The following is a 55,750-nucleotide window of genomic DNA, read 5'->3' on the forward strand; positions in this document are numbered from 1 at the left end:
CCCGCCCCCCCCCCCCCCCCCGGCGCTGCGCCGAGCTTCACGCTGTACGTGCCGATGTTCCAGGTAGTCACCGCGCGAACCTATCAGGCGCGAGGCCAAAAAGAATGGGGCGGCGGATTGCTCCGCCGCCCCAGCCTTCAGGTCTTCGTCCGATCGTCGACTTAGAAGTCGGCGGTCAGGCCGATGAACAGGTACCGGCCGAAAGCGTCATAGATTTGCGGCCAGGTGTTGCCGTTGCAGGGGCCGGTCGGGCAGTTCGACGAGCCGTTCAGCGGCGGATCCTTGTCGAAGATGTTGTTCACGCCAGCCCGGAAGTTCAGGTTGTCGCGCATCGTCCACGAGGCGGTCAGGTCGAAGTAATCGCGCGAAGCCAGCGTCTTATCCGTGGCGTATTGCAGGCCCGGATTGTTGAGCTGCGGATCGCTCGAGTACGCGTCCAGCTTCACCTTGTTGAAGTGACGCCATTGCAGGCTGAGCGAGAAGTCCTTGAACCAGTCGCCGTATTCAAACGGCGTGCTCCAGGTCACGCGGGCCTTGTGGCGCCATTCGGGGTTCGGCGAGGACAGACCGCCCGTGACCGAGCAGATCGTGCCGTAGTAGCCGGCGCAGTTGAAGAAGTCGTCGCCCGGCAGGTTCTGGACCGAGAGGTCGTCCAGCCAGGTGCCGACGAAGTTGAAGCTCAGGCCGCCGCCGTTGGAAATGCCGAAGTTTTCCAGGTCGGTGCGATAGCTGGCGTTGAAGTCCACACCCTTCGTGCGCAGGGCGCCGGTGTTGAGCGTGGTGTCGGTCACGTAGCCATCGTTCGACAGCCACAGCGAGCCCTGACCGTCGCGGTGCACCAGGTTACAGAAGAACGGATCCAGGGTGTTGACGCAGCGGTTGATGATCGTGTCCGCGCCGATGCCCGAGATGAAGTCCTTCACCTTGATGTAGAACCAGTCGGCCGAGACGTTGAAGCCCGGCAGGAACGACGGCTGCCACACGAAGCCGACGGTGTAGGTGTCGGCCTTTTCCGGATCCAGGTTCGGGTTACCGCCGGTCTGACCGTTGTACTGGTTGGCCGGATTCGCCTCGATCGCCAGGACCTGGGTCGGCGTCAGGCCGAAGGCCTGGGCGCAACGGGCCACCAGCGCGTCACCGGGCGCCAGCCCGGCGCAGGGGTCCTGCGTACCGTCCAGGACGACGTTCTGCGGGCTGAACAGCTCGAGCACGTGCGGCGCACGGACGGCGCGGTTGTAGCCGCCGCGCAGGCGCAGGCCGTCGATCGGCTCCCAGTCGCCGGCGATCTTGTAGGTCGAGGTGGTGCCGACCGACGAGTAGTCCGAGTAACGGTAGGCCAGTTCCAGGGTCAGGTTCTTGGCCAGGGCCATGTCCTGCAGGATCGGGATACGCGTCTCACCGAACAGCTCGTACACGTCGAAGCTGCCGTTCACCGGCGGAGCCGCGCCGCCCGAGCCGTTCAGCTGGCCCGAGGACGAGATGAAGTCGGCGGCGAAGTCGAGCTGCTCGCGGCGGTATTCCGCACCGACCGAGATGCCGACGCCGTCGTTGGCCCACGGCGACTTGATGCCGTAGTCCGTCAGGTCGCCGCCCACGTTGAAGTTGACCACGCGCTCGAACAGGTTGCCCGACTGCGTGGAGGGGGTTTCCAGGAAGTCGAGGGCCGCCTGAGTGACGCCGCCCAGCTGGAAGATGTTGTACGGCACGCAGCCGCCGCTCGGATCCGCGCACTGCGGGCCGGTCGGGGTCTGGACGACGTTCAGCGCCTGGTTGATCGCCGGGGTGCGGAAGAAGCCGGTCTGGACCTGGTTGAACGACACCCGACCATACTGCATCGAGAAGTCGTAGTTGAAGTTGTCGTTCAGGTCGCCGCGCATACCGATCACGTAACGGTACTGCTGGTGCTGCGTCCGCCCCTGACGGCCGCCGCCTTCGACGTTACGACGCGAGACCGTGCCGGTGAACGTGCCCGCCGGGTTGCTGAGGCAGGTGCCGCCGCCCGAGGCCGCGGTGGCGGCGAGCAGGCCGCGCTGCTGGTTCGACAGGAACGGGTTGGCGCAGTTGACCGAGAAGGTGCCGGCGAAGATGCCGCCCGGCGCGATCTGGTACGTGGACGTGTCGTCCATGAACATCACGTCGGCGTAGGCCGTGGCCCATTCGTTGATTTCGTAGTTGGCGAAGGCGCCCAGGACATAGCGGTCGTCGGGACGTTGGTAGTAGTTCGCCGGACCGAAGTTGTAGACGTCGGTCGTACCGTTGCGCAGGCGGAAGGTGTTGCCCGGGCCGGCCGGGTCGACGACGTAGGCGCCGACGCGGGCCGGGAAGGCCGTGCCCGAACCGCCGCAGCCGGCGTCGGCGAAGGTGTCGCCGGAGTTCAGGGTGCACGACGAGAAGTCGCGGTTGCCCTGCAGGATGGGCTCGACGTGGCGATAACCGGCGTAGGCGGTGACGTTGCCCTTGCCGTCCGGCGAGTTCACGCCGATCACCAGGGTGACCTGGCTCATCTCGCCGTCGCGCACGTTGTTCTTCGGCAGCTGGAAGAACTGCGGATTGGCCGAGACGTTCTGGGCTGCTTGGGTCACGCCGGCAACGTCGTTGCCGTTGTCGTGCTGATAGATGCCGTACTGGGTGTCGACCCGCACGCCCTCGAAATTCTTCGCCATGATGAAGTTGACGACGCCGCCCACGGCGTCGGCGCCGTACACGGCCGAGGCGCCGCCGGTCAGCACGTCGACGCGCTCGATCAGGGCCGAGGGGATGAAGTTGATGTCGGCGGCCAGGGCGCCGCCCGAGGTGTTCGGCGTGCCGGGCATCAGGCGGCGGCCGTCGATCAGGACCTGGGTCCGCGTGGCGCCGAGGCCGCGGAGGCTGACGGTGGCGGTGCCGGTCGAACCGTTGGAAAGGGCCGCGCCCTGAGCCGCGAAGGCTTGGGGCAGGCTGTTGATCATGTCTTCGACGCGGGTCACGCCCGTCGCCTTGATTTCAGCGGCGCTCACGGCCGTGACCGGGCTGACGCTTTCCAGGTTCGGAGACGGAATACGCGTACCCGTCACGACCACTTCGGAGATCTCATCCCCGGCGGTCTGGGCGGCGGCCTGGGTCGACAGACCCAGGAGCGCCGCGCCGCAAATCATAGACGACGCCAGAAGGCGTTCCCGCATGGACTTGAATTTCACGGTCTTGATCCTCCAGCGGTCCTGCCTCTTGGGCGGCCGCTCCCCACAAACAGAGATCGGTCCCGGAAACGGGCTCCGCCTCCGGTTACGCTGGAGTTACGAAGGTCTGAGTTGGTCGGTCAACGAACATTAGCTATCGGCAATGTTTCGGGCGCCCACCTGTCGCATTCTGGTCACAGATTGCGCCGCCCACGGGGAAAACGGGCAAGCTTTCGTCCAGGTTTGTGACAGCCGCGGCGGGTCGACCGGCCTGACCGCGGCAAGAATCGTGCGCCGATGTGGCGGTCGGCGGCGCCGTTGCGCAGGCATGGCCACCCCGCGTAAGGAGTCGCACCAGAGGCTTTCCGGGACCTGTGACATGAAGACGAGTGCGACGTGGACCAAGGGCGTCCTCCTGGCGGCGGTCCTGGGCGCAGGGGCGGTGTCGGCCGGCGTGGCGGTCGCGCAGCCGAAGTCTGAGCCTCGGTCGGCCATGCTGCAGAAGCTCGTCGACTGCCGGAAGATCACCGACGAGGCCGGCCGCCTCTCGTGCTACGACCAGGCCACGGCGGCGCTGGACCAGGCTGAGGCCAAGGGCGACATCGTCGTCGTCGACCGCGAGCAGGCGCGCAAGGTGCGCCGCCAGGCCTTCGGCTTCTCGATGCCCTCGCTCAGCCTGTTCGAGCGCGGCGAGACCCAGGAAGAGATCCAGAACGTCGCTGGCGTCGTCGCCGAGGCGCGCGTCAACAACGCGGGCAAGTGGGTGATCAAGCTCGAAGACGGCGCGGTCTGGGTCCAGGTCGATGCGAATGACCTGCATCGGAACCCCAAGCCGGGCATGACTGTGAAGATCCGCCAGGCCTCGCTGGGCAGCTACCTGATGAGCATCGACAACATGGGCGCCTTCCGGGCCCGGCGCGCGGAATAGTCTAGCCCGCGTAGAAGGCGTTCCGCGCGGCCATCATGGCGTTGATCCGCTCGCGTTCGCCAGGCTCGAGGAAAGGGTTCCAGATGTCGAAGATGAGGATGACGCGCAGGTCGTCGGCGTCGTTCCACGCCTCGTGCTCGATCGTGTCGTCGAACACCCAGGCCTTACCCATCTCCCACTCGCGCGTCTCGTTGCCCACGCGGAAGCGGGCCGGGCCGGGCAGGATCAGCGGCAGGTGGCACAGCAGCCGCACATTGGTCGAGCCGGTATGCGGTGGGATGCGGGTGCGGGCCTGGAGAGCCGAGAACATGGCGGTCGGCGCGAATCCCGGCTGGTGCGCCATCGGCAGGGTCGCGAGCAGCTCGGCTGTCTTGGGGCAGGCCTCGCAGACCGCCTCCTGTCGCTTGCCATCTTTCCAAAGAAACAGCGAGCTCCAGCGGAGGGAATGGTTCAGCTCCTCCCATTGGTTCACCGGCGCCTCGGGCGGAAACGCGATATAGGGCGCGAAGGCGTCCATCCGCGCCGCCAGAACCTGCGTGAGCTCGGCCTGGATCACCGATGTCGCCGCCTCGAGTTGCGGCAGCCACGGGAACAGTTCGTCCGGATAGAACGGGATCGCCGCCAGACGCGGATAGTGCAGCAGCAGCGGCTCGTGCTGGTAAACTTTGCGGACCCCGGCGTAGACGCCGATCGCCTCCTCCAGTCGCTGGCGGGCCAGCTCGCCGCCGGCGGCGTCGAGGGGACCGACCTGTTCGGCCAGATAGTTCGCCAAGGCCGAGCGTGTTTTCTCGACGACCGCGCGGGCCCGCGCGAGCGGGCTCTTCAGATTGGGCGGCAGGTTCGCTTCGGCCGGGGCCAGCTTCAGCGCGTTTTCATAGACCCGCGCTGCCAGCCGCTCGCCGGAGAGCTTCTCTACGAGCGCACCCTTCGAGAGCAGGGCCAGGAAGTTGTACGGCTCCAGCGTCAGGGCCTCGTCCAGCGCGGCCAGCGCCGCCGGCAGGGCGCCGCTCGCGCGATGGATCATCGCCTTCTGCATCTTCACGTGCGGGTCGAAGGGCGCCACCGCTTCGGCCTGCGCCAAGCACTCCAGCGCCGCCGCGCGGTCGCCGCGCCGCATCGCCGCCGCGGCGTCGGCCAGCAGTTGTTCGGACGATGTGGCTTGCCCCCCGGCGGCCATCACCTGTCCCTTGGGTCGATGGCGTCGCGCAGGCCATCGCCGATGAAGTTGAAGCACATCAAGGTCAGCACCATCACCACGGACGGAAACACCAGCAGCCACGGGGCGAGCTCCATGTCCGAGGCTCCCCCGGCGATCAGGGCGCCCAGCGACGCCATTGGCGGCTGCACGCCCAATCCCAGGAAGCTCAGGAAGCTCTCGGCCAGAATGACCGCTGGTATCGTAAGTGTCACATAGACAACGACCGGGCCAAGCAGGTTCGGGACGATATGACGCGCGATGATGCCGCCGCGGCCCAAGCCGGCCGCGCGCGCGGCCTCCACGAATTCCTTGTTCTTGAGCGTCAGGGTCTGGCCGCGGACGATCCGGCTCATGGTCAGCCACTCCACCGCTCCGATGGCCACGAAGATCAGGATGATGTTGGAACCGAACGTCACCATCAGCAGGATGACGAAGAAGATGAAGGGCAGCGAATACAGCACGTCGACGAAGCGCATCATCGCCTCGTCCAGCTTGCCGCCCACGTATCCGGCCACCGCGCCCCAGGCGACGCCGATCGCCAGTGACACGAAGGTCGCCACCATGCCGATCGCCAGCGAGACCCGCAGGCCGGTCAGCAGCCTGGCCAGCAGGTCGCGCCCCAGGGCGTCCGAACCCAACAGGTGGCCGCCCGTCAGCGGCGGCAGCCAGACGTCGTCCTTGTCGACCTGGTCGTAGGCGAACGGCGTGAGGAAAGGGCCGACCAGCGCCAGCACCACCAGCACCGCCAGCACCACCATGCCGGCCACCGCGGCCTTGTTGGCCATGAGCCGACGGCCGGCGTCGTCCCAAAGACTGCGGCCCTTCACGGCGGCCGCCTGCAGGCGTTCGGCCCCGTCGTTCGCCAGCAGGGTCATGCCAGCCTCACCCGCGGGTCCAGCGCCGCGTAGAGCAGATCGGCGACCAGGTTCAGCACCAGGATGAGCGCGGCGTAGAAGATCACCATGCCCATCACCACCGTGTAGTCCCGCTGCAGGGCGCTGATGACGAAGAACTTCCCCAGGCCGGGCAGGTTGAAGATCTTCTCCACCACCAGCGAGCCGGTGATGAGCCCGGCGCAGGCGGGGCCTAGGTAGCTGACCAGCGGCAGGATCGCGGCCCTCAGCGCGTGCTTGCGCACGATCAGCCCTTCCGGCAGGCCCTTGGCGCGGGCGGTGCGGATATAGTTCGACCGCAGCACCTCGATCATCCCGGCCCGCGTCAGCCGCGAAATGATGGCGATCTGCGGCAGGGCCAGCACGATCACCGGCAGCACCATGTTGATGAGCGCCCCGTCGTTCCAGCCCGCCGTCGGAAACCATCCCAGCTTCGACGCCAGCGCCAGCACCAGCAGCGGCGCCGTGACGAAGGTCGGAATGCACACGCCCAGGATCGCCACCGCCATCACCGCGTGGTCGGTCGCCCCGTTCTGGCGGAGCGCCGCCAGCACACCCAGGCTCACCCCCACCACCGAAGCGATGGCGATGGCCGACAGTCCCAGTGTCAGCGAGACCTCGTAGTTCTCGGCCAGTATGTCGAGCACGGTCTTGTCGCGGTACTTCAGCGAAGGGCCCAGGTCGCCGCGCGCCACCCCGGCCAGGTAGTCCACGTACTGCTGCCCCAGCGGCTTGTTCATCCCGTACTTCGCCAGGACGTTGGCCTCGATCTCGGGCAGCAGCCTGCGATCCGAGTCGAAGGGACTGCCGGGCGCCGCCCGCATCATGAAGAAGGCGGCGGTGATCACCAGGAACAGCGTCGGGATCGCGATCAGCAGGCGGCGGCCGATGTATCGCAGCATGGCCGTGGAACGCCCCCGAACACAGACGACTCTCGCGGCCTTTTCGAGGGCCGCCCGTTGCGAAAGTTCCACCCACCCCCGATGATGTCAACGAAGGCCCAACGCCGTTTTGCGAGTATCCGATGCCTGACTTCCGACGCGTCACCGACGACTTCACCACCGCTCCGCAGATCGCCATCTCGGACGTGGCCGAGGCCGCCCGGCAGGGTTTCAAGACCCTGATCAGCAACCGTCCCGACGGCGAGGAGCCCGGCCAACCCACCGCCGCCGAGGTGGAAGCCGCCGCCAAGGCCGCCGGCCTGGCCTTCTTCCACATCCCCGTGCGCGGCGGCCCCACGCCGGAACAGGTCGAGCAGATGGCGACCGCCGTCGCCCAGTCCGGCGGGCCGGTCCTGGCCTTCTGCCGGTCGGGCACCCGCTCGATCGTCACCTGGTCGCTGAGCCAGGCTGCGTCGGGCGCCCGCCCACGCGATCAACTCGTCGGACTGGGCCGCGACGCGGGTTACGACCTGTCGGGCGTGCTGGGCGGATGATCCCCTACGTCCGCGAGATCGACATCGAATATGGCCGCTGCGACCAGGTCTCTCCCCTGGTCCGGCGGGTGACGGCCAACAATCCCGGTCCGTTCACCTTCAAGGGCACCGGCGCCTACATCGTCGGCCGCGGCGAGGTGGCGGTGATCGATCCCGGTCCGGACGACCCCGCGCACCTGGAGGCGATCCTGGCGGCGGTGGAGGGTGAAAAGGTCACCCACATCCTGATCACCCACCATCACTCCGACCACTCGCCGCTGGCCGGGCCGCTCAAGGCGCGCACCGGGGCGACGATCTACGGCTGCGCGGTCGCCGGCCACGAGGCGGAGGACACCGGCGAGGTCCGGATGGAGGCGGGCCACGATCACGACTTCCGGCCCGACATCAGCCTCTGCGACGGCGGCGTGGTGCTGGGGCGCGGCTGGACGATGGACGCCATCCCTACCCCCGGCCACACCTCCAACCACATCTGCTATGGCCTGCGCGAGGAGAACGCCTGCTTCTCCGGTGACCACATCATGGGCTGGTCGACCACCGTCATCACCCCGCCCGACGGCGACATGACCGACTACCTCGCGAGCCTGGACGACATCCGCGCCCGGAAATTCGACGTGCTCTGGCCCACCCACGGCCCGCCGATCCGCGACGTGGACGCCTTCATCGCCGCCTACATCGCCCACCGCCAGGAGCGCGTGGATCAGATCCTCGACGCGCTAAAGGCCGGTCCCGCCCGCATCAACGAACTGGTCCCTCGCCTCTACGCCGATGTGGATTCGCGCCTGCATCCTGCCGCCGCGCGCTCGATGCTCGCCGCCATGATCCACCTCGTCCGGCGGGGCCAGTTGAGATCGGACGGCGCGCCGGGGCCCGAGAGCACCTACCGCCTCGCGGGCTAAACCACCGTCCGCGGCGCGCTCGTCCCGCCCACCAGCATCGCGACGCCCTCCAGCGCCGTCCGCAGCACCGCCTGCTTGCCGGGCCCGCCCAGGGAGATACGCAACCCGTTGGGATGGTCCGGCCCCGCGGCGAACGCATCGGCGGTGACGAGGGCCAGCCCCTTCTCCTGAGCCAGCCGGTGCACCCGGTCGGCGCGCCAGTCGGCCGGAAGGTCCAGCCAGACGTGGACGCCCTCGGCGGCTCCCCTCGCCTGCGGCAGCACCTCGGCGGCGAGAGCCCGGCGTGCGCGGGCTTCCTTGCGCACGCCGGCCAGGAACCGGTCGGCCACGCCTTCCCGGATCCAGGTCGAGACCACGGCGGCCATCAGCGGCTGGGGCATCAGCGCGAGGGTCCGGAGCGCCTCGGCCGTCCGCTCGGCGAGGGCCGGCGGTGGGACCAGGAAGGCGATGCGCAGGCCGGGCGACAGGCATTTGGACAGCGTCGCCAGGTGGAAGGTCCGCTCGGGCGCGAGCGTCGCGACCGCCGCCAGCGGCTGGTCGAACAGGCGCGCGTAGGGGTCGTCCTCGACGATCCACAAATCCGCCGCGCGGGCGACCTCGGCCACCGCGCGACGGCGGTCCGGGCTCATGGTCACGGCGGTCGGATTGTTCGTCGTCGGCGTCAGGTACACCGCCGACGGCCGCTCGGCCGCGCACAGCCGCGCCAGGGCTTCCGGGTCGAGGCCGTCGGCATCGGCCGGGCAGACCAGCACCTCCAGCCCGAACTGCCGCGCCGCCGTCAGCACGCCCGGATAGACCAGCGGCTCGGTCACGAGGGTGGTCCCGCCTGCCGACGCTATGGCCGCCAGGGTCCCCGCCAGCCCGGTCTGGGCGCCCGGCGTCACCAGCACCCGTTCCGGCGCTATCTCACCCAGGCTGGGAGCCAGCCACGCCGCCGCCGAAGTCCGCTGGCCCAGGCTGCCGCCTCCGGGGTGATAGGACATCAGCGTCGCGGGGTCGGTCCGCGCCAGCACCTGCGCCGTGGTTTCCTTCAACAGCGCCCCCAGCGACACACCCTGCGGCGGGGGCGGCAGGTTCATGGACAGGTCGACCAGCCCCGTCTCGTCCTCGGCGGCGCGGGCGCGCACGAAGGTGCCCCGGCCCACCGTCCCCTCGATCAGGCCGCGCTCCCGGGCGGCGGCATAGGCGCGGGTGATCGTCGTCAGGTCCACGCCCAGCAGGCCCGCCACCGTCCGCTGAGGCGGAAGCTGGTCGCCGGCCTGCAACTCGCCGTCGCGGATCGCCGCTTCCAGCGCCTCCACCACCCGGACGTACATCGCCGCCCGTCCCGGCGGCAGCCGCGACAACCAGCGGGCGGATGGATGCGTCATGGAGTCCATTGCGATTCCCGAGTCCAACACATACATTATAGATCAATTGTATGCGTTCAATATCTGCATTGTATGGAGACGATGCGATGGACCTCACCGGCTGCGAACCGTCCACCCTCAGCGCCGGCCTGCGCTGCCGCTGCCCCCGCTGCGGCGAGGGCAAGCTGTTCTCGAGCTTCCTCAAGATCGCGAAGTCCTGCGACCAATGCGGCCTGGACTACGGCTTCGCCGAGCCGGCCGACGGCCCGGCCTTCTTCGTGATGAGCGGCGTCGGGATCCTGGTCGTGGCCGTCTGGGCCTGGGCGGTGGTCGCGTTCCAGCCGCCGCTGTGGCTGCAGTTCGCCACGGTGTTCCCCGCCCTGATCGGCGGCTGTCTCGCCTGTCTGCCGCCCATGAAGGCCTGGCTCGTCGCCGAGCAGTACGTCCACAAGGCCGAGGAGGCTCGCTGGGCCAGCCTGGGCGGCCACGGCGAGGGCGGCTTCGTACTCGACCGCCGCAAGGCCAGCGGCGGTTGAAGTCCGGCAGCTAGAAATCCACCTTGCCGAAGCGAGGGACGCCCTTGTTTTCGCCGACGGGGTCCATGACCGAGAGGTCCAGGTCCAGCGGGCCGCCGCCAATCCAGTTCGCGAGCGTCGTGTGGTCGGCCAGGTCGTCCTGGGTCAGCGGATGCACCAGGGCCCGGAGGCCCGAAGCCTCGATCAGGGGCATGATCGCCGGCAGCGCTCGCCGCAGGAAATGGATCTCGAACTGCGGCAGCGGATGGGGACCCACCGGCCCCTCCCGCAGCTTGCCCACCATCAGCAGGTCGGCCAGTTCGCCGGTCTCCTTGAGCCGGGTCAGCCGGGCTTGGAGGGCATCCGAGGCGGCCCGCTGCCCGGCCTCATGATAGATGTGCGCGTGATAGGGCGCCGTCGCGTCGGTCGTCATGCGGCGGCGCTATAGCGCCTTCTCCAGCACGTCGAAATAGAGCCCCTCCGCCGTCGGTCGCCCGAAGCGGTCGTCGCCGTAGGGGAACGGTTCGGTCTCGCCCGTCACAGCGTAGCCACGCCGCTCGTACCAGGCGAGCAGTTCTGCGCGCTGGTGCACCACGGTCATCCGCATCCTGCGCCCGCCGCGGGTGCGGGCGAAGTCCTCGGCGGCGGCCAGCAGCGAGCGGCCCAGGCCGCCGTCCTGCCGGTCCGGCCGCACGGTCAGCATGGCTAGGTACCATTCGCCATCCGGTCCCTCGTCTAGCCGCACGTGGCCCATGTGCTCGTCCGCCTCGCGCCAGACCAGCAGGCGCGCGCCGGGCGCCGCCATGTCTTCGGCCAGCAGCGAGGCGTCGATCCGCTGACCCTCCACCAGAGTCTCGACCTTCCACGCCGCCTGCCCGGACGGGTCGCGAAAGGCGCGATTGGTCATCTCGATGATCGCCGGGTACTCGGCCGGATCGGCGTCGCGCAGCTCGATCATCGCGCCGCGCCTAAGCCGTTTCCTTCGCCTTGGCGGTGGGCAGCACGTAGTGCTTCATCCGCTCGCGGATCAGCTTCTTGTCGATCTTGCCGGTGGCGCCCAAGGGGATGTCGTCGACGAAGACCACGTCGTCCGGCGTCCACCACTTGGCGATCTTGCCGTCCAGGAACGCCAGGAACTCGTCCTTCGTCGCCTGCTGGCCGTCGCGCAGCTTCACCAGCAGCACCGGCCGCTCGTCCCACTTCGGGTGGGCCGCGCCGATCACCGCCGCGTTGGCCGCCTTGGGGTGGCCCATGGCGATGTTCTCGATCTCGATGGAGCTGATCCACTCGCCCCCCGACTTGATCACGTCCTTGGCCCGGTCGGTGATCTGCATGAAGCCGTGCTCGTCGACGGTGGCCACATCGCCAGTGTCGAAGAACCCTTCGGGATCCAGGACGTCGCCGCCTTCGCCCTTGAAGTACTCGCGCACCACGAACGGCCCCTTCACCTTCAGCTTGCCGAAGGTCGTTCCGTCGTGCGGCAGTCGCTGGCCGGCGTCGTCCGTCAACTTCATCTCGATGCCCAGCGGCGGGCGGCCCTGCTTCAGCTTGAAGGCGAGCTGCGCCTCCGGGTCCATCCCGGCGATCGTCGCGTTGGGCGCCGAGATGGTGCCCAGCGGCGACAGCTCGGTCATGCCCCAGGCATGGGTGACATCCACCCCGAACTCGTCGCGGAAGCCACGCACGATGGCCTCGGGCACGGCCGAGCCGCCGATCACCACCCGCTTCAGCGTGGTCAGCGGGGCCTTCGTCTCGCGCAGATGGGCCAGCAGCATCTGCCAGACGGTCGGAACGGCCGCCGAGAACGTCACGCCCTCGCTCTCGATCAGCTCGTACACCGAGGCCCCGTCCAGCTTCTGGCCCGGCATCACCATCTTCGCGCCCGACGCGGGGCAGGACAGCGCCAGGCCCCAGGCGTTTGCGTGGAACATCGGCACCACCGGCAGCACGACCTCCGTCGCCCCCAGGTTCATCACGTCCCGGGTCATGGTGATGATGGTGTGCAGGAAGTTGGAGCGGTGGGAGTACAGCACCCCCTTCGGATTGCCCGTCGTGCCGGAAGTGTAGCAGAGGCCCGCGGCGGTGTTCTCGTCGAAGCCGCCCCATTCGCAGTCGGCCGAGTTCTGCTCGATAAGGTCCTCGTAGCAGAGCGCGCCCGGCAGGTTCACGCCCTTCATGCCCTCGCGGTCGGTCATCACCACGATGTGCTTCACGCACGGCGCGTTTGGCCAGTTCTGGCCCAGCAGTTCCACGAACGTGAGGTCGGTGAAGATGATCTTATCTTCGGCGTGGTTGATGATGTAGCAGAGCTGCTCGGCGAACAGCCGCGGGTTCAGGGTGTGGCAGACGGCCCCCATGCCCATGATGCCGTACCAGGCCTCGATGTGACGGGCGGTGTTCCAGGCCAGGGTCGCGACGCGATCGCCCGGCTGGACGCCCAGGCCCTTCAGCGCGTTCGACAGCCGTTTCGCCCGGGCATGCGCCTCCGCGTAGGTCGTGCGCACGATCGGCCCCTCGACCGAACGGCTGACGATCTCGCGGTCCCCGTGCCAGGCCTTGGCGTGGTCGAGGATCTTGTCGACCGTCAACGGCCAGTTCTGCATCAGGCCCAGCATCAATTCCCCCTAAGTTATCGGCTGTTACTTACCGACCACGCTTAGAGAGACGATGTCCCGGACGCAACGGAAGCGTCAACCGGCGCCGGCCCTCCAGGCCTCCGCCGCCACGTCGGTAGGCGCCGTCGCGTCCACGACCGGCCAGCTCACTGGCTGTTGCATGCGGCGGACCTGGTCGCGCAAGACCGCCACGGTGGCGTCCGAAGCGTCCCCGGTGCGAGCGGCGACTCGCGCCTCGAGCACCTCGACGGGCGCATCCATCCAGGCTCCGCGGAACGGCGTCCCGCATTCGGCCGCAAGGGCCTCCACCCGCGCCCGCAGGCCAGGGTCCAGGAACGTCGCGTCCAGCACCACCGATTGGCCCGCCTTCAGCACGGCGCGGGCGTTGGCGATCATCTCGTCGTAGGTTCGGCCCTGCGACTGAGGCGTGTAGGCGGCCCGCGACATTGGCTCCGTCGGCGCCATGCCGGCGAGGCGCTTGCGGATCTCGTCGGTGCGCAGGATCACCGCGCCTGGCGATGCGCCGAGCCGCGGGGCGATGGCGCGCGAGAAGTGAGACTTGCCCGAGCCGGACAGCCCGCCCACCGCGGCCAGCACCGGCGGCGGCGGGGACAGGTGGGCGATGGCGGCCTCCACATAGGCGCGCGCCGCGGCCGGATCGCCCGAATGCGCCGTCACGTGAGCCCGCACGGCGGCGCGCACCGACAGCATCAGGGGCAAGCTGGCCAGTCCGTCCCATAGCTCGGCCGGGAAAGTACGCGCCGCTGCGTCCATGTACCCCGACAGCGCGCGGACCGCGGCGTCGCGCCGGCCGCGGAAATCCAGGTCCATCAGCAGGAACGCCAGGTCGTACTGCACGTCCAGGTCCGACAGCAGGTCGTTGAACTCGATGCAGTCGAAGAGGACGGGCTGGCCGTTCTCCAGCAGGATGTTGCCCAGGTGCAGGTCGCCGTGACAGCGCCGCGCGAAGCCGGCCGCCGAACGGTGCGCCAGCGCCGGCGCCTGCCGCTCCAGTTCCGCCTCGGTGAGCGCGATCATCTGCCCGACGCGGTCCGGGTCCAGGCCCGGGCAGGTCTCGCGCAGAAGCTGTGCGTTGGAGCCGACGGTGAAGCTGAGCGCGGTCAGCCCGCCCTGCGGCCGGAGCGGCGCCTCGGCATGGAAGCCCGCGATCATCCGGCCCAGCGCCTCGGCCAGGTCGCCGGTCACCGCGTCGGGCCGCGCCGCCAGCACCTGGGTCTCGTCGAACCGGCGCATCTCCAGCACGTGGTCGACCACCTCGCCCGCCCCGTCGATGGCGAAGCCGCCCCCCGGCTCGCGGGTGATGCGCCGAACCGCGCGATAGATGTCGGGCGCCGAAGCCTTGTTGAACGCCAGCTCCCGGTCCAGCGCCCACTTCCGGTGCTCGGCCGACGAGAAGTTGGCGTAACCCAGGTCGGCGTGGCGCTTGATCTTCCAGGCGGTCGTGGATTCGAGGAAGACGTGGGCGCAGGCGGTGTCGATCGACTTGTCGGTCCGCGCCTTCAGCCAGGCCATCAGTTCTACCTCGAGAGGCGCGAGGTCCCAGGCGCTCAAGGGAACAGCCGGCGCGTCGTCCAGCCGCCCTCGCCCGCCTCGAACACCAGGCGCTCATGCAGGCGGAACGGCCGGTCGCGCCAGAACTCGATCGATGTGGGCGCGATCCGGAAGCCCGACCAGTGCGGCGGCCGCGGCACCTTGCCCAGCCCGTACCGAAGGCCGACCTCGGCGATCCGCTTCTCCAGCGCCAGCCGGTCCGGCAGCGTGCGGGACTGGTCCGAGGCCCAGGCGCCCAGCTGGGCCGGCCGCGCCCGGGTGGCGAAATAGGCGTCGGCCTCGTCCGGCGTCGTGGGCGCCACCGTGCCGCGCACCCGCACCTGCCGGCGCAGCGACTTCCAGTGGAACAGCAGCGCCGCCTTCGGGTTGGCCGCCAGCTCGCGGCCCTTGGCGCTCTCCAGGTTCGTGTAGAAGACGAAGCCGGACGGATCGACATCCTTCAGCAGCACCATCCGCACGTCGGGCAGCCCGTCGGCGTCCACGGTGGCCAGCGCCATCGCGTTGGCGTCGTTCGGCTCCTTGCGCACCGCTTCCTCGAACCACTCGGTGAACAGCGCGAACGGGTCGGCCTCGCTCAGGAGGGCGGGCGGCTCGGCGGTGGACACCTGGCGGACGTAGTCGTCCTCACTGGGGGACGCCGGGATGAGGGTCTTTTCGGTCACCAGCCGCATATAGCGCGGCCCCCGCGAACTCAGAAGCCCGCCTTAACGGAGCGTTGACGGCGTTTACCGTAGTTTTCGGGCTCATGAGTCGGCCCGAGCCCGAACTGTCCCTCAAAGCCGCCCGCGAGGTGCTGGGCGTCAGCTCGGCTGCCACCCCCGCGGAGGTCCGCAAGGCCTTCCGCGCCGCCGCCAAGCGGGCCCACCCCGACCAGGGCGGCGACGAGGGCGCGTTCCGTCAGGTGATGGACGCCTACCAGCGCCTGCAGGACCCGCTCAGCGAACGCTTCGTCACCACGCCCACCCGCGCGCGCCCCACGCCCGACCCCGATCTCGAGATCACGCCGAAGCTGGCGCTGGAAGGCGGCGACATCGACCACCGGATGCCCGACGGCCAGTTGGTACGCATCAGCCTGCCGCCCGGCCTTCGTTCGGGCGACAAGGTGCGCACCGCCGGCGCCGAGCTCTGCGTCTACATCCGCGCCCACGACGGCGTGCTGGTTCGCGGCGACGACCTCTGGATGACCGTGAAGGTCGCGCCGGGCCTGCTCAAGAAGGGCGGCCGGATCACCCTCGATACCCCGATCGGCCGCCGCAGCGTCTGGATCGACAGGAAGGCGGCCGAGCGTGGCCTCGCGCGGATCGAGGGCGAAGGCCTCCCGGAACGCGGCCGCCGGCCCGCCGGCCACCTCTTCGTGCGCCTGCACGCCCAGCCCAGCCTGGCCGACAGCGCCGCCCTGGCCCTCCTCCGCCGCTTCGCCGCCGCCTGGGCGGCCTAGACCGACAACCCCGACAGGCCGAGCAAATCGTCGTCTGCGGCGCGCCGCCACGACTGGTCCAGTTCTTGCTTAACTATACGCAACGCAAGGAGGACCCCATGGCGATCGATGGGATTGGCGCGATGCTTTCGTTGGGCGCGCCGACGGCCACGAAGATCCTGAACCCGGACGACAAGCAGAATGCCCGCAACCCTGCGGACGCCGCCAAGACGCGCGCCGACGCCGCGGCGGCGCAGCAGAAGGCCGAGCTCGACGCCATCCGGGAGAAGGGCATCTACGCCTACGCCCAGGAGAAGAAGTTCGAGGCGCTCAAGGAGAAGATCGAGCAGGAGCTTCGCAAGGAGCAGGGCGTCGACGGCGAAGGCAAGATCGTCGGCGGCGACGATCCGTCCACCTGGTCCAAGGACGACACTTCCTTCGAGGCCGAGGTCGCCCGCCGCATGCAGAAGATCATGGAGGAGGCGATGACCAACGAGGCCAAGAAGGCCGCGGCCGAGGGCCGCCCGGCCCAGCCCATGATCATCGACATCGCCGTCTAGAGCTTGCGCCGCTGGCTTCCCCTCTCCTCCTCTGTAGGGGGAGGAGAAGCGAGATCGGCCCTACAGCCGGTGCCGCTGGCGCCACTCGTCGCGCGTCAGTTCCCAATAGACCGAGCGCCGGGTGGTCCCGTCGGGCCGCACGGCCTCGCGTTCGCCCATGCGGCGGAAGCCCGCCGCGTCGATCCCCTTCTGCGAGCGGACGTTGTCCAGCGCCGCCGTCAGGCACATCAACCGCACCCCCAGGGTCTCGAAGATCCAACCGAACGTGTGCGCCATGCCCGCGCCGCCCTGACCCCTTCCCTGCAGGTCGGCACGCATGGCCCCGGCAAGCTCTGCCGAGGCGTGCTCCGGCCATACGGTGATGCGCGAATATCCCGCCACCTCGCCGGCGGGATCCAGCGTCACCAGCAGCAGCGCTTCGCCCGCCAGCGCCTGGGCCTGGTTCTCGGCCACCCAGCGGGTGATGCTGTCCTCCGTGATCGGCCGCGGCAGGTCGTAGATCGGTCCCGACACCCGCTCGTCGGCCAGCAGGCGGGTCAGGCCCGGCACATGCTTCAGCTCGGCCCGCGCCCGGCCCATGCCCAGCGTCGCCACGTCGGCATGGCGCACCGCCTGCCGGATCGCCTCGGCCTCGGCCTCGGAGGCATGGATCACCGTTTTCGGCGGGGCGCTCACGACGCGGCCAATCGCTCCAGCGCCTCGCCATCCAGCCGCCGGACCGTCCGGTCGGTCATCGCGTCGGCGCCGAGGCTATCGTAGAACTCGATCGACGGTGTGTTCCAGTTGAGAACCGTCCACTCCAGCCGTCCCAGGTCGGCGTCGACACAGCGCTGGGCCAGCTTGCGCAGCAGGGCCTTGCCGGCGCCGGCGCCCCTGGCGTCCGGCCGCACGAACAGGTCCTCCAGATAGATCCCCGCCTGCCCGCGGAAGGTCGAGAAATTGTAGAACCACAGTGCGAACCCGACCGGCTGGCCATCCACCTCGGCGATCTCGCAGAAGCTGCGCGGGTTCTCGCCAAACAGGTCGCGGCGGATGTCGGCCTCGGTGGCCTCCACCTCGTGCAGCAGGCGCTCGTACTCCGCCAGCTCGCGGATGAAAGTCACGATCAGCGCCGCATCGGCGATGGTCGCCACCCGGACAGTCACGCTCATGTCGCAAACCTAGGCGCTGCTGTCGCCGAAGGCCAAGCCCCTACAGTCGCGCCCCGGTCGTCTCTTCCGAGACCGCCCACAGCCGTTCGGCCGCGTCGGGATCCAGCGCATGGGGCATGACGCCCTCGAACGGCGTCGCCTCGCTCCAGGGCAGAGCCTGCGCGCAGTTCTCGAGATAGAGGCCGCCCACGCCCTCCAGCTCCTCGCCCAACGCCGCCCAGACGCTGGTGGCCGCGCCCTGCTCGGTGGACTTGAAGCGGTCGTTCACCTTGCCGCTCTCGTCCATCCAGCCAAATGCAATCATCTCTTCCCGCGGAAGATGCCGCTGCAGGGGGGTCATGATCCCGCCGGGCATCACCGCGTTGGCGGTCACCCCGAGCTCGGCGAACCGTTCGTGGAAGCCCACGGCGAACAGGGAATTGGCCGTCTTCGACTGCCCATAGGCTTCCCACTTGTCGTAGGGCCGCTGGCGATAGTGGATGTCGTCGAAGTGGATGCCGCTGCGCCGATGGCCGATCGACGAGAGCGAGACCAGGCGGCTGGACCGCCCTTCCTCGGCCGCGTTCATCAGCGCCCGGGCCAGCAGAACCGACAGCAGGAAGTGGCCGAAGTGGTTCGTGCCGATCTGCATCTCCAGGTCCTGGGCCGTGTAGCTCAGGGGGCAGGCCATGACGCCGGCGTTGTTGATGAGGATGTCCAGCGGCTTGTCGCCCCACGCGCCGGCAAACGCCGCCACCGAGGCCAGGTCCGACAGGTCCAGCCGGCCCACCGAGACCTTGCCCGGCGCCGTCTTGTGGATGTCGGCGGCCGTGGCCTCGCCGGCCTCGACGCTGCGGACCGCGAGCATCACCTCGGCGCCGGCTTCGGCCAGGGCCCGGGCGGTCTCCACCCCGATGCCCGAGGCCCCGCCCGTCACGATGGCGCGGACGCCGTTCAGGTCGTGGCCGGCGGCGACCTCGCGCGCGGTGGACGCGTAGCCGAACTCCGAGGTGATGCGTTCGCCCATGGTCAGGCCACCTTGGTGAAGTCGGGCGCGCGCTTCTCGGCGAAGGCGGCCAGGGCTTCCTTGGTCTCGGGCGAGCGGAGCTGGGCGGCGAAGATCTTGCCCTCCTCCTCCATCTTGGCGCTGATCGCCTGCGGGCTGCGCATCAGGCCCTTGGTGGCCTTCACCGCGGTGGGCGCGCGGGCCGCGACCGCCTCGGCGGCGGCGCGGGCCTTGGCGCGCAGCTCGGCGGCCGGGACCGCTGCGTTGGCGATGCCCCACGCCGCGGCGGTCTTGCCGTCCACCGCCTCGTTCAGCACGAACATCGAGAAGGCCCGCGCGTGCCCGATCCGCTGGGGCAGCAGCATCGACGACGCCGCCTCGGGCACCAGGGCCAGGTTCACGAACGGCGTGGTCAGGAGCGCGTCCTCGGCCACATAGACCAGATCGCAGTGCAGCAGCATGGTCACGCCCACGCCCACCGCGCGGCCATGCACCGCCGCCACGATCGGCGTCTTCGCCCGCGCCAGCGCCGCCAGCAGGGGATTGCCGCCCTCGCGCGCCGCATTGGCTTTCGGATCGCCCGAGTTCACCGCGGCGAAGTCGCCGAGGTCGTTGCCGGCGGTGAAGATGTCGCCGTTGGCCTGGATCAGGACGCAGCGGATCGCCGGATCCTCGCTGGCCCGGTCGATGCCGTCGCCCAGGCCCTGGTACATGGCCCGCGTCAGCGCGTTCTTCTTGTCCGGCCGGTTGATGGTCAGGGTCAGGACGCCGCCCGCGACCTCGCTCAAAATGTGATCCGTCATTCCGCTTTCGGCCAAAAGAGGCCGCCTTCCCTCTGAGATTTTCGCGTTACGCTGAACTTAGGCCGCCGCCCGGTACCAGTCGACGCCGTTCTGATCGCGCTCGCGCACCGCCTGGCCGCGCGCGATCAGGCAGTTGAGATGGGCGAGGCTCTCGCCGGTCGCCAGTCCCAGCAGGTACTCGTCGATCTTGCGCCGGAACAGCACGTGGAAGACATCCACAACCCGCTTCGGCTCGGCCAGCAGGTCGTGCAACCGCACCAGCCCACGCTCGTGCCCGCCCACCAGATGGTCGATCCGGGCGTGCAGCCCATGGAAAGGGTCGTTGTGCGCCGGCAGCACCAGCACGTCGTCCGGCACTTTGGTCTTGATCCGCTGCAGCGAGGTGATCCAGTCGGTCAGCGGGTCGCCGTCGGGCTCGGTCGGGAACACCGACACGTTCGACGAGATCTTCGGCAGCACCTGGTCGCCCGAGATCATCAGCTTCAGGTCGGGGCAGTAGAGGCTGGCGTGCTCGGGGCTATGGCCCGAGCCCACCACCACGCGCCAGGTGTGCGCGCCGATCTTCACCTCGTCGCCGTCGTTCAGGCGATGGAAGCTGTCAGGCAGCGCGTACAGCCCACGCCCGAACCCGCCGAACTTGGCGCGGTAGTTCTCCAGCGCGTCCTCGTCCCAGCCGGCGGCCTTGAAGAAGGCCAGGGCGTCGGCCGGCGCCTCGCGGCCCGTGTCCGCCGCCAGCGAGCGGCAAGTCACGAACTCCAGCCGCGTGATCCACAGCCGCGCGTCGAACTTGCGCGTCAGGTAGCCCGCCATGCCGATGTGGTCCGGGTGCATGTGGGTCACGAACACCCGCGTCACCGGCTTACCCTCCAGCGGGCCCTTCAGCACCGCCCGCCAGGCGTTGCGGCTCTCCAGCCCGCCGATCCCGGTGTCGACGATGGCCCAGCCGCCCTCCTCCTCGATCGCCCAGACGTTGATGAAGGCCAGCGCCCCGCCCAGCGGCATCCGCATCCACTTCACGCCGGGCGCGATGTCGACGGCCTCGCCGGTCTTCGGGCCCTGCTCGAACGGATAGGTCAGCCTCGGCCGATGGCTTTCCCAGCCGCCCTGTTCGATCCCGTCCCGCAAACGCCCTACTCCCGCCAGTTCCCGCCCATTATCCGGCGGGGACGCTAGGGAGGGCAATCGCGTTGTCGGCGCACGCTGGTCTTGCGTGCGGGCGACGCGCCTGAAACCCTGGCGGTCGTCCGTTGCAGAGTCCGCGACCGCCCGTGCTTTTGCCGACCTTCGCCTTCGACGCCAGCGAGCTGCCCGAGGACGAGCAGTTCGCCGCCTTCGCCTCGCATGTCGCCAACTCGCGCTGCAGCCGGCCGGTGGCCAGCGGCCCCTTCCTCGCGAAGGTCCGGTTCTGGATGATGGACCCGCTGCTGATCTCCGATCACCGGCTGGACGCCTTCTCGTTCGAGCGCGACGAGGCGATGGTCCGCGCCACGCCGGCCGACCATTATTCCCTCGTCGTCATCCTGGACGGCGCCATGCGGTTCCCCCGGCCCGGCGGCGACCTGTTGGTCGAGGCCCCGGGGGCCAGCCTGACCGACCTTACCCGGCCCGAGACCATGCACGCGACGGCCAACCACACGATCCAGATCCAGATCGCCCGGTGGTTCCTCGACGAGGCTCTGCCGCCGGTGGACGTTCATGGGCCGCTGCCGCAGACGCCCGCCGTAAAGGTGCTGGTCGACTTCGTGGCCGCGCTCGCCAAGCAGCTTCCCGAGCTCCCCGCCACCAGCGGGCCGCCGATGGCCCGGGTGATCCGCGACCTGCTGGCCGCCGCCCTCCTCGGCATGCCGCCGCGGCCCGACCCGACTGACGGCCGCCAGCCCCTGCGCCAGAAGGTGCGCCGCTACATCGAGAGCCAGCCGATGGGCCGGCTCGACCTAGACCAGCTCTGTCAGGACCTGGGCCTGAGCCGCGCCTCCCTGGGCCGGGCGTTCAAGGGCGACGGCGGGGTGTTGGCCTACGACCGCCGGCGGCGGCTGCTGGCCCTGCATAGCCGCCTGTCCGACACCAGCGAGACGCGCGGCGTGGCCGAACTGGGCTACGCCTACGGCTTCCCGGACAAGGCCCACCTCAGCCGGGTGTTCCGCGAGGCGTTCGGCTACGCACCTTCGGAAGTTCGCCGCCAGGTCGCCGGCGTCATGCCCCATGCGGCGGAGCCCGGCAGCCTTGCCGACGTCTACAAGACCGCCCTGCGCAATCTCTCCTGAAGTCTGACGATCCCGGTCAACTCTTTGACGCAGGCGCGCAACCGCCGGGTGAGCGCCGCTGCTAGCCTCGCGCGCAGGGTTGTCAGGTCCTGGGCTAAGGGTTTTCCAATGCGTCTTGCATTCGCCGCCGCGGCCATCGCCGCCGCCTGCCTTGCGTCTCCCGCATCCGCCGCGTTGGTCGCGCGCCCGGGGGGATTCTATTACGACACCGTGCTCGACATCACCTGGATGGCCGACGCCAACTACGCCAAGACGATTGGCTTCAGCGACACGGGTCTCATCAGCCAGCAGGGCGCGGACTTCCTCGCCGACGGCTACCTTTACTTCAACGCCGCGACCGGCGTGCTCCATTCCGACTGGCGCCTCCCCACCCTCGGCCCCGACGTGGGCGACTACGACCCGTTCCTCCCTGATTCCAATGGCCGCAGTCCCAATGGCCAGGGCGCGACCGGCACGGGTTGGGGAACCCCCGACGACAGCGGCATCTATTCCGAGCTCGGCTGGATGTATTACGCCAACCTCGGCGGGTTGCCGCGATGCGAAGCCGTCGGCCCCGGCCCCTGCGAGTTCAACCCCAACTACGGCCTGCCGGACCTGGGCGAAGGACCCGACGTCGGCCCTTTCGCCAACCTGCAGTTGGACTTCTATTGGACCGACACCAAGGTGGTGGGCGACGACGTCTACTGGGCCTTCACCTTCGACGACGGCAATCAAAACCCGCGCGTGCCCCAGCAGGGGCGCGATCCGCGCGCCTACGTCTGGCTGGTGCACGACGGTGACATCGCAGCCGTGCCGGAACCCGGGACGTGGGGCCTGATGATCGCGGGCTTCGGCCTCGCAGGCGCCGCCCTGCGCCGCCGCCGCGCGGTCGCAGCCTAGGTCGTCGCCGGGGCGAACTGCTCCACCCAGCGCCGGAACACGCCCGGATCCGAAAGCCCGGCCTGCTGCGCGGCGACCTTGCCGCCCGCGAAGCAGAACAGCGCCGGTATCCCCTGGACGCGGAAGCGCTGGGCCAGGCCCTGGTTGGCGTCCACGTCGATCTTGATGAACCGCGCCCGCGGCTCCAGCTCGGCCGCGGCGCGCTCGAAGATGGGCGCCACCGCCCGGCACGGCCCGCACCACGCCGCCCAGAAGTCGACAACCAGCGGCAGGTCGCTGTTCGCCAGGTGCTTGTCGAACCGCGCGCCGTCCAGCGCCACCGGCGCGCCGGTGAACAGCGCCCTCTGGCATTTCCCGCATTTCGCGCCGTCGCCAAGCCGTTGCGGCGGCAGCCGGTTGGTGGCGTCGCAGTGCGGGCACACCACATGCAAAGCGTCGGACATGAGGCCTCCTAACTCTGACAACGCCGCGCCCGCCGTTCGGTTGAATGACGCGGCGTCCGCAGGCTAGCTGTGTTGCAACGATTGCGAGGAGACGACCATGGGCCAGATCAAAGACCACCCGGATTCCGCCCTGGCCGCGCGGCTGGACCCCATCGTCGACGCCGCCCTGGCCGAGGGTCGTGTCGCCGGCGCCGTCGTCCTCGTGGGCCGGCAGGGCGAGCGCGCCTACGCCCGCGCCGCCGGCAAGTCCGATCTCGAAACCGGCCGCGACATGACGCTGGACACCATCTTCCGCGCCTCTTCGCTGACGAAGCCCATGGTTACCGCGGCGGTGCTGTCGCTGGTCGAGGATGGGATCATCGGCCTGGACGATCCCGTCACGCGCTACCTTCCGGACTTCCAGCCCAAGTGGGACGGCCAGGTTCCGACCATCACGCTCCGCCAGCTGCTCACCCACACCGCCGGCCTGTCGTACGGCTTCATGCAGCCAGATGACGGTCCCTACCTGAAGCTGGGCGTGTCCGACGGCATGGACCAGCCCGGCCTGGGCTTCCCCGAGGAGCTGAAGCGGGTCACCGAGGCCGGCCTGTTCTTCCCGCCGGGCGCCGCGTGGCTCTATTCCGTGGGCCTGGATGTGCTGGGCGCCGCGGTCGAGGAGGCCACGGGCCGCGCCTTGGGCGAGGTCGTGCGCGAGCGCGTGACCGCCAAGCTGAACATGGCCGATACCGGGTTCCACGTCAGCGACCGCGCGCGCCTGGCCAAGGCCTACGCCGATGGACCGCCCCCGAAGCCGATGGGCGCCACCCACGTCGTACCCTTCGCCGAGCTCTCGGGAATCAGGTTCGCGCCCGACCGGATCTTCGATCCGGGCTCGTTCCCATCGGGCGGCGCCGGCATGGCCTGCAGCGCCACCGACTTCCACACCTTCCTGGAGGCCATCGTACAGGGCGGCGCGCCCCTGGTCAGCGCCGAGACCGCCCAGGCGATGATGACCAACCAGACGGGGGACCGCGCCATCGTCACCAGCGGCCCGGGCTGGGGCTTCGGCTTCGGCGGGGCGGTGATGCTGGACCCGGCCGCCTCGGGCTCGCCGCTGCCGGCCGGCGCCTGGATGTGGGGCGGCGTCTACGGTCATAGCTGGTTCGCCGACCCCGCCAGCAAGACCACCTTCGTCCTGATGACCAACACCTCCACCGAGGGGATGAGCGGGCGCCTGTCGCAGGAACTGATGGCGGCGGTGGCGGGCAACCTCTGACGCCTTGCCCGGCGGCGCGGCGCGGGGAATAGTCCCGCCCGCGTCTCGGGAGGGTTATCGATGTTCAGGTTCGCTGCGGCTCTGTTCGCCACCACCATGCTGGCGGGCGCGGCCCACGCCCAGGCGTCCGCAAAGCCGCAGCCCGGCGAAGCGGCGTTCCGCGCGCTCTACAAGGAACTGGTCGAGACCAACACCACCTTTTCGGCCGGCAGCTGCACCCTGGCCGCCGAGCGGATGGCCGCGCGCCTGAAGGCCGCCGGCTTCGCGGACAGCGACATCACCCTCTTCACGCCGCCGGACCGGCCCAAGGACGGCGGCCTCGTGGCGGTGCTCCCCGGCAAGGACCCGAAGGCGAAGGCGATCCTCCTGCTCGCTCACATCGATGTGGTCGAGGCCAAGCGCGAGGACTGGGAGCGCGACCCGTTCACGCTGGTCGAGGAGAACGGCTACTTCTACGCCCGCGGCTCTTCCGACGACAAAGCCCAGGCCGCCATCTGGACCGACCTGCTGATCCGCTTGAAGCAGGAGGGCTACAAGCCCCGCCACGCCATCAAGATCGCCCTCACCTGCGGCGAGGAGGGCGGCGGCCAGGTCAACGGGGCGGCTTGGCTGGCGCAGAACCGGCGGGACCTGATCGACGCGGCCTTCGCGCTCAACGAGGGCGCCGGCGGCGCGCTCGACACGGCCGGCGGCAAGCCCGTCGTCCACAACATCCAGGCGGGCGAGAAGACCTCGGTCAGCTTCCGACTGGAAGCCACGAACCCCGGCGGCCACTCCTCGCGGCCGGTGCCGGACAACGCCATCTATCAGCTCGCCCGGGCCGTGGACCGCATCGCCGCCTACCAGTTCCCGGTGCAGATGAACGACACGACCAAGGCCTACTTCTCGAAGATGGCGCCCATCGTCGGCGGCGAGATGGGCGCGGCCATGACCGCGATCGTGGCCAATCCGAACGACGCGGCGGCGAACGCCACGCTGAGCAAGGACGCCAACCACAACGCCATCCTGCGCACCACCTGCGTCGCCACCCAGATTTCGGGCGGCCACGCCCAGAACGCCCTGCCCCAGCGCGCCAACGCGACGATCAATTGCCGCATCTTCCCCGGAGAGTCGCCGGCCGCCGTCCGCGACGCCTTGGTCAAGGCCGTGGGCGACGCCAAGGTCGAGGTCTCGCAGCCGCCAAAGGACCGCGGCGAGAAGACCGCTCCGCCGCTGACGCCCCAGGTGGTCGGACCGATCGAGAAGATCTCCAACCAGATGTGGCCCGGCATCCCGGTCGTGCCGATCCTGCAGGCTGGCGGCACCGACGCCGGTCCCCTGATCGCCGTGGGCATCCCGACCTACGGCGTCTCGGGCATCTTCTACGACCCCGACCTCGGCCGCCTGCACGGCCTGAACGAGCGCATCGGCGTGAAGTCCCTGCTGGACGCCCGCGAGTTCAGCTACCGCCTGGTGAAGACCTACGCCGACGCCAAGTGACGACCACGGTCCGCCTCTGGATCGCCGCCAGCCACGACGCCGCCCACCGCCACGGCGGCTGGGCGTTCGTGCGCGCCGGCCTGGGTGAGCCAGTAGGCTGGGCGGGCGGCGACCGGCGCACCACCCACGCCCGCACGATTCTCACGGGCTTCCTCGCCGCCCTGAAGGACCTGCCCGCCGATGCGACGCTCGCCGTCGTCGCACCCCGCGCCGACGCCCTGGTGCTGCACACCCTGCTGAAGCCGCCATCCAAGCCGCCCGAGGAGGATCTCGACCTGCGCGGGGTCCTGTCGAAAGGGCTGGAGGGCCGCGCCTGGACACTGGCGGTCGGCGACCCCGCCGGCCCCACGCCCGCGTCGTTCGCCGCGGCCTGGGCCGAGACCGCCAGCCAGAAGGCCAAGACCGGCGGCGCCTTCCAGGTCGCCATCCCGAAGTCGAACCTCGCGAAGGCGAAGGGGCTCTAGGCCCGCTTCCTCACCCACACGGCATACGCCCCCGCCAGCAGCGCCAGCACGGGCAGCCCATACGCCAGCGTCCACCGGAACGGCTCGGTGAAGGCCGTCGTAGCCAGGATCGCCGCCATCAGGCCCGCGCCCGCCAGGCTGCCCCACGGATGCCCCCACACCCGGAACGCCAAGGTCTCCGCCGCCACCCGCCGGCGGAACGCCAGGTGGGTCACGAAGATCATCATCCAGGTGAACATCGCCCCGAACATCGACACCGAGATCATCAGGGTGAAGGCCTGGTCGGGCCACAGCGCGTTCAGCGCGCCGGCCACCGCCACGCCCAGGCTGGACAGCGCCAAGGCCGCGGCGGGCGCGCCCTGCCGGTTCAACCGCCCAAACACCGCCGGCGCCTGGCCTGCGCGCGCCAGGGAGAACATCATCCGGGTCGAGGCGTAGAGCTGGCTGTTCATCGCCGACAGCGCCGCTACCAGGACCACGAAGTTCATGATCGCCGCCGCGCCCGGAACCCCGGTCGCGGCCATCACCCGCACGAAGGGGCTGCCGCCGGCGCCCGCCGTCGTCCACGGGATGATCGCCAGCATCAACGCCAGGCTCGCCAGGTAGAACACCACCAGCCGGAACAGCGTCGCTCGGAACGCCCGCGTCACCGCCTTGCGCGGCTCCTTCGCCTCGCCCGACGCCACGGCGATCACCTCGATCGACAGGTAGCTGAAGATCGCCAGGATCACCGCCACCCACATTCCCCAGGCGCCGTTCGGGAAGAAGCCGCCGTGCTCGACGTAGTTCGCAAATCCGATGCCCGAGCCCGACTTCGCGCCGAACACCACGACCGCGCCCAGCACGATGAACGCCAGGATGGCGACCACCTTGATCAGCGAGAACAGGTACTCCAGCGTCCCGAAGACCTTCACGCTCAGGGCGTTGATGGCGACCAGCCCGCCCGAGAAGCCCACGACCCACCACCAGCCGGGAACGTCGGGCAGCCAGAACTTCATGTAGAGCGCGACGGCGGTCACCTCGGTCCCCACCGCCAGCACCACGCACGACCAGTAGGCGTAGCGGACCAGGAAGCCGGCCAGCGGCCCGACATATTCCTCGGCATAGACCCCGAACGAGCCCGGCGTCGGCTGGGCCACCGTCATCTCGGCCAGGGCGCCCATCAGCAGCAGGGCGATCAGGCCTCCAATCGCGTAGCTCAGCAGCACCGAGGGGCCCGCGATGCCGATGGCGAACGTGCTGCCTAGGAACAGCCCCGTGCCGACCGCCCCGCCGATCGCGATCATCGACAGCTGGCCGGTCGTCAGGCTGCGATGGAGGCCGGCCTCGCGCGCGGCCGGCTCTTGGCTCGGGTCCATCGGCCAGACCTCGCCCGCGCCGGACGGCGCGGTCAAGCCGGCGTCCGACTCGTCAGGGAATCTCGCTCATCCAGACGCGCAGGGCGCGCAGGAACGGAAGCGCCTCGCGGAACTCCTTCTGGGTGAAGCCCTCGCGCAGCTTCTCGGCCTTCGGCCGGATGGCGGCCATGGCGCGGCCATAAGCTTCCCACCCGCCGGGCGTCATCCGCACGCGCTTCTTGCGCCGGTCGACCTGGCACGTCTCGACCGAGACCAGCGCTGTGCGCTCCAGCCGCTGCAGCGTGTTGGTGATGGCGCCGGGCGTCATGCGCAGCGCCTGGGCTATGGCCGCGGGCGTCAGGTCCTCGCCCCGCCGGGCGATCAGGCCCAGCACCTCGTACTGCGGATAGGTCAGCCCCACTGGCAAGGCCCGCGAGATCGCCGTGCGCACGCCGTGCTCGATCAGGCTGATCTCGTCGAAAACCTGGACCTCAGGGTGTTCCTCGATCACCGCCCCCATGGGCTCCTCCTGCGAATCGCCGGTCGGGAGAGCGTGTGCTTCAATCTTGAACGAATTCTTTCGACGTCGAAGCATCCAGCCCGGCGCCGCGCCTGCGGCGTCCCCACCTCGCGGCCGGGCCATCGCGATCCGGCAGCGCCACCGCAGATGGTGTCGCGGGAAACCACGCGCAAGCGCCTCCGGTATCCGCGTTACTTGCCGCCGCCTGTCGCTTCGAGGTTGGCCGCAAGTCCCTGGCGCGCCAGTTCGTCGGCGCGCTCGTTGTGCTCATGGCCGGCGTGGCCCTTGACCCACTTCCACTTCACCTCGTGGCGGGCCCGGGCCTCGTCCAGCCGGCGCCACAGGTCGTCGTTCTTCACGGGCTTGCCATCCGCCGTCCGCCACCCCCGGCGCTTCCACGAATGGATCCACTCGTGGATGCCCTTCTGGACGTACTGACTGTCGGTATGCAGCTCGACCTGGCACGGCTTCTTGAGCGCCTCCAGGGCCTGGATCGCCGCCATCAGCTCCATGCGGTTGTTGGTGGTGGCCAGCTCGCCGCCGGACAGCTCCTTGACGCTGGTCCCATGCATCAGGATCGCGCCCCAGCCGCCCGGCCCCGGATTCCCCGAGCACGCGCCGTCGGTATAGATCACCACGCCTGGCGTCACGGCGCCGTCGCTCCGAACAGCACCAGGTCGGGCGAGCTGCGGTGGACCGCGAGCTTGCGCTCGTATTCCAGCGGGTCCTTGGGCTTGACCAGCGCGCCGGCCGGAGTGGCGCCCCAGTCGTGCAGCCGGGTCAGGAAGAACCGCATCGCCGCCCCGTGCGCCAGCACCGGCAGCGCCGCCCGCTCCGCATCGCTCAGCGGCCGCAGGCTCTCGTAGCCGGCCAGGAACTGCCGCGCCGAGGTGATGTTGAAGCTGCCGTCCGGCTCGAAGCACCAGGCGTTGAGCGCCACCGCCACGTCGTAGGCCAAGGCGTCCACGCAGGCGAAGTAGAAGTCGATCGTCCCGGCGAACTTCGGCCCCGTGAAGAACACGTTGTCGGGGAAGTAGTCGGCGTGCACCACGCCGCTCGGCAGATCCTTGGGCCAGCGTCGCGCCAACATGTCCAGGTCGCTCTGGATCACCGGCGCCAAGCCGGGCTTCAGCCCCTCGGCCGCCTCGTGCAGCTTGGCGAACATCGGCGCCCAGGCCGCCTGGCCCAGGTCGTTGGCCCGATGCATCGGAAAGCCAGCCTGCGCCAGATGCAGCCCCGCCAGCCCGGCGCCGGCTTCCCGGCAGTGCGCCGCCGTGGGCCGGCGGACCGACAGCCCGTTAAGGAACTCGACGATGGCGCACGGCTTGCCGCGGATGGTCTTGATCAACTCGCCCGTCCGGTCGGCCTTCGGCTCGGCCGACGGATAACCGTGCTTGGCCAGCCAGCGCATCAGCTCCAGGAAGAACGGCAGGTCGGCGGCGTTCACCCGCTTCTCGTAGACCGTCAGGATGAACCGCCCGCGTTCCGTCTCCAGCAGGAAGTTCGAGTTCTCCACGCCCTCGGCGATGCCCTTGAACGACAGGGCCTCGCCCAGGTCGAACTCGGCCAGCAGTCCCGCCAGCTCGTCGTCGGTGATGTCGGTGTAGACCGCCATGCGGACGCCAGTGCGGTACGTCGCGGGGCCGGTCAAGCACCTCCGCGCGCAGCCGCTTTGTGGTAGGAAGAGATCCCCCACGCGGAGGAAGCCATGATCGAGCTGAAGGTCCAGCGCATCGGCGACCAGGTGGCCGTCGTCCTGTCCGGCGACGCCATGCAGGCGCTGCACGTCAATGTGGGCGACACGCTCCAGCTCTCGCCCTCGGGCGACGGCTGTTTCGAAGCCGTGGCCCGCGAAGGCTGGGCCGCCGATCCCCACGCCCGCGGCCGCGCCTTCCTCCGCCGCTACAACCGCGGCCTGGACCAGTACGAAGGCTAGGCCACCGCCCGCGGCAGCTTGAAGGTCACCGTCTCGCGGGCCGTGTCGATCTCCTCGACGGTCACGTCGAAACTGGCCGACAGCTTGTCGATCACGCCCTGCACCAGCACTTCAGGCGCCGAGGCCCCGGCGGTGACGCCGACCGTCCGCACGCCGTCCAGCCAGGCCAGGTCCAGCGCCGAGGCGTCGTCGATCAGATAGGCGCGCGCGCCGGCCCGACGGCCCACCTCGGCCAGGCGCACCGAGTTCGAAGAGTTCGCACTGCCCAGCACCAGCAGCGCCTGCGAACGGTCGGCGATCGCCTTCACCGCCTCCTGTCGGTTGGTGGTGGCGTAGCAGATGTCTTCCTTGTGCGGCGCGGCGATCCCCGGGAAGCGCGCCCGCAGCGCCGCCACGATATCGGCCGTGTCGTCCACCGACAGCGTCGTCTGGGTCACGAAGGCGACATTGGCCGGGTCCTTCGGCTCGAACGCTTGGGCGTCTTCCACCGTCTCGATCAGCGCCACGGCGCCTTCCGGCAGCTGGCCCATGGTGCCGACGACCTCCGGGTGCCCGGCATGGCCGATCAGCACGATCTCGCGGCCGGCGTCGAAGTGGCGCCCCGCCTCCACGTGCACCTTCGAGACCAGCGGGCACGTGGCGTCGAGGTACAGCATCTGCCGCGCCTTCGCCTCGGCCGGCACCGACTTGGGCACCCCGTGGGCCGAGAACACCACCGGCCGGTCCGGCGGGCATTCGTCCAGCTCCTCGACGAAGACGGCGCCGAGCGCCTTCAGCCGGTCGACCACGTGACGGTTGTGAACGATCTCGTGGCGCACATAGACGGGCGCCCCGTACTTCCCGATCGCCCGCTCCACGATCTGGATCGCCCGGTCCACCCCGGCGCAGAAGCCGCGCGGGCTGGCCAGGAGGACGGTGAGGGGCGCACGGCTCGACATGGCGCGGAACCTAGTGCGCCCGGCCGTGCAGTTCCAGCGCGCTTGCGGCGGATCGGCTAGCGGGCGCCGCGACGCGCGTCGCAGATCTCCAGGAAGCCGGCGGCCATGAACCGGGCCATGCGCTGCTTGATCGCCGGAAAATCCTCGGACTTGCAGCGCCCGCCCGACAGCTTGTCGATCCGCCCCGTGCGGCCCAGCGTCACCATCAGCGCGCCGGTCACGAAGTGATAGCCCCAGAAGATGTCTTCCTCGGCCGTGTCGGGCAGCGCCTTCTTCAGCAGGCTGACGAGGCGCAGCACCACGGGATCGAAGTGCTGGTCCATCAGCTCCGCGCCCTCGGGCGTGTTGGCCGCCTGCGCGCCCAGCGCCCCGTAGTTCTTCCAGGCCTCGCCGCCCTGGATGTAGAGGTCGAGGTCGGTGTCGAGGAAGGCGTGGAGCGCGCCCTCGACCGTGGGTTTGCCGCCCGTCGCCGCGTCGTACTCGTCCAGCGCCCTCATTCGCAGCTCGCTGGTGACGTGAGCCCGCCGCGCGAAGACCGCGTCGAACAGCTTCTTCTTGTCCTCGAAGTAGTAGTTCACCAGCGTGTGGTGAACGCCCACGCGCTTGGCCACGTCCTTCAGGGTGACGCCATACAGGCCGTGCCGGGCGAACAGATGCTCGGCGGCGTCGAGGATCTGCTCCATCGACTCGGCGCGCTGCTCCGCCTTCTTCGACGATCGGCGGGGTTTGGACGGCTCGGACACGGCACGTTCTTTCGGTCGCGCCGCGGGGGGCGTCAAGTCGAGGCCCCTGCCCCGTACTCCGCCCTCAACCGCAGCTTGTCGATCTTGCCCGTCGCCGCCAACGGCATGGCCTCGAGCCGCACGACCGCATCGGGGACCCACCAGCTCGCCACACGACCCTTCAGGGCCTCCAGCAAAGCGGCATCGGTCAGGACCGTCCCGTCGCGCATTTCCACCAGCAGGAGGGGCCGCTCGCCCCACTTCGGATCGGGCCGGCCGATCACCGCCGCCAGCGCCACCTGCGGCAGCGCGCTCACCACCGCCTCGATCTCGGCGGGGTTGATCCATTCGCCGCCCGACTTGATCAGGTCCTTGGCGCGGCCGGTGATGCTGAGATAGCCCTCGTCGTCGATGCGGGCCAGATCGCCGGTGGCGAACCAGCCGTCGGCGTCCACCGCGGGCTTCACCTCGCCGAAATACCGCTGCACCACCGCCGCGCCGCGCACGTGCAGATGCCCCTCGCTGTTCCGCTGCTGCGGCAGCGGCCGGCCCTCCGCGTCGGCGACCATCAGGTCGACGCCCACCGCCGGCCTTCCCGACTGGGCGGCCGAGCGCGCTGGCTCGCCGGGGCCCGCCACCGTGCCCGCGGGCGACAGCTCGGTCATGCCCCAGCTCGTCTGCACGACCACGCCCAGCCGTTCCTCCAGGCGCGCCATCAGCGCCGGCGGCATCGGCGCGCCGCCGACCACGATCCGCTCGAGGCTCGGAACCTCCCCGCCGCCCGCTTCCACATGTTCCAGCAGGCCCAGCCAGACGGTCGGCACGCCCACCGCGATGGTCACCGCCTCGGCCCGGATCAGACGCGCCAGGCTGGCGCCGTCGGCGTGGCGCCCGGGCAGCACCAGCTTCGCCCCCACGGCCGGGGCGGCGAACGGCAGGCCCCAGGCGTTGGCGTGGAACATCGGCACCACCGCCAGCAGGCTGTCGCGTCCCGAGATCGCCATCGTGTCCACCTGCAGCGCCCGCAGCGTGTGCAGGTAGCTGGCGCGGTGGGTGTAGGTGACGCCCTTCGGGGCGCCCGTGGTGCCGGAGGTGAAGCAAAGGCCGCACGGCGCGGTCTCCTCGAACCCGCCCCAGGCGAAACCGTCAGGCGCCTCGGCGATCCGCGGCTCCAGCGCCGGTGCGTCGGCGCCGTCGGCGGGTCCGTCGATGACCAGCAGGCGCAGGTCCTGCGGCACGCGCTCTGCGATCTGCCGGGCCAGTCCGATCAGGTCGGCGCTGACGATCGCTAGCCGCGCTTCCGAGCGCAGCACCATGGCCGCCAGGTTATCCGCCGTCAGCCGCGGATTGAGCGTATGGCAGACCGCGCCCATTCCCATGATCGCGTACCAGGTTTCGAAGTGCGCCCGGGTGTTCCAGGCCAGCGTCGCGACCCGCTCGCCTGGCCTCACGCCCAGGCCTTGCAGGACGGACGACACCCGCTGGCTGCGGGCCTTCACCGCCGCATAGCCCATCCGGTCGATCCCGCCGCGATCGTCGGCGGTGACCACCTCCGAGGCCGGGCGCCACTTGGCCGCGTGGTCCAGGAACTTGTCGAGCGTCAGCGCGAAGGGCTGCATGGCTCCGTCGATCATCGGGACTCCGGCGACTGTGGCGGCGGCGCGGGCGCGACGAGGCCGATATTCCAGTTCCAGGGGGTGTCGCGCTGCGCGCGGCGGCGGCGGACGACCTCCTCGTTCAGTTCGTACATGCCGGGCATCAGCCGGGTTTTTGCCAGGGGCGCCTCTTCGAACGCCATGAACGCGCGGCCCTCGCCATAGGGACGCCAGGCCGGCTGGCCTGCCGCGGCGGGGGCGCCCGTCTTGATGAACGCCGCCCAGTAGCCCTGCACGGCCTCGGAGAGGCGCGTCTCCGTGCTCGAGTTCGGCGGCTTCGGCCAGGCCGGCGGCGTCCGGTCGTGGGTCCCGAACACATAGGGGATCTCGGCGGCGTGGAAGGCGTGCAGGTCGCGCGCGTCGGCCGCCGGATAGCCGTGGTCGAACAGGTAGAGGAACGAGGTTTGCTCCGCCTCAGCCTGCTTCGCCGCCAGACGCTCGGCGGTCCAGCCGTAGATCGCGTCCCGAGGCGCGGCCAGGACGCTGCCGGCCAGGTCTTCCGACGGATAGAGCCGCAGGAATTCGTCGGCCAGGTCGCCATAGCGCGCCCGGATCGCCTGCTCATAGACCGCCGCGCTCGCCGGCTTGGGCGGCGCCAGGAACCGCAGCGACCGGATCTCGCCGGCGTTGAAGCCCGCCAGCACCGGCACGGGCGCCTGTTCGCCACGGTCGAACGCCTCGACGATCTGCCGCGGCAGCACCTTGCCGTCGATCGTCCCGAAGGGCGCGAACCCGGCCTTCGGCGCCTTGGCCAAGAGGTCGGTCCCGTCCATCGCCCGCAGCGCCGCCACGCCGCTCGCTCCGACCCGCTCGGCGAACTGCACCCCCTTAGCCTCCGAGGGGACCTCGCCGAACCGCGCCGCCTTCAGCTCGGGCGTCGATATCATGTAGGCGCTCTGCAGGATGGCCTTGTCGAACAGCCCGCGCGCCAGGGGCGAGGCCATAAGGTACATGACGCTGAGGCCGCCGGCGGACTCCCCCGCGGCCGTCACCCTCGCCGGGTCGCCCCCGAAGGCGGCGATGTTGCGCTTCACCCACGTCAGCGCCGCGATCTGGTCGAGCAGGCCGTAGTTACCCGACACGCCGTCGGGGCTCTCGGCGCTGAGCTCGGGATGGGCCAGGTAGCCCAGTACGCCCAGCCGGTAGTTGATGGTCACGACGACGATGCCCTGCCGCGCCAGCGCCGCACCGTCGTACAGGCTCTCGCGCCCGGAGCCGGTGACCAGCGAGCCGCCGTGGATCCACACCATGACCGGCGCGCCCTTGGCGTTGGCGGGCGCCCAGACGTTCAACGTCAGGCAGTCCTCGCTGAGCTGCGGCAGGTCGCTGGCGTAGAGGCTTGCAGGCGGCGAGCGGGGCTGCAGGCAGGCGGGGCCGAACGCCGTGGCGTCTCGCACGCCGGGCCACGGCCCCAGCGGCGCGGGCGGCCGCCAGCGCCGCATGCCCGTCGGCGGCGCGGCGTAGGGCAGACCGCGGAAGATATTCAGCCGGCCCGCCGCCTCGCCGCGCGCCGAACCGGCCGGCGCGTTGACGACGGGCGCCGGCCGGGCGGCTGCGGGCCAGGCGCCCAGGGCGAGGGCCAGCGCCAATCCCAGCCCGAGCCACGCTTTCATGCGCCGGTCTCCTCCCGCTTGAGCACCCGGGCGAGCGCCAGGAACAGGGCCACGGCGACGGCGTACATCGGCGCCAGCGCGTAGAACGCCAGCTGGAGCGAATTGTCCGGATGGCTGGCCTTCAGCGCATCGCTGACCATGCCCACGAACGTCGGGCCCACACCCATGCCGATCAGGTTCATCACCAGCAGCAGCAGGGCGCCCGACAGCACGCGCTGCTCAGGCGCCACCTCCTCCTGCACCAGCGCCACGGCCGAGGAGAGGTAGAAATAGTTGAGGAAGGTCGGCCCCAACAGGAAGACCAGCGCCAGCGGCCAGCTCGGCGCCCAGACGAAGGCCAGGAACGGCGCCACGGCCAGCGACAGCGTCAGCGCCGGGACGGTGGCGTATGCGACCTTCGACCGCCGCGTGAAGCGGTCGATGACCCGCCCCGACACGAAGATCCCGCCGCCCATGCCGACCGCCACCACCAAGGCGAACCAGACCGACACCTCCGGCAGGGTCATGCCCTTCTCGCGCATCAGGAATAGCGTGGTGAAGTTGCCGGCGCCGTAGGTGACGATCTGCGTTGCGGCGCTCGCCAGGGCGGCCAGCAGCAGCGCGGGGGTGGAGAAGAAGTTGCGCACCGTGGGCCAGAACCCGGCCTGCACCGGCTTCACCGGCGCGCCGGCCGCGCGGTCCAGCGCTCCACGCTCGGGCTCACGCACGCCAAGCAGCACGGCCAGCGCCGCCGCCACGCCCACGCCGCCCAGGATGATGAAGGCCGCCCGCCAGCTATAGGCGGCCGCGATGGACGCCCCGAACGCCACGCCCATCGCCTGGCCGATCGGTGGGCCCAGGTTGAACAGGCTGAGCGCCGTCCCACGCCGGCCGGGCGGGAAGTAGTCGGTGATGATGGCATACGACGGCGGCACCCCGCCGGCCTCCCCGACGCCCACCGTCATCCGCGCCAGGACGAGCTGCGGGTAGTTGGCCGACAGCCCGCAGGCCATGGTGGCCGCGCTCCAGAGCCCGCAGGCCAACGCCAGCACCCGCACCCGGTTGGTCCGGTCGGCCAGCCAGCCCACCGGGATCGAGATCAGGCAATAGAACAGCGCGAAATAGAGCCCGCTGATCAGGCCGAGCTGGCCGTCGGTGACGCCCAGCTCGTCCTGGATCGGCTTGGCCAGGATCGACAGCAGCTGCCGGTCCAGGAAGTTCAGCACATAGACGAAGCATAGGATGGCCAGCACAGGCCACGCGCCTTCCGCGGGCGGCGGCAGGACCGCGGCGGCTCCCCGTGGGGCCGCCGTGGTCGACGCGTGGGGAGGCGCCATGGGCTAGAAGTCGTAGCCGACGCGGACGCCGACCGTGCGCGGCCGCTGCTCGGCGTACCGGCTGGCGATGAACGCCTCCGGGTGGACGTAGTTGATCTTGCGGCTGTTGAAGAGATTCTCGACGTAGACCGCCGCTGTCGCCTGCCCGAACGCCACCGCGAAGGTCGCGTTCACGTTGGTGTAGGCCTGGGTGTAGGCGTAGGTCGGCGCCAGCACGCCCGGCCGGCCCGGGATGTACGGGAACATCCCCGGGAACCTGCCCACCCGCGACACCACCGCCGAGACGTTGGCCCGGGCTTCCGGCGTCAGGTCGAAGCCGTAGTTGAAGAAGGCCGACCCCTGGAAGCGCGGCGACGCCAGCCGCACGCCCTCGCCGGCGCCCGAGATGGCGGCCTCCGTGGGGCTGAGCCTGGTCACCTCGGCTTCGTTGAACGCACCGTTGGCGCCCACCGAGAGCCCCTCCGCCGGCAGGGCGACGATCTCGAACTCCAGGCCGCGGCTCACCGCCTTGCCGATGTTGGTGGCGAACTGCACCGAGTCCGACGTGCGGTTGGCCTGGACCTGGATGTTCTCCCAGTCGATCCAGTAGGCGGCCAGGTTGGTGGTCAGTCGGCCGTTCAGCCAGCGGCCCTTCAGGCCGATCTCGTAGTTGGTCAGGTCGTCGGAATCGGCGCCCGCCGGGATGATGATGTCCGCGGGATTCACCACGCTGGCGCGGCCGGCGAAGCCGTTCACCACCGGAGTGCGGAAGCCGGTCGAGACCGTGGCGTAGGTCGTGATCGCCGAGGTCGGCTTGTAGGACAGGCTGATCTTCCAGGACGGCCCGGTCTCCTTGGCCTTCACACCCCTGGCCGGAGCCACCGGGACGATCGTCAGCGCGCCCCGGAAGCCCGGCGTCAGCGCCGCCGTCAGGTAGTTGCTGTTGTACCCGCCCTCTGTGATCGTCTGCGCCTGGAAGCCGCCGTAGCGCAGGCCGCCGGTCGCCCAGAACTTTTCCGAGAACCGGTAGGTCACCTCGCCGAACCCGGCGAGCTCCCGCGAATTCGTGTGGTTGCCGAAGCGCTGGTAGTACTCGTCCGGCAGCCCCGTGAAGCCGCGGAACGCCAGGTAGTCGGCGCGCGAGCGGTAGTTGTAGTCCACGTCGATCCGGCGATCGAGGTAGAAGCCGCCGACCACCCAGTCCCACTTCCCGCCGGGATCCGAAGCCAGCCGCGCCTCCTGCACGAAGGTGTCCTGGTAGGCGTCCGCGTCCAGGGCGAAGGCGATGTTGAACGCCCCTGGGGGCGTCGGGCTGTTCGGCGCGATGAAGGTGCCGGCGAGGTCGACGTAGAACTTCTGGTTGAACTTCGAATAGGTCGTCGAGCTCGTGAGCTGGGCGCCGTCGAACTGGTGCTCGATCGTGGCGTTGTAGCTGGTCAGCCACCCCTGGAAGAGGTCGGGCCGGTCGGACGCGCGCTTGTCGTGGCCCAGCGCCGGGCTGATCGTCGAGCTGTCGCGCGGCTTGCTGATTTCGCGCGACGCCAGCAGCTTCACGCTCGTCCGGTCCCTAGGCGCCCACAACAGCTGGACCCGCCCGCCCCAGGCGTCGAGGTCGTTCGAGTTCTTCCGGTTCGCCAGGCCGACGTTGTCGATGTAGCCCTCTTCGTTCCGGTAGAAGCCCGTCGCGCGCACCGCCAGCTTGTCGGTCACCAGCGGGACGTTGATCATCCCGTTGTAGCGCTGGCGCAGCGAGTCCCCGCCGATCAGGCCCATGTCGACCAGCACCGAGGCGTCGAAGTCGTTCAGATCGGGCTTCCTGGTCAGGATGCGCAGCGCCCCCGAGAGCGAACCCGAGCCGAACAGCGTCCCCTGCGGTCCGCGCAGGAACTCCACCCGCTCCACGTCGTACAGGTTGGGGTCCAGCACCGTGGTGTTGCCGATGGTCGAGATCGGCAGCTCGTCGATATAGACGGCCACCGTGCTCTGCAGGTTGGCGCCATAACCATTCGTGGCGATGCCGCGGGCGGTGAAGTTGTTGAAGTTGGCGCTGGGGCGGTTCAGCACGACCCCCGGGGTCTCCTGCGCCAGCCCCTCGTAGCCCACGATCCCCTTGGCGGTCAGCGTCTCCTGGGAATAGGCCGTCACGCTGAGCGGCACGTCCTGCAGCCGCTCGCTGCGCCGCGTGGAGGTGACGATCACCTCGCCCACGTCGGTCGCCTTGGCCCGCTCCGCGGCCGCGGTCTGGGCCGCCGCCGGCTGTGCGGTGACGAGGATCGCAGCGCACGCCGATCCGAACAGAAGCGCCTTCATCTTCCTTCCTCCCCATGTCGGCCGGTCGTTCTCGCCGGCCCTATGAGCCGGACCATGGGGCGCGTTCTTGGGCGAGTCAATATTCACTCACTTGCGTGTGAACATTCATATTCAGGCCGCCACGCGCGCCGGACCGCGGGCCGCGTTGCAGCCGCAATCCTCAGGCTGTACTTAGCCCGATGATCCCGCGAACCCCTCGCGGCCCTTCTTTCCGAGACGCTTGCTTCATGCGCCGCCAGATGCTCCTCGCCGCCGCCGTCATGGCCGCCCTCACCGCCGTCCCGGCGATGTCCTATGCCCAGGGCCGCCGCGACCCCGAGGCCGACCAGCGCAAGCAGCAGGAAGAGGCGGCGAAGAAGCGCAAGCAGCGCGAGGAGTGGGGCGACAACCAGGCTCCGCTGCAGGCCCTGCGCAACGCCGGCCCCTGCCCGTTCGTGAAGTCCCTCTACGACGCGGCCCGCTACGTCGAGTTCAAGGACAACCGCGAGGCCTCGGCCAACGTCGCCTGGTCGGGCGAGGTCCAGGGCATCTCGGCCGGCTGCTCCTACAAGGACGACCAGCCGATCCAGGTGACCATGGAGATCCTGTTCGAGATGGGCAAAGGCCCGCAGGCCGACGGTCGCTCCAAGACTTACCGCTACTGGGTCGCCGTGACCGACCGCAACCGCTCGGTCCTGGCCAAGCAGACCTTCGACATCCCGGTGACCTTCCCCGAGGGTGAGGACCGGGTCTACGTCACCGAGAATATCGGCAGCATCACCATCCCGCGCGCCTCGATCTCCACCTCGGGCTCGAACTTCGAGGTGCTGGTGGGCTTCGACGTGACGCCGCAGATGGCCGCCTTCAACCGCGAGGGCAAGCGCTTCCGCCTGAACGTCGGCCAGGCGAGCAACACGCCCAACCCATGAGCGATTTGAGATCGGTCCTGGGCGAGGCGGTGGAAGCCGCCTTCGCCGCCGTTGGCGCGCCTCCCGAACTGGGCCGCGTCACCCCCTCCGACCGCCCCGACCTCGCCGACTTCCAGTCGAACGGCGCCTTGGCCGCCGCCAAGCGGCTGGGCAAGAACCCGCGCGAGATCGCCTCGGCCGTGGTCGAGAAGCTGCAGGGCGACGGACGCCTCGCGTCGGTCGAGATCGCCGGCCCGGGCTTCATCAACCTCAAGGTCGCCGACGCCGCGCTGTCCGACCGCGCCAACGCCATCGCCGTCGAGGCCCGCGCCGGCGCCGAGCTGGTGCAGCAGCCGCGCAAGGTCATCGTCGACTACGGCGGCCCCAACGTCGCCAAGCCGATGCACGTGGGCCACCTGCGCGCCTCGATCATCGGCGAGGCCATCAAGCGCATCTACCGCTTCCGCGGCGACACCGTCGTCGGCGACGCCCACTTCGGCGACTGGGGCTACCAGATGGGCCTGCTGATCGGGGCCGTCATGGACGAGCACCCCGACATCGCCGCCGAGATCGAGACGATCTCCGACAAGGACGCCGCGATCCCCGCGTCCTTCCAGAAGATCACCCTGGCCGACCTCGACCGCCTCTACCCCAAGGCCGCGGCCAAGGGGAAAGAAGACCCCGCCTATCGCGACCGCGCCCGCAAGCTCACCGCCGACCTCCAGGCGCACAAGCCCGGCTGTTACGTCCTCTGGCGCCAGTTCCGCGCCGTGACGCAGGTGGCGCTCGAGCGCGACTTCCACGCGCTGGGCGTCGACTTCGACTGGTGGAAGGGCGAGAGCGACGCCGACCCGCTGATCGAAGGCATGGTCGCCGAACTCGACGGCCTGGGCCTGCTGGTGGACGACCAGGGCGCGCGGATCATCCGCGTCGCCAAGGAGGGCGACAAGCGCGAGTTGCCGCCCCTGCTGGTGGTCTCGTCCGAGGGCTCGGCGATGTACGGCACCACCGACCTCGCCACCATCCTGGACCGCAAGCGCGAGTTTGGGCCCGACCTCGTGATCTACTGCGTGGACCAGCGCCAGGCCGACCACTTCGAGATCGTCTTCCGCGCCGCCTATCTCGCCGGCTACGCCGCCGAGGGCCAGCTCGAGCACATCGGCTTCGGCACCATGAACGGCGCCGACGGCAAGCCCTTCAAGACGCGCGAGGGCGGCGTCCTCAAGCTCAACGACCTCATCGAGATGACCCGCGGCAAGGCCCGCGAGCGCCTGCACGAGGCCGGCCTCGGCGAGAACATGACGGCCGACGAGTTCGAGGACATCGCCGGCAAGGTGGCCGTCGCCGCGCTCAAGTTCGCCGACCTGCAGAACTTCCGCGGCACCAGCTACGTCTTCGACCTCGACCGCTTCACCAGCTTCGAGGGCAAGACCGGCCCCTACCTGCTCTACCAGGCCGTCCGGGTGAAGAGCCTGCTCCGCCGCGCGGAAGCCGAGGGCGCCGCGCCCGGGCCCGTCACCGTGGCCGAACCCGCCGAGCGCGACCTGGTCCTCACCCTGGACGCCTTCGACGCGGCGCTGACCGAGGCCTACGACAAGAAGGCGCCGAACGCCCTGGCCGAGCACGCCTACCGCCTCAGCCAGGCTTTCTCGAAGTTCTACGCCGCCTGCCCGATCATGCTGTCCGAGCCCGCGGTGAAGGCCTCGCGCCTCACCCTGGCCGCCGCCACCCTGCGCCAGCTCGAACTGGCGCTGGATCTGCTGGGCATCGCCACACCCGACCGCATGTGACGCCGTCCCTCCTCTGGAGGGCGGCCCAACGACAAACACCCCGCCGGCCTTTCGGCCGACGGGGCGTTCGCCGTGGGGGTCTCGAAGTCGCTTAGAAGGTGTAACGCAGGGTCGCCGAGGCGGTCCGGCCCAGGTAGGCGCGGCCCAGCACGACGCCGGTCGCCGGGATCGAGCCCTGCTCGGAGTCTGACAGCGCCAGCTTGTTGAACAGGTTGTTGACGTTGAGCATCAGCTGCACGTTCTCGGTCGGACGAACCTGCACGAAGGCGTTCACCAGGGTGTAGGCCGGCAGCTTCAGCAGGTTGGAGTCCTGGGCGTAGCTGCTGGTGGTGCCGATCACGTTCACGCCGACCGTGCCGTACTTCAGGTCGACCTGCGGAGTGACCGCATAGATGAAGTCGGCTTGGTGGCGCGGGGTGTTGCCGATCAGCGCGGCGTTGGCGGCGTCGCTGGAGATCTTGGCGTCGGTGTAGGTGGCGCCGGCGGTCACGCTGAACGGACCCTTGCGCACACCCGCCTCGAGCTCCACGCCCTTGGCCTTGTAACCGCGCACGATGTTCAGCACCGAGGCGGAGCCATCGGCGCCGCTGACGATCTGGGTGTTGCGCTCACCGGTCCGGGCCGAGAAGCCCGTGACGTTGAAGGTCACGCCGTTCGCCCGGTACTTCAGGCCCAGTTCGGCCTGCTTGACGGTGTCGTAACCGCTGTCGTTATCCACCAGCTTGCCGGTGTTGTAGTTGACCGCCGGGGTGAACAGGATCTTGTCTGCCGAGGCGCGGCCGCCGCGGCTGTAACGACCGAAGACCGCCAGCTGTTCGGCGACGCGGTAGTTCACGCCGGCCGAGTAGCTCAGGTAGTGGTAGTTGTAGTCGACGCGACCCGGCTGGCCGAGCGGCAGGATCGCCACCTTGGTCTCGGCCGTGGAGATCACGCCGTTGTGGTTGACGTCGAACGACGTCGTGCCCACGCGGCCACCACCCAGTTCGGCGCCGTAGAGGGTGCCCCTCACCTTGCCCATGTCGTAGCGGAGGCTGCCGCCCACCGCGATCTTGCCGACGTGGTAGTTGATCGAGGCGTACGGCGCGTCGACGCCGTAGTTCATGTCGTATTCGCGGTGGAAGGAGCCGCCCAGGCCGTAGGCCAGGTAGCCGTCCTGGGTGAACGGCGCGCCGGCGGCCGTGGTGACGTTGATCAGCGAGGATTGGCCGTCGCCGGCGACGCTGGCCAGGACGTTCAGGAACGACAGATTGGTCGCGTAGTCCTGCGACGACTTGTAGAAGCCGACGGTGGTGGTCAGGTCACCGCCGCCGACGTCCCACACGCGGCTGGCGCGGATGTCGTTGGTGACGTTGTCCAGGCTGTTGACCTTGGTGTCGAGCTGCAGCGACGAGGTGAGCAGGCCGTTGCCGTTCAGGGCCGACGGGGTGGCGATCGGCTGCCCGGCCAGCGGACCGGTGGCGTAGCTGAGCCGGCCGCCGGCGCCGCCGTAGGTGGTGGCCAGCGTGGCCGCCTGGTTCACCGCGATCGGACGGATGGTCAGGTTGCTGCCGCCGACGTCGGCGAAGCGGAACTTCTCGCTGATAGTCCAGCCATTCACGTCGAACTGGGCGTCCAGGCCGACCGACTTGACGACGGCGTGCAGGCCGCTGCGCACGTCGTCCTGGCTGAGGTTGTTGTCGCCGTCGAGCGTCAGGACGTTGCTGTTGTAAGGCGACAGCAGCGAGTCGGTCTTCACATTGAAGTTGGCCGGGCTGCTGAACTTTGGGTCGGCGTTCGTGCCGGTCACGCGGATCGGAACGAACTGGTACGCGGGCGTGTGATCGTTCAGGTACTTGCCGTAGATGCGCACATAGCCGTTGTCGAAGGTCTTGGTGACGTTGGCCTTGAACTGGCCGCCCTTGAACGCCGTGTAGCCGACGTCGCGCGGGCCTTCGCCCTCACGGTAGAAGCCGCCGATGTGCATGCGCAGCGTGTCGCTGATCTTGTAGCCGTAGTCGCCGTCGACGCGCTTTTCGCCATAGTTCAGGCCGTAGGTCGCCTGGACCGCGCCGCCTTCGGTGTCGCCGTTCTTGGAGATCAGGTTGATCACGCCGCCCGGCGAATTCGACGCGAAGGTCGAGGCCGAACCGCCGCGGATCGTCTCGATCGCCGAGAGGTTCAGGTCGGCCCGCATGAACATGTCGGCGCCCAGCTGATACATGTCGCCGAATTCGAGGACCGGCAGGCCGTCTTCCTGCAGCTGCACGTACTTCGAGCCGGTGCCGGACAGCGGCAGGCCGCGGATCGAGTAGTTGGCGTTGCCCTCGCCGGTCGCATATTCGGCGCGGATGCCGGGGATGTTGCGCAGCACTTCACCCAACGAGCGGGCGCCCAGCACCTCGATCTCGGACTCGCGCAGCGCGCTGGTCGAGGTGGCGCTGTCGAGGCGATCGCGGCCCTTCGCCACGCCGGTCGAGAAGACGGCTTCGCCGGTGGTCTTGGCGGCGTCCTTGGTCTCGGCGTGCGCCGGCGTGACCAGCAGGAGGGGCGCGATCGCCGCCGACAGATAGAGGTGCTTCATGGGTAACTCCGTTCATCCCCCGATGTTCTTCGAGTTGCCCGTGAGATGCGGCCATGATTGTAGAAATCAGGTAAATTCTGCGCCGAACGGCGTGTTCTAGCCTGCGACATTTTGACAAGACGCATTCGAGTTCCCGCACCTCGCCATACGACACAGTATGAATGGATCGAAGACTGGAGGTCTCAACTTGGCATAACGTGATATGCGATAGGTATGCACCAGTGAGATTTACTTGCTTTGCAGCATACCTTTGGTCTGTTTGCGCAAGCTACGTTCACGCCCGACCCGTTGCTTTTGATACCTTCGCGCGAGCCGGCTCAGGCCAATCTTGGTGTCCGCGAGCGCGGGTCGTTTCGTCGATGTTGTTTTGCGCGCGTCGGAGCACCCGTCCCGGCAAACAAAAGCCCCGCCGGTCCTGCGACCGACGGGGCTCTGCCGTTTGGGGCATAAGGGGATCCGCCCGGGACGGCGGCGGCGGGCGCCGCGACCTGCTCTCGCCGGGGGCTGCGGCCGGGACGCGAACGTTCCGGCCGCCTCCGATTTAGAACGTGTAGCGCAGGGTCGCCGAGGCGGTCCGGCCCAGGTAGGCGCGGCCCGAAACCACGCCGCTGGCCGGGATGGTGGCCTGTTCGGAGTCGGACAGGGCCAGCTTGTTGAACAGGTTGTTGACGTTGAGCATCACCTGGACGTTCTCGGTCGGACGAACCTGCACGAAGGCGTTCACCAGCGTATAGGCCGGCAGCTTCAGCTGGTTGGTGTCCTGCGCGAAGCTGCTCGTCGTGCCGATCACGTTGACGCCGACGGTCGCGTACTTCAGCTCCACCTGCGGGGTCACAGAGTAGATGAAGTCGGCCTGGTGGCGCGGCTTGTTGCCGATGAACTCCGGATGGGTCGCATCGCTGGAGATCTTGGCGTCCGTGTAGGTGGCGCCGGCGGTGACGCTGAACGGCCCCTTGCGGACGGCGGCTTCCAGTTCCACACCCTTGGCCTTGTAGCCGCGGATGATGTTTTCGACCTGGATCGAGCCGTCGGCCTTGCTGTTGACCTGCACGTTCTGCTCGCCGGTCCGCGCCGAGAAGGCGGTGACGTTGAAGGTCACGCCCGACACCCGGTACTTCAGACCCAGCTCGGCCTGCTTGACGGTGTCGTAGGCGCTGTCCTTGTCGACCAGCTTGCCGGTGGCGTAGTTGACCGCCGGCGTGAACAGGATCTTGTCCGCCGAGGCGCGGCCGCCGCGGCTGTAGCGACCGAACACCGCCAGCTGTTCGGCGACGCGGTAGTTCACGCCGGCCGAGTAGCTCAGGTAGTTGTAGTCGTAGTCGACGCGGCCGGGCTGGCCGAGCGGCAGGTTCGCGACGTTGCTTTCCGCCAGCGTGATCACGCCGTCGCCGTTCATGTCGCGCGGAGCCACGCCCACGCGGCCGCCGCCGAGCTCGGCGCCGTACAGGGTGCCCTTCACATTGCCCATGTCGTAGCGGAGGCTGCCGCCCACCGCGATCTTGCCGACGTGGTAGTTGATCGAGGCGTACGGCGCGTCGACGCCGTAGTTCATGTCGTACGAGCGGTGGTAGAGCGCGCCGCCGATGCCATAGGACAGCAGGCCGTCTTGGGTCACCGGGACGCCGCCGGCCGTGCGGATGTTGATCAGCGAGGCCTGGCCGTCGCCGTTGACGTCGGTCAGGGCGTTCAGGAACGACCAGAACGTGTCGTAGTCCTGTGACGACTTGTAGAAGCCGACGGTGGTGGTCAGGTCGCCGCCGCCGATCTCCCACACGCGGCTGGCGCGGATGTCGTTGGTGACGTTGTCCAGGCTGTTGGCGTCGGTCTTGATCAGCACCGTCGACGTCATCAGGCCGTTGCCGTTCAGGGCCGCCGCGCTCGGGATCGTCTGACCCACCCGCGGGCCGGTCGCGAAGCTGAGCGTGCCACCCGGGCCGCCGTAGGCGAACGCCAGGCCGGCCGCCGGGGCGATGGCGATCGGACGGACCTGCAGGTTGCCGCCAGAGATCTTCGAGATGCGGAACTTCTCGCTGATGGTCCAGCCGCTGACGTCGAACTGCGTGTCGAGGCCGATCGAGGCGACCTTGGCGCGCTGGCCTTCACGGATGTCGTCGCGGACCAGGTTGTTGTCGCCGTCCAGCGTGACGATGTTGCTGGTGAAGGGCGACAGCAGCGAGTCGGTCTTCAGGTTGAAGCTGGCCGGGCTGCTGAACTTCGGGTCCGCGTTGGTGCCGGTCACCCGGACCGGAACGAACTGGTAGGACGGCGTGCGGTCGTCCATCAGCTTGGCGTAGACGCGGATGTAGCCGTTCTCGAGCGTCTTGGTGACGTTGGCTTTGATCTGGCCGCCCTTGTAGGCGGTGAAGCCGACGTCACGCGGGCCTTCGCCCTCGCGGTAGAAGCCGCCGATGTGCATACGCAGCGTGTCGCTGATCTTATAGCTGTAGTCGCCGTCCACGCGCTTCTCGCCGTAGTTCAGGCCATAGGTCGCCTGGACCGCGCCGCCTTCGGTGTCGCCGTTCTTGGAGATCAGGTTGATCACGCCGCCCGGCGAGTTCGACGCGAAGGTCGAGGCCGAACCGCCGCGGATGGTTTCGATCTGCGCGAGGTTCAGGTCCGAGCGCATGAACATGTCGGAGGTGAACTGCGAGAGGTCGCCGAATTCGAGGACCGGCAGGCCGTCTTCCTGCAGCTGCACGTACTTCGAGCCGGTGCCGGACAGCGGCAGGCCGCGGATCGAGTAGTTGGCGTTGCCCTCGCCGCCCGCGTACTCGGCGCGGATCCCGGGGATGTTGCGCAGCACTTCGCCCAGCGAGCGCGCGCCGTAGGTTTCGATTTCGGAGGCGCGGAGGGCGCTGGTGGACGTGGCGCTGTCGAGGCGGTCACGGCCTTTGGCCACGCCGGTCGAGAACACCGCCTCGCCGTGCGCCTTGGCGCCGGCGGTCTGGACGGCTTCGTCGGCAGCCTGAGCAGTCGCCGGCATGATCAGCAGAAGGGGCGCGATCGCCGCCGACACGTACAGAAACTTCATTCGAATCCCCAGTTCCAATTCTAGAATAATGATTTTTCGTGGACGGTAATGACGCTATCACTGTAACTTATGGGTAAATTCAGATGCCCCATTGCGCAGTATAGACTGCGACATTTTGTACATTCATCTGCGACATATTGCGCACGAAGAGACAGCGCCGCGAACTTTCGCAGCGTCGACAGTCGATGTTGCACTTGAAGACTTATCGACACCCGACGGCCGTCGCCGAGCCCGGCATCAACGGCGCCTGAGCGGGCCTAGGCGGGCCGCGCGGATCGCTCCGTCGCCGCCCGCATCCCGGCCGCCGTCACCCGACCGCGGCCATCAAGGTGGCCGTCCGGCCGTGCCCGCGCGCCGCAGCGCGATCCATGCCGTGATCCGTCGCCGACGGCGCGCTCAGCTCGCCCTCCGAGCGCAGCCGGAAGCGGGCGACCAGGGTGGTGAGTTCGTCGGCCTGGGTCGCCAGGCTGCGAGCCGCGGCCGTCGCCTCGTTGACCATCGCCGCGTTCTGCTGGGTCATCCGGTCCATGCTGGTGACGGCGCTGCTCACCTGCTTCAGATTCTCGGCCTGCGTTTCGGTGTTCTGCGCGATCTCGTTGATGAGGTCGTTGGTGTCGCCGATCTTCGCACCGATGAGCGTGAGCATCTCTCCGGTGTGTCCGACGCGGCCCACACCGCTGGCGACCTGCTCCGACGACGTGTGGATCAGGGCCTTGATGTCCCGCGCGGCGTCGGCGGATCGCTGAGCCAGCGCGCGAACTTCAGACGCCACCACGGCGAACCCCTTGCCGGCGTCGCCCGCTCGCGCCGCCTCGACCCCGGCGTTCAAGGCCAGCAGGTTGGTCTGGAAGGTGATGCTGTCGATCAGGTTGATGATCTGGCTGATCTCTTCCGAGCTGGTCTGGATCGCGTCCATCGCCGAGATCGCCTCGGTCACGATGGCGCCGCCTTCCGCCGCGTTTCCGTTCGCGACCTCGATCGCGGTCCTGGCGTCAGCGGCGCGTTGCGCGGTTTCGCTCACCATGACGGTCACCTGCTGGGTAGCGGCCGTGGTCTCCTCAAGGCTCGCGGCCTGCTGCTCCGTCCGGCGCGAAAGATCCTCGGAGGCCGCATAGATCTCGGCCGCGCCCGAATGCACGCTCCGCGCGGAACGGGCCACGCCCGAGATGCTTTGCTCGAGGCCTTCGACGGCGCTGTTGAAAGATTGGCGCAGACGCTCGTACTCGGGCTCGAAAGGCGTCGTGATGGCATGTGTCAGGTCGCCGGAGGCGAGCGCGGCCAGCGCCGTGTCCAGGGTCTCTACCACTCGCCGCTGGGCGGCCTCGGCGCCGATTTTCGCCCGGTCGGCCTCGGCCTTCGCCCGCTCGGCCTCCGCCTTGGCCCGGTCGGCCTCGGCCTTGGCCAGGGCGGCGTCGCGGAAGACCAGCACCGCGCGGGCCATGTCGCCCAATTCATCGGGGCGGTCGGCGTCGACGGCGATGTCGTTGTCGCCCTCAGCAAGTTGGCTCATCGCCTGGGTAAGGGTCGTGATCGGGCGCGCGATCGAGCGGCTCAGCATTCGCGAAAGGGTCATGGCGATCGCGATCAGGGCGATCCCGCCGATGACCAGCGCGGCGATCGCGGTGATGATCGCGGCCTGCTGGCGCTTCCCGTTCTCGGCGATATGCTTCGCCTCGGCGTTGCGGACGTCGCGGAGCGGTAGCACCGCGGCGCTGACCAGGACCTTGCTGCCGGCGTCACGGACCTCCTGCTGCGCCTCGTCGCGGCGACCGGCGCGCACGACTTCGATCAGCCGGTCGCCCCAATCCTTCCGCCAGGCGAGCGTCGCGGCGCGAGACGTCTCGATGCTCTTCTGCATGGCGGGATCGGTGAGCGTCGACGTCAGCTTTTGCGAAACCTGATCGTATTCGTCACGGCCCTCGTAGTACGACTTGAGGTAGCTCTTGTCGCCGGTGACAAGATAGCCGCGGAGCTGGCTGTTCTGCCGGAGAATAGCGGTCTCGAGCGCCAGAGCGTCCGCATGAATCGCCTGGCTTCGGTTGTTGTTTTCCGTAGTGGCGCGGATCATCAGAATGGTCGCCAGAAACACGACCATCATGACGGCAGCCGACACGCATATAAAAACGAACGACAGGCTGAGTTTCTTCGGGATGTTCATTTCGTTCCACTACCAACTTACCGGCCGTCTTCGCGGCCTCTGCGCTCATCGAATCCTTCGGCGAACATCTCGGCGGACAACGAGAATTCCCCGCCTTGACATTGGCGGTCACAGCTAGAGAACAGTCATTTCCCGGGCATTAATGACGATTTCCGCACGCTACTTTTGCGCTGCGACATAAAGTCCCGCGGAAGATCGGGGGCAATTTAGACCACCTTAAGGGAGGTCGCCCTTGAGTGTCTGACGCCTGCAGGCGGGACTAAATCAAAAAGCAAGATGTGTGCGTCACCTCGACGCCAGTAGTGCGAACTAGTTTGTCCCAAGCTGTGTGGGACGCGTTGCTCGTTTGGATTGTAACTTCATGAAGATGCTCGCGACGACTGGCGCCCGGCACGCATTTGTGCGCCAGGCCGAAAACTGCCGGTCGGCGGGCTCGGCCTTCGTTGCGGCCGTGCTCGAGGCGGTCGATCGCCAGCTCTCATTCGCCCCGCTGAGCAGCCAGCTGGTCCAGGGTTGGACGGGTGACCCCGCGGCCGCCGCTATCGCGCTGCGCGTCAACGGCGCCCTGCATGCGCTGGCCCGCCGCGGCAGCCCCAAGCACCTCGCCGACCTCTACAGTGGCGAGCACGACGACTTCGATGGCGCCATCGCCGAGGCCCTGGCGCAGGAGGACCAGTTCATCGCGGACTGGATCCGCTATCCGACCCAGACCAACGAGGTGGCCCGGGGCGCGGCGGTCATGTCCGCCCTGATGGCGGTCGCGGCTGAGCGGCCGATGCCCTTTCAGATCCTGGAGCTCGGGTCGAGCTGCGGCCTCAACCTCAATCTCGCGCGCTATTCATACAAGCTCGGCGCGGTGTCCGCGGGCGATCCCTCGTCCCCGGTGCGCATCGAGCCGCAGTGGCGTGGCGCCGACCCGCCCGTGGCGCCGGTGTCCATCGCCTCGGCGCAGGGCGTCGATCTGAATCCGCTCAGTGCGCTCGATCCGGCGCATCGCGAGCGGCTGCTGTCGTTCACCTGGGCCGACCAGCCCTCACGGTCGCGTCGGCTGGAGGCGGCGCTCGCGGTCGCCATCGCCCATCCGCCCAAGGTGCACCGCGGCGACGCCAAGCTGTGGCTGACCCAGCGACTGGCCGAGCGCCAGCCGGAGGAGGTCTGCCGCGCCGTCGTCCATACGATGTTCCTGCAGTACCTGAGCGACCGCGACCGGCAGGAGATCGCCGCGATGATGGCCGCCGCCGGCGCCGGCGCGACCGAGGATCGCCCGCTGATCGAGATCGGGTTGGAGTGGACAGCCGATCGCCGCGAAGTCCAGCTGCGCTTCACCCGCTGGCCGGATGGCGAAAGCGCCGTGCTGGCGACCTGCCATCCCTATGGGGACTGGGTCTCCTGGCGGGGCTGGTCCGCCGCCTTCAGTACGAACGCCACGCCTGCCGCCGCCCGCTCGGCGTAGGTCATCCCCAGCATGGTCGTGTGGCTGGCCTTGTCGAGGTTCTCGATCAGGCCAGCGCGCGCGGCCTTGGCCGGCGCCTGGCGCACCTCGTTCCAGGCCTGCATCCGCGCCGAGGGCGGGCCGGCGGTGATCACCGCCACCGGCCATTCCGGGCGATAGTCGCCGGCCGCCTCGGCCTGCTGGGCCGCCGCCCGCCACTGCAGCACTTCGGCATAGGCCGAGCGGCTCTGCCGCGCCGAGATGAAGCCGCGCCGCTTCTCCGCCTTGCCGGCCGGCGGCAGGCCGATGCGGTCGCCCCACCAGTACAGCGGCGCCTTCAGCGGCCCGGCCACCGCGCCCAGCCGCGCCAGGTCCGTCATCCGGTCGATGAACATGTCCGCGCCCGGCAGGCCGATCATCTGCGGCGTCACCGCGTCCAGCAGCACCACGCCCACCACCTTGTCCGGGTTCCGCAGCGCATATTGCCGCACATACAGCCCGGCCATGGAATGGCCCATCAGCACGAACGGCCCGGTCTCGCCCGACTTGGCGATCAGTTTCTCCAGGTCGCCCACGATGGCGTCGCCGTCCCGCGGCTCGGGGCCGGGATCGGAATACCCCATGCCCGCCCGGTCGTAGGCGCACGATCGCAGCCCCTGGGCGCTGAGCGTCTGCTGGATGGCGGCGAAATCGGCCGCCCCGCTGAACGCGCCCGCCTCCATCCACACCACCGGCCGCGCGGACTTCGGCCCCTCGCACACCAGCCGCAGCTTGCGCCCGCCGATATCGACCAGCTCGCCGCGCGGCTTGCCGCTTCGCCCGATCGCCTCGGCGGCGACGGCGACGGTGGCCCAGGCGGCGGCCAGGCCCAGGACGGCGAGGAGGATCAGGCGCAGCATGCGGCCATACCTAGGGACTCGGCGGCGGCAAGGCCACGCATGTTCATCCCCTGGTCAGGCATCCGCGCCTATTTCCTCGCGGGTTCCTGGACTTGCCGACGTGACCAACGAGATCATCACCCGTGAAATCGGCCGCAGGCTCGCGGAGCGGCGGCGCGACCTGGATCTCTCGCTCGCCGACGTGGCCGCGCGCTGCGGCGTCAGCCTGCAGCAGATCCACAAGTACGAGCGCGGCCAGAGCACCGTCTCGGCGCCGATGCTGTATCGCCTGGCCCACTGCCTCGACGTGCCGGTGAGCTGGTTCTTCGCCGGGCTCAAGGCCGAGGACGCATAAGGAAACCCCCGATCCGGGGCTGACGGACCGGGGGCTCTTGGGGCTGTGACGGGCTGGATAACCTCACCGTCGACGAGAAAACTTCAACTGAGGCGAGAAGGTTGCAGCGCGCCGCAGGTTTTTCTCAAGCCCTGGCGCCCGCCCGCCTCGAACCCCCAAGATCCATACATCGAGAATCGTGGAACCGACCCGCCCGGCGCGCATTGTGAAGCTGCGGCTTTCACTGGCCACCCGACAATGGCGATTGCCGGCCGCCGAGCTCCCGTCCCGTCCCTCGCGGCGGGAGCTCGTTTGTGTTCCAGGGCCTTGCAACCCACACCATCGGGCGCGCCGCCGAAGGGCTGTTCGACGTCGGCAGCGCCCGGGGAGCCTCCAGCCAACGTCACCGAACTGGAGGCTCCCGCTCCCCTGCGTCAGCCGGTTATGGTCCCCGCTTTCGGGAGGAATGACCATGTTCTCGCACATCATGATCGGCACCAACGACCTCGACCGCGCCAAGGGCTTCTACGACGCCCTGCTGGGCACGCTGGGCGTCCCGCCGGCCCATGTCGACGGCCACCGCATCTTCTATCTCACCCCCACGGGCGTCTTCGCGGTGTCGAAGCCGATCAACGGCGAGCCGGCCACCTTCGCCAACGGCGGCACCATCGGCTTCGCCTGCCAGTCGCCGGAACAGGCCAAGGCCTGGCACGAGGCCGGCGTCGCGGCCGGCGGCCAGACGTGCGAGGAGCCCCCGGGCGTCCGCGAGGGCAGCGTCGGCAAGATGTACCTCGCCTACCTCCGCGATCCCGACGGCAACAAGCTGTGCGCCATGCACCGCCTCCCGGCGTAGGTCGCGGCTACTCCTGGCGCGGGAGGCTGAACATCTCCCGCTCCACCCGCCGCACGTCGGCGGCCTGCACGGTCCGCTCCAGCGGTTTCGCCAGGCCGCCGCCGGTAGTGACGTAGCGGTGCGGGATCAGCACCGAGCCCGCCCGCCTGTAGTCGCTCATCTCCACCGTGAACGGCCGCGCCCCGCGCGCGTCGACCATCCGGCCCGGCAGCCCGGTCCTGCGGTCGAACCACACCTCGCGCGGCTCGCCGCCGTTCGGGTGAATCCGCACCACGTCGAAGCTGCGTCCCGCCGCGGTCCGCGCGCCCAGGTGGGCGGCGCGCACGTCGAAGCGGCTGGGGAAGAAATAGCCGTAGCCGGCGAAATAGGCCTCCGACAGGGCCTGGGCCATCGTCGGCGCCGGCGCCTTCGCGCGGTCGAAGCCGTTCGGCAGCAGGCTCCACGCGCCATACCCGTTGAACCCGCGCACCAGCCGCCCCCCGCCCGGTGTGTCGGTCTCGGTGCGCAGGCCGAAGCGCAGCAGGTCGACCCAGCGCTCATAGCGCTGCCCGTCCTCCACGCCCGTCTCGTGCAGGCCCGCCAACTTGTTCCACACCGGCCCGCCTGCGGCTTTGCGCGCCCGCTCCAGCACGCCCGGCACGCCCGGTCCGAATTCCGCCGCCGCGGCCGGGAATGCCGCCGCGCCCGCCAGGCCGCCCAACAGTTCGCGTCTCGTACCCATCGCCCCGACCCAACCCACCAAGCATGTCCACAATGCGGCTGCGCGGCCGTTGCCCTCGCCGCCCGCGCCTGATCCCCTGCCTCGCGTGAGTCCGGCCGTCCACATAGCCCCCGCCGCATCGCCCGCCGATTTCGCCGCCGTCGGCGTCCTCCTGCGGGCCTATGCCGAGGCCCTGCCCATCGACCTGGGGTACCAGGGCTTCGAGGCCGAGATCGCCGACCTGCCGGGCAGATACGCCCCGCCCGCGGGCGCCCTGCTGCTGGCCCGCGAGGCCCAGACCGGCCGCCCCATCGGCTGCGTCGCGCTCCGCCCCCTCGCCGAGCCGGGCGTCTGCGAGATGAAGCGCCTCTACGCCGCGCCCGAGGCCCGCGGCGCCGGCCTGGGCCGCGCCCTCGCCGAGGCCGTCATCGCCGCCGGCCGCGCCTGTGGCCACCGCGAGCTGCGCCTCGACACCCTGGCCTCGATGACCGCCGCCATCGCGCTCTACGAGCGCCTCGGCTTCCGCCGCATCGGCCCCTACTACGCGCCCACGCCCGAGGGCACGGTGTTCATGGCCCTGGCGCTCTAGCCATTTTCTAGGGAACAACTGATTGCAAACTGCAATTAGTTAGAGGGAGCCCATCCCCAACCCAGGAGTCCCCATGCCCCGCTTCCTCACCATCGGCTACGGCGACCGCGCCGGCTACGACCGCACGCCCCGGCCCGTCCGCGACGCCGCCCACGCCCAGGACGCCCGGCTGCAGTCGGAAGGCGCCCTGATCGGCATGGCCGGCCCGCCGGTCCAGGTCCGCAACCCCGACGCCGCCGGCCTCGACACCCGCGACGGCCCCTTCATGACCTCCGCCCTCCCCGTCGCCGGCTTCGCCGTCATCGAGGCCGCCGACCTGGCCGAGGCCATCGAGAAGGTCTCCACCGTCCCCTGCGCCGTCGCCCACGGCGTGGTCGAGGTCTGGCCGCTGAGCTAGCCCCCTCACCCGCCCGGCAGCCGCCCGTACCCCGCCGGCGGCCGCCAGCCGGGCGTGTCCTCGCGCTCCACCTTCCCGGTCTCGGGGTTGGGGCACCAGGACACCACCTTCCGCGCCCCCGTCTCCTTGTCCACCTCCACCTCGAAGTGCCGGAACAGGGTCTTCACCACCTTCGGCCCCGCCTCGGGCTCCACCGTCTTCAGGCGGAACACCCGCGGCGCCATCACGCCCACCAACCAGCGCAGGTGCCCCAGCTGCACGCCGGTCAGGTAGGCGGTCTCCGGCGTCGCCGCCAAGGCCATCTCCCAGCCGTCGTCCGCCGCCCGCTCGGCCCGCACACGCATGCCCAGCTGCACCTTGCTCTCGAAGTCCGGGATCCGCCGGCGCCAGTAGAAGATGGTCGACAGGCTGGGCATCGTCGGATCGGCCCCGATCCGCGTCAGGCTCTCCCCCTCGCACAGCCGTTCGAAGATCTCGTCCGCCACCTCCTCGCTGTAGGTGAACGCCGGCCCCCGCGTCCCCGCCGGCCGCCCGCCGGCCCGCCGCGCCTCCAAGAGCGCCGCCGCGAAATCCGGCTTCGCCTTCGCCCACTTCGAAACCGCCTCCGGCGTCGGCATGCCCCGCGTCCGGGCGATGTGATAGAGCAGCTCGCCCCGCGCCAGCCGCTTGCACAGCTTCACCGCCAGCTCCGGCGAATAGCGCACATAGGCCCGCCGCTTCTTCCCCTTCCCGCCGCCGCGCCCATGCGCGCTGCCACCGCCAGCGCCACCGCCCGCCTCAAACTGCGCGCAGCCCAAGGCCGCCGCAGGCGGACCCAAGTCCTCCTCAGCCATCGCACCGTCTCTCGATTGTCCCGGAAACCGCGCCGCCCAGCCCCGCCGCAAGGCGCGGGCGCAAGGATCAACGCTACCCGAACCCTCTCAGATTTGCGCGCGAATGTCAAGAACAAAAAAAGAACAAACAGCCTTCACCTCCCCTGTTGCGGCAGCAACGGCGGGAGGGGGACCGACCGCCGAGCCGCAGGCGAAGAGCGGTTGGTGGAGGGGGCGAGCCTCCTCAGCAGCGCTCAAGTCAGCCCGGTCGATCCACTGAGCGTGAGGCTCGCCCCCTCCACCCCGCGCTCTACGGCCGGCTCACGCCGCCCTCGGCGCGCGGTCCCCCTCCCGCCGCTTCGCGGGGGAGGTGAAAGCCGCGCCCACGCCCGTCCGCCAGGACGCACCTCACCCTGAAGGCCACGGTCAGCCCCTGCCGGCCTCTGGAGCTTGGTCAAGGATTGGGCGCGCCGCGCCCAACCGCTCCAGCGGCGGCGCACCAGCGCCGTCCTTGAGGAAGCGGAAGAGGCTGGCATGCTGCGGTGGGGCCGCCCTACGAAGCCGGACGGCGGTTTGTTCAAACGTGCGCTCAGATCCGGTTCACGGACAATCACCGCCAACGTAGCAGGCCGTGCCAAGCATCGCGTAGCAGCCGCTCGGGAGCGCAAGGAGGAGCATCGTCGCCAGCGCGGTCGGCTTCACCCAGGATGGCGGAGATGGTTTCAGGGCCCAAAGGAAAGTCAGCAC

At 69.4% G+C, this 55,750-nt stretch carries 51 protein-coding genes; 19 read left to right on the top strand and 32 right to left on the bottom strand.

Annotated features, from left to right (window positions below; all coding sequences use genetic code 11):
* Window positions 1–161: 161 nt before the first annotated feature.
* On the bottom strand, window positions 162–3,176 hold the full coding sequence (locus tag ACODSY_RS23210) for a TonB-dependent receptor plug domain-containing protein (RefSeq protein ID WP_488954276.1): 3,015 nt from the start codon (window positions 3,174–3,176) through the stop codon (window positions 162–164).
* Window positions 3,177–3,534: 358 nt separating this feature from the next.
* Between ACODSY_RS23210 and ACODSY_RS23215 the strand changes: the two genes are divergently transcribed.
* On the top strand, window positions 3,535–4,083 hold the full coding sequence (locus tag ACODSY_RS23215; RefSeq protein ID WP_488954277.1) for a hypothetical protein: 549 nt from the start codon (window positions 3,535–3,537) through the stop codon (window positions 4,081–4,083).
* A 1-nt stretch (window position 4,084) separates the two neighbouring features.
* Here ACODSY_RS23215 and ACODSY_RS23220 read toward each other — a convergent pair whose 3' ends face one another.
* From ACODSY_RS23220 to oppB, 3 genes are read right to left on the bottom strand one after another with little or no spacing between them, the layout of a single operon-like run.
* On the bottom strand, window positions 4,085–5,260 hold the full coding sequence (locus tag ACODSY_RS23220; RefSeq protein WP_488954278.1) for an aspartyl/asparaginyl beta-hydroxylase domain-containing protein: 1,176 nt from the start codon (window positions 5,258–5,260) through the stop codon (window positions 4,085–4,087).
* Complete coding sequence (locus ACODSY_RS23225) at window positions 5,260–6,156, bottom strand: ABC transporter permease (protein ID WP_488954279.1); 897 nt, start codon at window positions 6,154–6,156, stop codon at window positions 5,260–5,262. Before ACODSY_RS23225 ends, ACODSY_RS23220 begins: the two co-directional genes overlap by 1 nt.
* Window positions 6,153–7,076, bottom strand: a complete 924-nt coding sequence (gene oppB, locus ACODSY_RS23230) for an oligopeptide ABC transporter permease OppB (protein WP_488954280.1) — start codon at window positions 7,074–7,076, stop codon at window positions 6,153–6,155. Before oppB ends, ACODSY_RS23225 begins: the two co-directional genes overlap by 4 nt.
* 122 nt (window positions 7,077–7,198) lie before the next feature.
* On the opposite strand from oppB, the gene ACODSY_RS23235 reads away from it, so the two are divergent.
* Window positions 7,199–7,609 (top strand): TIGR01244 family sulfur transferase, encoded by a 411-nt coding sequence (locus ACODSY_RS23235; RefSeq protein WP_488954281.1) that lies wholly within the window; start codon window positions 7,199–7,201, stop codon window positions 7,607–7,609.
* On the top strand, window positions 7,606–8,505 hold the full coding sequence (locus ACODSY_RS23240) for an MBL fold metallo-hydrolase (protein WP_488954282.1): 900 nt from the start codon (window positions 7,606–7,608) through the stop codon (window positions 8,503–8,505). The genes ACODSY_RS23235 and ACODSY_RS23240 overlap by 4 nt, the downstream gene beginning before the upstream one ends.
* On the opposite strand, the gene ACODSY_RS23245 is transcribed toward ACODSY_RS23240, so the two are convergent.
* Window positions 8,502–9,875 (bottom strand): aminotransferase-like domain-containing protein, encoded by a 1,374-nt coding sequence (locus ACODSY_RS23245; protein ID WP_488954283.1) that lies wholly within the window; start codon window positions 9,873–9,875, stop codon window positions 8,502–8,504. The genes ACODSY_RS23240 and ACODSY_RS23245 overlap by 4 nt on opposite strands.
* Before the next feature lie 86 nt (window positions 9,876–9,961).
* Between ACODSY_RS23245 and ACODSY_RS23250 the strand changes: the two genes are divergently transcribed.
* Window positions 9,962–10,390, top strand: a complete 429-nt coding sequence (locus ACODSY_RS23250) for a DUF983 domain-containing protein (RefSeq protein ID WP_488954284.1) — start codon at window positions 9,962–9,964, stop codon at window positions 10,388–10,390.
* A 10-nt stretch (window positions 10,391–10,400) separates the two neighbouring features.
* Here the strand turns inward: ACODSY_RS23250 and ACODSY_RS23255 are convergent, their stop codons facing one another.
* The 5 genes from ACODSY_RS23255 to pdxH all read right to left on the bottom strand — a co-directional run bounded on the left by ACODSY_RS23255 (window position 10,401) and on the right by pdxH (window position 15,227).
* On the bottom strand, window positions 10,401–10,802 hold the full coding sequence (locus ACODSY_RS23255) for a DOPA 4,5-dioxygenase family protein (protein WP_488954285.1): 402 nt from the start codon (window positions 10,800–10,802) through the stop codon (window positions 10,401–10,403).
* Between the two features lie 9 nt (window positions 10,803–10,811).
* A complete protein-coding gene (locus tag ACODSY_RS23260; protein ID WP_488954286.1) occupies window positions 10,812–11,327 on the bottom strand; it encodes a GNAT family N-acetyltransferase in 516 nt (171 codons plus the stop codon).
* Between the two features lie 10 nt (window positions 11,328–11,337).
* Window positions 11,338–12,984, bottom strand: a complete 1,647-nt coding sequence (locus ACODSY_RS23265) for a long-chain-fatty-acid--CoA ligase (RefSeq protein WP_488954287.1) — start codon at window positions 12,982–12,984, stop codon at window positions 11,338–11,340.
* A 75-nt stretch (window positions 12,985–13,059) separates the two neighbouring features.
* Complete coding sequence (locus ACODSY_RS23270) at window positions 13,060–14,556, bottom strand: bifunctional aminoglycoside phosphotransferase/ATP-binding protein (RefSeq protein ID WP_488954288.1); 1,497 nt, start codon at window positions 14,554–14,556, stop codon at window positions 13,060–13,062.
* Window positions 14,553–15,227, bottom strand: coding sequence for a pyridoxamine 5'-phosphate oxidase (pdxH, locus tag ACODSY_RS23275; RefSeq protein ID WP_488954289.1), 675 nt, complete (start codon window positions 15,225–15,227; stop codon window positions 14,553–14,555). The genes ACODSY_RS23270 and pdxH overlap by 4 nt, the downstream gene beginning before the upstream one ends.
* A 74-nt stretch (window positions 15,228–15,301) precedes the next feature.
* Here pdxH and ACODSY_RS23280 point away from each other — a divergent pair, with 74 nt between their 5' ends.
* Window positions 15,302–15,994 carry a DnaJ domain-containing protein gene (locus ACODSY_RS23280; RefSeq protein WP_488954290.1) on the top strand — a complete coding sequence of 231 codons (693 nt, stop codon included), beginning with the start codon at window positions 15,302–15,304 and terminating at the stop codon, window positions 15,992–15,994.
* 98 nt (window positions 15,995–16,092) lie between these two features.
* Window positions 16,093–16,533, top strand: a complete 441-nt coding sequence (locus tag ACODSY_RS23285) for a hypothetical protein (protein ID WP_488954291.1) — start codon at window positions 16,093–16,095, stop codon at window positions 16,531–16,533.
* Window positions 16,534–16,593: 60 nt separating this feature from the next.
* Here ACODSY_RS23285 and ACODSY_RS23290 read toward each other — a convergent pair whose 3' ends face one another.
* Genes ACODSY_RS23290 through ACODSY_RS23310 form a run of 5 tightly spaced genes read right to left on the bottom strand, consistent with a single transcriptional unit; the run spans window position 16,594 to window position 20,597 of the window.
* Entirely contained in the window at window positions 16,594–17,208 is a 615-nt protein-coding gene (locus ACODSY_RS23290) for a GNAT family N-acetyltransferase (RefSeq protein ID WP_488954292.1), read from the bottom strand.
* Entirely contained in the window at window positions 17,205–17,684 is a 480-nt protein-coding gene (locus tag ACODSY_RS23295) for a GNAT family N-acetyltransferase (protein WP_488954293.1), read from the bottom strand. The genes ACODSY_RS23290 and ACODSY_RS23295 overlap by 4 nt, the downstream gene beginning before the upstream one ends.
* Window positions 17,685–17,724: 40 nt before the next feature.
* A complete protein-coding gene (locus ACODSY_RS23300) occupies window positions 17,725–18,690 on the bottom strand; it encodes an oxidoreductase (RefSeq protein WP_488954294.1) in 966 nt (321 codons plus the stop codon).
* A 2-nt stretch (window positions 18,691–18,692) separates the two neighbouring features.
* The gene (locus ACODSY_RS23305; protein WP_488954295.1) at window positions 18,693–19,472 is read right to left on the bottom strand and encodes an enoyl-CoA hydratase-related protein; all 780 of its coding nucleotides are present in this window, start codon (window positions 19,470–19,472) and stop codon (window positions 18,693–18,695) included.
* A gap of 57 nt (window positions 19,473–19,529) precedes the next feature.
* Entirely contained in the window at window positions 19,530–20,597 is a 1,068-nt protein-coding gene (locus ACODSY_RS23310) for an MBL fold metallo-hydrolase (RefSeq protein ID WP_488954296.1), read from the bottom strand.
* Window positions 20,598–20,740: 143 nt separating this feature from the next.
* Between ACODSY_RS23310 and ACODSY_RS23315 the strand changes: the two genes are divergently transcribed.
* Window positions 20,741–21,736: an AraC family transcriptional regulator gene (locus tag ACODSY_RS23315; RefSeq protein ID WP_488954297.1), complete on the top strand. Its 996-nt coding sequence runs from the start codon at window positions 20,741–20,743 to the stop codon at window positions 21,734–21,736.
* A gap of 108 nt (window positions 21,737–21,844) precedes the next feature.
* On the top strand, window positions 21,845–22,615 hold the full coding sequence (locus tag ACODSY_RS23320; RefSeq protein WP_488954298.1) for a PEPxxWA-CTERM sorting domain-containing protein: 771 nt from the start codon (window positions 21,845–21,847) through the stop codon (window positions 22,613–22,615).
* On the opposite strand, the gene trxC is transcribed toward ACODSY_RS23320, so the two are convergent.
* A complete protein-coding gene (trxC, locus tag ACODSY_RS23325) occupies window positions 22,612–23,058 on the bottom strand; it encodes a thioredoxin TrxC (protein ID WP_488954299.1) in 447 nt (148 codons plus the stop codon). The two genes, ACODSY_RS23320 and trxC, sit on opposite strands and share 4 nt — an antisense overlap.
* 97 nt (window positions 23,059–23,155) lie before the next feature.
* Between trxC and ACODSY_RS23330 the strand changes: the two genes are divergently transcribed.
* The 3 genes from ACODSY_RS23330 to ACODSY_RS23340 are packed head-to-tail and all read left to right on the top strand — an operon-like array spanning window position 23,156 to window position 26,256.
* Window positions 23,156–24,313: a serine hydrolase domain-containing protein gene (locus ACODSY_RS23330; RefSeq protein WP_488954300.1), complete on the top strand. Its 1,158-nt coding sequence runs from the start codon at window positions 23,156–23,158 to the stop codon at window positions 24,311–24,313.
* A 60-nt stretch (window positions 24,314–24,373) separates the two neighbouring features.
* Window positions 24,374–25,792 (top strand): M20/M25/M40 family metallo-hydrolase, encoded by a 1,419-nt coding sequence (locus ACODSY_RS23335; RefSeq protein ID WP_488954301.1) that lies wholly within the window; start codon window positions 24,374–24,376, stop codon window positions 25,790–25,792.
* The gene (locus tag ACODSY_RS23340) at window positions 25,789–26,256 is read left to right on the top strand and encodes a hypothetical protein (RefSeq protein WP_488954302.1); all 468 of its coding nucleotides are present in this window, start codon (window positions 25,789–25,791) and stop codon (window positions 26,254–26,256) included. Before ACODSY_RS23335 ends, ACODSY_RS23340 begins: the two co-directional genes overlap by 4 nt.
* Here ACODSY_RS23340 and ACODSY_RS23345 read toward each other — a convergent pair.
* The 4 genes from ACODSY_RS23345 to thrB form a co-directional block, all read right to left on the bottom strand.
* Window positions 26,253–27,650, bottom strand: coding sequence for an amino acid permease (locus tag ACODSY_RS23345; RefSeq protein WP_488954303.1), 1,398 nt, complete (start codon window positions 27,648–27,650; stop codon window positions 26,253–26,255). The two genes, ACODSY_RS23340 and ACODSY_RS23345, sit on opposite strands and share 4 nt — an antisense overlap.
* Before the next feature lie 16 nt (window positions 27,651–27,666).
* Window positions 27,667–28,113 carry a MarR family winged helix-turn-helix transcriptional regulator gene (locus ACODSY_RS23350; RefSeq protein ID WP_488954304.1) on the bottom strand — a complete coding sequence of 149 codons (447 nt, stop codon included), beginning with the start codon at window positions 28,111–28,113 and terminating at the stop codon, window positions 27,667–27,669.
* A 191-nt stretch (window positions 28,114–28,304) separates the two neighbouring features.
* Complete coding sequence (rnhA, locus tag ACODSY_RS23355) at window positions 28,305–28,763, bottom strand: ribonuclease HI (RefSeq protein ID WP_488954305.1); 459 nt, start codon at window positions 28,761–28,763, stop codon at window positions 28,305–28,307.
* Window positions 28,760–29,728: a homoserine kinase gene (thrB, locus tag ACODSY_RS23360; protein ID WP_488954306.1), complete on the bottom strand. Its 969-nt coding sequence runs from the start codon at window positions 29,726–29,728 to the stop codon at window positions 28,760–28,762. Before thrB ends, rnhA begins: the two co-directional genes overlap by 4 nt.
* Before the next feature lie 93 nt (window positions 29,729–29,821).
* Between thrB and ACODSY_RS23365 the strand changes: the two genes are divergently transcribed.
* A complete protein-coding gene (locus ACODSY_RS23365; RefSeq protein ID WP_488954307.1) occupies window positions 29,822–30,049 on the top strand; it encodes a hypothetical protein in 228 nt (75 codons plus the stop codon).
* Here ACODSY_RS23365 and ispH read toward each other — a convergent pair.
* The 6 genes from ispH to ACODSY_RS23395 are packed head-to-tail and all read right to left on the bottom strand — an operon-like array spanning window position 30,046 to window position 38,582.
* A complete protein-coding gene (gene ispH / locus ACODSY_RS23370) occupies window positions 30,046–30,987 on the bottom strand; it encodes a 4-hydroxy-3-methylbut-2-enyl diphosphate reductase (RefSeq protein ID WP_488954308.1) in 942 nt (313 codons plus the stop codon). The two genes, ACODSY_RS23365 and ispH, sit on opposite strands and share 4 nt — an antisense overlap.
* Before the next feature lie 56 nt (window positions 30,988–31,043).
* A complete protein-coding gene (locus tag ACODSY_RS23375; RefSeq protein ID WP_488954309.1) occupies window positions 31,044–31,730 on the bottom strand; it encodes a TetR/AcrR family transcriptional regulator in 687 nt (228 codons plus the stop codon).
* Window positions 31,731–31,762: 32 nt separating this feature from the next.
* The gene (locus ACODSY_RS23380; RefSeq protein WP_488954310.1) at window positions 31,763–33,343 is read right to left on the bottom strand and encodes a long-chain-fatty-acid--CoA ligase; all 1,581 of its coding nucleotides are present in this window, start codon (window positions 33,341–33,343) and stop codon (window positions 31,763–31,765) included.
* Window positions 33,340–34,977 carry a carboxylesterase/lipase family protein gene (locus tag ACODSY_RS23385; protein WP_488954311.1) on the bottom strand — a complete coding sequence of 546 codons (1,638 nt, stop codon included), beginning with the start codon at window positions 34,975–34,977 and terminating at the stop codon, window positions 33,340–33,342. The genes ACODSY_RS23380 and ACODSY_RS23385 overlap by 4 nt, the downstream gene beginning before the upstream one ends.
* Window positions 34,974–36,293: a spinster family MFS transporter gene (locus tag ACODSY_RS23390; RefSeq protein WP_488954312.1), complete on the bottom strand. Its 1,320-nt coding sequence runs from the start codon at window positions 36,291–36,293 to the stop codon at window positions 34,974–34,976. Before ACODSY_RS23390 ends, ACODSY_RS23385 begins: the two co-directional genes overlap by 4 nt.
* 3 nt (window positions 36,294–36,296) lie before the next feature.
* Window positions 36,297–38,582: a TonB-dependent receptor gene (locus tag ACODSY_RS23395; protein ID WP_488954313.1), complete on the bottom strand. Its 2,286-nt coding sequence runs from the start codon at window positions 38,580–38,582 to the stop codon at window positions 36,297–36,299.
* A 227-nt stretch (window positions 38,583–38,809) separates the two neighbouring features.
* Here ACODSY_RS23395 and ACODSY_RS23400 point away from each other — a divergent pair, with 227 nt between their 5' ends.
* Window positions 38,810–39,490 carry a Tat pathway signal sequence domain protein gene (locus ACODSY_RS23400; RefSeq protein WP_488954314.1) on the top strand — a complete coding sequence of 227 codons (681 nt, stop codon included), beginning with the start codon at window positions 38,810–38,812 and terminating at the stop codon, window positions 39,488–39,490.
* Window positions 39,487–41,259, top strand: a complete 1,773-nt coding sequence (gene argS / locus ACODSY_RS23405) for an arginine--tRNA ligase (protein ID WP_488954315.1) — start codon at window positions 39,487–39,489, stop codon at window positions 41,257–41,259. The genes ACODSY_RS23400 and argS overlap by 4 nt, the downstream gene beginning before the upstream one ends.
* Before the next feature lie 91 nt (window positions 41,260–41,350).
* Here argS and ACODSY_RS23410 read toward each other — a convergent pair whose 3' ends face one another.
* The 3 genes from ACODSY_RS23410 to ACODSY_RS23420 all read right to left on the bottom strand — a co-directional run bounded on the left by ACODSY_RS23410 (window position 41,351) and on the right by ACODSY_RS23420 (window position 49,008).
* Window positions 41,351–43,819: a TonB-dependent receptor domain-containing protein gene (locus ACODSY_RS23410; protein ID WP_488954316.1), complete on the bottom strand. Its 2,469-nt coding sequence runs from the start codon at window positions 43,817–43,819 to the stop codon at window positions 41,351–41,353.
* A 541-nt stretch (window positions 43,820–44,360) separates the two neighbouring features.
* The gene (locus tag ACODSY_RS23415; RefSeq protein WP_488954317.1) at window positions 44,361–46,850 is read right to left on the bottom strand and encodes a TonB-dependent receptor; all 2,490 of its coding nucleotides are present in this window, start codon (window positions 46,848–46,850) and stop codon (window positions 44,361–44,363) included.
* Window positions 46,851–47,157: 307 nt separating this feature from the next.
* The gene (locus ACODSY_RS23420) at window positions 47,158–49,008 is read right to left on the bottom strand and encodes a methyl-accepting chemotaxis protein (protein ID WP_488954318.1); all 1,851 of its coding nucleotides are present in this window, start codon (window positions 49,006–49,008) and stop codon (window positions 47,158–47,160) included.
* 361 nt (window positions 49,009–49,369) lie between these two features.
* Here ACODSY_RS23420 and ACODSY_RS23425 point away from each other — a divergent pair, with 361 nt between their 5' ends.
* Entirely contained in the window at window positions 49,370–50,461 is a 1,092-nt protein-coding gene (locus ACODSY_RS23425) for a DUF2332 domain-containing protein (RefSeq protein WP_488954319.1), read from the top strand.
* Here ACODSY_RS23425 and ACODSY_RS23430 read toward each other — a convergent pair.
* On the bottom strand, window positions 50,380–51,339 hold the full coding sequence (locus ACODSY_RS23430) for an alpha/beta fold hydrolase (protein WP_488954320.1): 960 nt from the start codon (window positions 51,337–51,339) through the stop codon (window positions 50,380–50,382). The genes ACODSY_RS23425 and ACODSY_RS23430 overlap by 82 nt on opposite strands.
* 100 nt (window positions 51,340–51,439) lie before the next feature.
* Between ACODSY_RS23430 and ACODSY_RS23435 the strand changes: the two genes are divergently transcribed.
* Window positions 51,440–51,673 (top strand): helix-turn-helix domain-containing protein, encoded by a 234-nt coding sequence (locus tag ACODSY_RS23435; protein WP_488954321.1) that lies wholly within the window; start codon window positions 51,440–51,442, stop codon window positions 51,671–51,673.
* A gap of 451 nt (window positions 51,674–52,124) precedes the next feature.
* Entirely contained in the window at window positions 52,125–52,505 is a 381-nt protein-coding gene (locus ACODSY_RS23440) for a VOC family protein (protein WP_488954322.1), read from the top strand.
* A gap of 7 nt (window positions 52,506–52,512) precedes the next feature.
* Here the strand turns inward: ACODSY_RS23440 and ACODSY_RS23445 are convergent, their stop codons facing one another.
* Window positions 52,513–53,226 (bottom strand): hypothetical protein, encoded by a 714-nt coding sequence (locus tag ACODSY_RS23445; RefSeq protein ID WP_488954323.1) that lies wholly within the window; start codon window positions 53,224–53,226, stop codon window positions 52,513–52,515.
* A gap of 85 nt (window positions 53,227–53,311) precedes the next feature.
* Here ACODSY_RS23445 and ACODSY_RS23450 point away from each other — a divergent pair, with 85 nt between their 5' ends.
* Both ACODSY_RS23450 and ACODSY_RS23455 read left to right on the top strand, forming a co-directional pair.
* The gene (locus tag ACODSY_RS23450; protein ID WP_488954324.1) at window positions 53,312–53,794 is read left to right on the top strand and encodes a GNAT family N-acetyltransferase; all 483 of its coding nucleotides are present in this window, start codon (window positions 53,312–53,314) and stop codon (window positions 53,792–53,794) included.
* Between the two features lie 73 nt (window positions 53,795–53,867).
* Entirely contained in the window at window positions 53,868–54,191 is a 324-nt protein-coding gene (locus ACODSY_RS23455) for a YciI family protein (protein WP_488954325.1), read from the top strand.
* Between the two features lie 5 nt (window positions 54,192–54,196).
* Here ACODSY_RS23455 and ACODSY_RS23460 read toward each other — a convergent pair whose 3' ends face one another.
* The gene (locus ACODSY_RS23460; protein ID WP_488954326.1) at window positions 54,197–55,024 is read right to left on the bottom strand and encodes a terminase small subunit-like protein; all 828 of its coding nucleotides are present in this window, start codon (window positions 55,022–55,024) and stop codon (window positions 54,197–54,199) included.
* Between the last annotated feature and the right edge of the window lie 726 nt (window positions 55,025–55,750).

The organism is Phenylobacterium sp. FG114 (genome assembly GCF_057809855.1).

Excerpts from the sequence above, each read along its gene's own strand:
- ACODSY_RS23215 (WP_488954277.1), top strand. The coding sequence starts at position 3,535 with ATGAAGACGAGTGCGACGTGGACCAAGGGCGTCCTCCTGGCGGCGGTC.
- ACODSY_RS23220 (WP_488954278.1), bottom strand. The coding sequence starts at position 5,260 with ATGGCCGCCGGGGGGCAAGCCACATCGTCCGAACAACTGCTGGCCGAC.
- ACODSY_RS23225 (WP_488954279.1), bottom strand. The coding sequence starts at position 6,156 with ATGACCCTGCTGGCGAACGACGGGGCCGAACGCCTGCAGGCGGCCGCC.
- oppB (WP_488954280.1), bottom strand. The coding sequence starts at position 7,076 with ATGCTGCGATACATCGGCCGCCGCCTGCTGATCGCGATCCCGACGCTG.
- ACODSY_RS23235 (WP_488954281.1), top strand. The coding sequence starts at position 7,199 with ATGCCTGACTTCCGACGCGTCACCGACGACTTCACCACCGCTCCGCAG.
- ACODSY_RS23240 (WP_488954282.1), top strand. The coding sequence starts at position 7,606 with ATGATCCCCTACGTCCGCGAGATCGACATCGAATATGGCCGCTGCGAC.
- ACODSY_RS23245 (WP_488954283.1), bottom strand. The coding sequence starts at position 9,875 with ATGACGCATCCATCCGCCCGCTGGTTGTCGCGGCTGCCGCCGGGACGG.
- ACODSY_RS23250 (WP_488954284.1), top strand. The coding sequence starts at position 9,962 with ATGGACCTCACCGGCTGCGAACCGTCCACCCTCAGCGCCGGCCTGCGC.
- ACODSY_RS23255 (WP_488954285.1), bottom strand. The coding sequence starts at position 10,802 with ATGACGACCGACGCGACGGCGCCCTATCACGCGCACATCTATCATGAG.
- ACODSY_RS23260 (WP_488954286.1), bottom strand. The coding sequence starts at position 11,327 with ATGATCGAGCTGCGCGACGCCGATCCGGCCGAGTACCCGGCGATCATC.
- ACODSY_RS23265 (WP_488954287.1), bottom strand. The coding sequence starts at position 12,984 with ATGCTGGGCCTGATGCAGAACTGGCCGTTGACGGTCGACAAGATCCTC.
- pdxH (WP_488954289.1), bottom strand. The coding sequence starts at position 15,227 with ATGCGGCTGGTGACCGAAAAGACCCTCATCCCGGCGTCCCCCAGTGAG.
- ACODSY_RS23280 (WP_488954290.1), top strand. The coding sequence starts at position 15,302 with ATGAGTCGGCCCGAGCCCGAACTGTCCCTCAAAGCCGCCCGCGAGGTG.
- ACODSY_RS23285 (WP_488954291.1), top strand. The coding sequence starts at position 16,093 with ATGGCGATCGATGGGATTGGCGCGATGCTTTCGTTGGGCGCGCCGACG.
- ACODSY_RS23295 (WP_488954293.1), bottom strand. The coding sequence starts at position 17,684 with ATGAGCGTGACTGTCCGGGTGGCGACCATCGCCGATGCGGCGCTGATC.
- ACODSY_RS23300 (WP_488954294.1), bottom strand. The coding sequence starts at position 18,690 with ATGGGCGAACGCATCACCTCGGAGTTCGGCTACGCGTCCACCGCGCGC.
- ACODSY_RS23305 (WP_488954295.1), bottom strand. The coding sequence starts at position 19,472 with ATGACGGATCACATTTTGAGCGAGGTCGCGGGCGGCGTCCTGACCCTG.
- ACODSY_RS23320 (WP_488954298.1), top strand. The coding sequence starts at position 21,845 with ATGCGTCTTGCATTCGCCGCCGCGGCCATCGCCGCCGCCTGCCTTGCG.
- trxC (WP_488954299.1), bottom strand. The coding sequence starts at position 23,058 with ATGTCCGACGCTTTGCATGTGGTGTGCCCGCACTGCGACGCCACCAAC.
- ACODSY_RS23330 (WP_488954300.1), top strand. The coding sequence starts at position 23,156 with ATGGGCCAGATCAAAGACCACCCGGATTCCGCCCTGGCCGCGCGGCTG.
- ACODSY_RS23335 (WP_488954301.1), top strand. The coding sequence starts at position 24,374 with ATGTTCAGGTTCGCTGCGGCTCTGTTCGCCACCACCATGCTGGCGGGC.
- ACODSY_RS23350 (WP_488954304.1), bottom strand. The coding sequence starts at position 28,113 with ATGGGGGCGGTGATCGAGGAACACCCTGAGGTCCAGGTTTTCGACGAG.
- thrB (WP_488954306.1), bottom strand. The coding sequence starts at position 29,728 with ATGGCGGTCTACACCGACATCACCGACGACGAGCTGGCGGGACTGCTG.
- ACODSY_RS23365 (WP_488954307.1), top strand. The coding sequence starts at position 29,822 with ATGATCGAGCTGAAGGTCCAGCGCATCGGCGACCAGGTGGCCGTCGTC.
- ispH (WP_488954308.1), bottom strand. The coding sequence starts at position 30,987 with ATGTCGAGCCGTGCGCCCCTCACCGTCCTCCTGGCCAGCCCGCGCGGC.
- ACODSY_RS23380 (WP_488954310.1), bottom strand. The coding sequence starts at position 33,343 with ATGATCGACGGAGCCATGCAGCCCTTCGCGCTGACGCTCGACAAGTTC.
- ACODSY_RS23385 (WP_488954311.1), bottom strand. The coding sequence starts at position 34,977 with ATGAAAGCGTGGCTCGGGCTGGGATTGGCGCTGGCCCTCGCCCTGGGC.
- ACODSY_RS23390 (WP_488954312.1), bottom strand. The coding sequence starts at position 36,293 with ATGGCGCCTCCCCACGCGTCGACCACGGCGGCCCCACGGGGAGCCGCC.
- ACODSY_RS23395 (WP_488954313.1), bottom strand. The coding sequence starts at position 38,582 with ATGAAGGCGCTTCTGTTCGGATCGGCGTGCGCTGCGATCCTCGTCACC.
- ACODSY_RS23400 (WP_488954314.1), top strand. The coding sequence starts at position 38,810 with ATGCGCCGCCAGATGCTCCTCGCCGCCGCCGTCATGGCCGCCCTCACC.
- argS (WP_488954315.1), top strand. The coding sequence starts at position 39,487 with ATGAGCGATTTGAGATCGGTCCTGGGCGAGGCGGTGGAAGCCGCCTTC.
- ACODSY_RS23410 (WP_488954316.1), bottom strand. The coding sequence starts at position 43,819 with ATGAAGCACCTCTATCTGTCGGCGGCGATCGCGCCCCTCCTGCTGGTC.
- ACODSY_RS23415 (WP_488954317.1), bottom strand. The coding sequence starts at position 46,850 with ATGAAGTTTCTGTACGTGTCGGCGGCGATCGCGCCCCTTCTGCTGATC.
- ACODSY_RS23420 (WP_488954318.1), bottom strand. The coding sequence starts at position 49,008 with ATGAACATCCCGAAGAAACTCAGCCTGTCGTTCGTTTTTATATGCGTG.
- ACODSY_RS23425 (WP_488954319.1), top strand. The coding sequence starts at position 49,370 with ATGAAGATGCTCGCGACGACTGGCGCCCGGCACGCATTTGTGCGCCAG.
- ACODSY_RS23430 (WP_488954320.1), bottom strand. The coding sequence starts at position 51,339 with ATGCTGCGCCTGATCCTCCTCGCCGTCCTGGGCCTGGCCGCCGCCTGG.
- ACODSY_RS23440 (WP_488954322.1), top strand. The coding sequence starts at position 52,125 with ATGTTCTCGCACATCATGATCGGCACCAACGACCTCGACCGCGCCAAG.
- ACODSY_RS23445 (WP_488954323.1), bottom strand. The coding sequence starts at position 53,226 with ATGGGTACGAGACGCGAACTGTTGGGCGGCCTGGCGGGCGCGGCGGCA.
- ACODSY_RS23455 (WP_488954325.1), top strand. The coding sequence starts at position 53,868 with ATGCCCCGCTTCCTCACCATCGGCTACGGCGACCGCGCCGGCTACGAC.
- ACODSY_RS23460 (WP_488954326.1), bottom strand. The coding sequence starts at position 55,024 with ATGGCTGAGGAGGACTTGGGTCCGCCTGCGGCGGCCTTGGGCTGCGCG.